Below are 56027 nucleotides of genomic sequence, written 5' to 3'. Positions count from 1 at the left end.
GCGCTTCGATGGAGACCCGGGTGCGGCGGGTGAGCACGTCGTCCAAGTGCAGAGCGCCCTCGTGCGTCACCGCGTACACCGCCTCCGCGCCGAGGTACTCGGGTGCGCCGGTGAGCGGGTCGCCCAACGCGGGCTCGCGCGCGATCAGGTCGAACAGGTCGGTGATCGCCGAACCGTACCTGCCGAGCAGACGCTCGACCGTCGCCCGCGGCAGACCCGTGCGCTGGGCCAGGCTGTCCAGGTCGGCGGCGAGTTCCTGGTAACCCACCGCGCCGAGGATCGGCAGGTGCTCGGTCACCGACGGGGCGACCGCGCGGCCGAGTCCGGCCACCGCCGCGTCCACGACGTCTGCGGCCATCACCCGGTAGGTGGTGTACTTGCCGCCCGCGATCACGAACAGGCCGGGCGCCGGTTCGGCGACCGCGTGCTCCCGCGAGAGCGTCGCGGTGTCGGCCGACGCGCCCGACAGCAGCGGCCGCAGCCCCGCGTACGTTCCGACGATGTCGTCGCGGGTGAGCGGCTCGCGCAGGACCCGGTTGACGTGGTCGAGCAGGTACCGCACGTCGGCGTCGCTGGCCGCGGGGTGATCCTTGTCCAGCGACCAGTCCGTGTCGGTGGTGCCGATGATCCAGTACCGGTGCCACGGGATGACGAACAGCACGCTCTTCTCGGTGCGCATGATCAGGCCGGTGTCCAGGTGCAGGCGATGGCGCGGCACCAGGATGTGCACGCCCTTGGACATCCGGACGTGGAAGGGGAAATCGACGCCGGTCATCCGGTTCATCTCGTCGGTCCACACCCCGGTGGCGCTGATCACCCGGCGCGCGCGGATGGTGTGCACCCGGCCGGTCTCCCGGTCGGTGATCTCCGCGCCGACGACGCGTTCACCGTCGCGCAGCAGCGCCGTCACCTTCGTGCGGGTGAGCACGGTCGCGCCGTGCTGCGCGGCCGTGCGCGCGATCATCATCGTGTGCCTGGCGTCGTCGACCTGCGCGTCGAAGTACCGGATCGCGCCGGTGAGCGCGTCTTCGCGCAGCGCGGGCGCGAGTTCGAGGGCGCGGGTGCGCGACAGGTGCCGGTGCATCGGCAGCGCGCGGGCGCCGCCGATGGTGTCGTACAGGGCGACCCCCGCGCCGATGTAGGCGCGCTCCCAGACGCGATGCCGCAAGGGCAGCAGGAACGACACGGGCCGCACCAGGTGCGGGGCCAGCCGGTGCAGCAGCAGGCCGCGCTCCTTCAGCGCCTCCCGTACCAGCCAGAAGTCCAGCTGCTCCAGGTAGCGCAGTCCACCGTGGATGAGTTTGCTGGAGCGGCTGGAGGTGCCCGCCGCGAAGTCCCTGGCCTCCACCAGGGTCACGGTCAGGCCGCGGGAGGCGGCGTCGAGGGCGGCGCCCGCGCCGACCACGCCGCCGCCGATGACGAGTACGTCGATCTCGGTGTCGCCGAGTGCGTTCACCGCGCCGGCGCGGTACTGGGCGTCCAATCGTGCGGACACAGCGGTATCTCTCCTTGTTTCGGGGTTATTCGGGCAGGACGGCGTCGCCCCTCATTCGTCGACGTCGATCCAGTCCAGGGTCCGGGCGACAGCCTTCTTCCAGCGCGCGTAGCCACGCTCGCGCTGCTCCGCCGACCAGGTCGGGTTCCAGCGCTTGGCCTCGTTCCAGTTCTGTTCCAGCTCGTCGGTGTCGTTCCAGAAGCCGACCGCCAGCCCGGCCGCGTAGGCGGCGCCGAGTGCGGTGGTCTCGGCGACCACCGGCCGCGACACCGGCACGCCGAGGAAATCGGCCTGTAATTGCATGCACAGCTCGTTGGCGGTGACGCCGCCGTCCACCCGGAGCACGTCCAGCTGGACGCCGGAGTCGGCCTGCATCGCCTCGACCACGTCGCGGGTCTGGTAGCAGATCGATTCCAGCGTCGCCCGCGCGAGATGGGCGTTGGTGCTGTAGCGGGACAGGCCGACGATCGCGCCCCGCGCGTCCGAGCGCCAATACGGCGCGAACAAGCCGGAGAACGCGGGCACGAAATATACCCCGCCGTTGTCCTCGGCCTGCCGGGCCAGCGATTCGCTCTGCGCCGCGCCGGAGATGATGCCCAGCTGGTCGCGCAGCCACTGCACCGCCGAGCCGGTCACCGCGATCGAGCCTTCCAGCGCGTACACCGGCTTCTGGGCGCCGAGCTGGTAGGCCACCGTGGTCAGCAGGCCGTGCTGGGAGCGCACGATCTCGGTGCCGGTGTTGAGCAGTAGGAAGTTGCCGGTGCCGTAGGTGTTCTTCGCCTCGCCGGGACGGAAGCAGACCTGTCCGACCGTGGCGGCCTGCTGGTCGCCGAGCACACCGGCCAGCGGCACGACGCCGCCGAACGGGCCGTCGGCCCGGGTGGTGCCGAACAGGTCCGGGTTGGCCGAGGGCGCGATCGTGGGCAGCATCGCGCGCGGCACACCGAACAACGACAGCAGTTCGTCGTCCCAGTCCAGGGTCTCCAGGTCCATCAGCATCGTGCGGCTGGCGTTGGTCGGGTCGGTGACGTGCACGCCGCCGTCGACTCCGCCGGTCAGCTGCCACAGCAGCCAGGTGTCGGTGGTGCCGAACAGCGCGTCGCCGCGTTCGGCGTCCTCGGCCACCCCCGGGATGTTTTCCAGGATCCAGCGCAGCTTGCCGCCGGAGAAGTAGGTGGCGGGCGGCAGGCCCGCCTTGCGGCGGATGGTGTCGCCGTGGCCGGCCCGTTCCAGTTCGGCGGCGATGCGATCGGTGCGGGTGTCCTGCCAGACGATCGCGTTGCAGTACGGCCGCCCGGTCTTGCGGTTCCACACCACCGTGGTCTCCCGCTGGTTGGTGACGCCGACCGCGGCCAGGTCGCTCGCGACGAGATCGGCCTTGGTGAGGGTGGTCTGGATGACCGCGCGGGTGCGCTCCCAGATCTCGGTCGGATTGTGCTCCACCCAGCCGGGGCGCGGCAGGATCTGCTCGTGCTCGAGCTGGTGGCGGGCAACCTCGTTGCCGCCGTGGTCGAACACCATGAAGCGAGTGCTCGTGGTGCCCTGGTCGATGGCGCCGACGTACTGGCTCATCGCGGTCCTTTCGGGAAACTGCTGGGGGACAGAAGGATTCAGAACAGGAACTGTGCGGCGAGCCCGGCCAGCGCGCCGCCGAGCAGCGGACCGAGTACCGGCACCCAGGCGTAACCCCAGTCGGAGTCCTTGCCGCGCGGTGCGGCGTCGGGCGATCCGGTCGGTGCGGGAGCGCCCGCGCCCACCGGCACCAGGACCGCGTCGGCGGAGGCGGATCTGCTCACCGGCAGCAGGGCGTGCGCGATGCGCGGGCCGAGATCGCGAGCGGGGTTGATGGCGTAGCCGGTCGGACCGCCCAGCGAGGCGCCGATGCCGACGACCAACAGCGCGGCGGCCGCCGGGCCGAGCCCGCTCGGCGTGTGGCCGAAGGTGAGGATCACCAGGACGAGGGTGAACGTGCCGATCACTTCGGTGACGAAGTTCCAGCGCAGGGCGCGAATCGCGGGGCCGGTGGCGAATACCGCGAGCTTCTTCTCCTCGTCGGTCTCGGCGTCGAAGTGGCGCTTGTAGGCCACGTAGGCGACGGTCGCGCCGAGGAACGCGCCGGCGAATTGACCGCTCAGATACGCGAGCGTCGCGGAGCCGGAGACCGGGATGCCGGGGGCGAACTCGTCGGCGCCGCTGAACAGGATGCCGACGGTGACCGCTGGATTCAGATGGCCGCCGGTCTTGTAGGCGACGTAAACGCCTGCCAGCACGGCGAACCCCCATCCCACGTTGATCAGCAGCCAGCCGCCGTCCAACCCTTTGGACTTCGCCAGCAATACGTTCGCGACCACACCGACCCCGAGCAGCACCAGCACGCCTGTGCCGAGTGCTTCGCTGAGGAAGATCGAGCCGAAGTTCATCGTTGAGCCTCCGTTCGCCCCGCACGTCGCGGACGCGACCGTGCGTGCAACGGAAGTTACGGCGGGACCAGCGACCCGGATACCGCTGCCGTTCGACAATGTCGAACGCGCCGACTGGTTGCCGGGAGACGGCGCCACTACCGTCCGACGCGCGAGGAGGATGTATGGCGCAGCTCACACCGGGTTTCACTGATGTTGCCCGGGTATTACCAACCGTTCGACAATGTCGAATCACGACGCGAGTAGGTTTTCCGACATGCCGGGTGCGATCCAATCGATCGAGCGGGCGGCGGCCGTGCTGCGGCTGCTGGCCCGTGGTTCCGGGCGGCTCGGCGTCGGCGACATCGCAGGTGCGCTCGACCTGCCGAAGCCGACCGCGCACGGCATCCTGCGCACCCTCCAGGGCGTCGGTTTCGTCGAACAGGACCCGGCCACCGGCAAGTACCAACTCGGCGCGGCGCTGCTGCACCTGGGCACCAGCTACCTCGACGCGAACGAGTTGCGCTCGCGCGCGATCAACTGGGCCGACGCGCTGGCGGCGCGCACGGGCGAGTCGGTGCGGATCGGCGCGCCGATGGACGGCGCGGTGGTCGTGGTGCATCACGTGTTCCGGCCGGACAACACCCAGCAGGCGCTCGAACTCGGCGAACTGCTGCCGCCGCACGCCACCGCGCTGGGCAAGGTCCTGCTCGCCTACGACGCCGACCTGGCCGCCACGATGCGCCGCGCCGAACTCGCCCCGCTCACCCACCGGACCCTCGTCGACCGCGCCGCGCTCGCCCGGGCGCTGGGCGGCGTTCGGCAGGCCGGCTGGGCGGGCGACACCGAGGAATTCCGCACGGGCGAGGCGGGTATCGCCGCGCCGATCCGGGCGCCCGGTGGACTCGTGGTCGGCGCCATCGGCATCACCGGCGCGGTGGACCGGCTCTGCGACGCCCAGTTGCGGCACCGGCCCGCGCTGGTCGGCCAAGTGCTCGACGCCGCACGCGCGGTCTCGCGTGATCTCGGTGCGAGCCACTGACTTTCGTCCGGCCGGTGACCAGCCGGCGTCGACCAGGAGCAGCCGAGCATGAAGCAGCGTTACGTGCTGGCCATCGACCAGGGCACCACCTCCACGCGGTGCATCCTGTTCGACCAGCGTGCCCGGCTGGTGGGCGTCGCCCAGCGCCCGCACCGGCAGCACTATCCGCGGCCGGGATGGGCCGAGCAGGACGCGCTGGAGATCTGGCGCAATGTCGAGCGCATCGTCCCGCAGGCGCTGCGGGATTCCGGCGTGGCCGCCGACCGCATCGCCGCGGTCGGCATCGCGAACCAGCGCGAGACCACCGTGGTATGGGACCGCCGCACCGGCACGCCGATCGGCCGCGCGATCGTCTGGCAGGACGTGCGGACCGAGGATCTGGTCCGGGAACTGGAGAGCGCGCCGGGCGCCGACCGCATTCGTGACCTGTGCGGCCTGCCGCTGGCCAGCTATTTCGCCGCGCCGCGATTGCGCTGGATGCTGGACTCGGTGCCCGGCCTGCGCGACCGCGCGGAGCGGGGCGAGGTGCTGTTCGGCACCATGGAGACCTGGCTGATCTGGAACCTCACCGGAGGCCCCGACGGCGGGCTGCATTTCACCGACGTCACCAACGCCAGCCGCACCCTGCTGATGAACTTGCGCACCCTCACCTGGGACGACGAACTACTTGAGTTCTTCGGCATCCCCGCCCGTATGCTGCCGCGCATCCAGCGGTCGACCGCGTCCTACGGCAGCACGCGCCGGGTGGTGCCCGGCATTCCGATCGCCGCCGCGCTCGGCGACCAGCACGCCGCGTTGTTCGGCCAAACGTGTTTCGCGCGTGGAGAGACCAAGTGCACCTACGGCACCGGCGGCTTCCTCATGATGAACACCGGGCGCGAGCTGGTGCGCTCCGAGCACGGTCTGCTCACCACGATCGGCTATCAGATCGGTCCGGAGCCGGTCTACGCGCTGGAGGGTCCGATCGCGGTCACCGGCTCGCTCGTGCAATGGGTACGTGACAACATCGGGCTGGTCACCAGCGCGCCGGAGATCGAAACCCTCGCGCGCACCGTCGAAGACAACGGCGGCTGTTACGTGGTGCCCGCGTTCTCCGGGCTGTACGCGCCGCATTGGCGCAGCGACGCCCGCGGGCTCATCGCCGGGCTCACGTCCTACGTCACCAAGGGGCACATCGCCCGCGCCGTGCTGGAGGCCACCGCCTGGCAGACCCGCGACGTGGTGGAGGCGATGAACGCCGACTCCGGCCTCCGGACCGCGGCCCTGCGTGTGGACGGCGGGATGACCTCGAACAACCTGCTGATGCAGATCGTGGCCGATGTGCTGGACGTTCCGGTGTCGCGTCCGTTCGTCGCCGAGACGGTCTCGCTCGGCGCCGCGTACGCCGCGGGCTTGGCCGTGGGTTACTGGCCCGATCTCGAAGGGTTGCGCAACAATTGGCGCCTTGCCGCGCAATGGGTTCCGCGGATGGATCCCGAGCTGCGGGAGGACGAGTACGAGAACTGGAAACGCGCCGTCGAGCTGACCTTCGGCTGGGTTCGGTCGCGGAAACGGGCGCGCCGATGAGTCCGGGTGGCGGGCACATGCCGCCGGACGGTCGTGTCGGGAGGGTGGGTTAGCGTCGAAAGCATGCGGCTTCACGTGGGATGTGCGATGTGGACGCACGCGGCTTGGCAGGAACGGCAGCTCCCGCCGGGGGAGCGGTTGCGCTGGTACGCCACGTGGTGCAACGCGGTCGAGGGCAACACCACGTTCTATGCGACGCCGTCGCGGCGCACGGTGGAATCGTGGGCGGCGCAATGCGATCCCGCGTTCCGGTTCGTGCTCAAACTGCCCAGGCCGATCACCCACGAACGCAGGCTGACCGGCGCCGAGGAGGAGCTGCGAGCCTTCCTCGCCGCGATGGAGCCGCTCGGGGAACGCGTCCACGCGCTGTGGGTGCAGTTGCCCGGCTCGTTCGGGCCCACCGATCTCGGTGCGCTGGCCGGTTTCCTGCGGCAGGTGCCGCGCGCCCACCGGATCGCCGTCGAGGTCCGGCATCCGGCGTTCTTCGCCGACGAACAGGCGGCGCGCAGCCTGGAATACGTGCTGTCCAGGGTGGACGCCGAATGGGTCCCCTTCGACACCACCGTGCTTTTCGACGGTCCGCCCACCAGCGCGGCGGAACAAGAGGCGGCGTCGAAGAAGCCCCGGGTGCGGCGCAGGATGCGCGCGCTGACCGAATATCCCATCGTGCGATACCACGGCCGCGACGACGTCCGGCGGACCGTCGAGGGCTGGCAGCCGTGGGTCGGCACGGTGGCCGGATGGCTGCGGGAGGGCCGGTCGCCGACGGTGTTCCTGCACACGCCGGACAATGCGGGCTCGCTGGAGCTGGCTCGTCGCTTCCACGACGAGATCCGTGCCCGGCTGCCCGAACTCGACCCGCTGCCCGAGCCCGCCGCGGCCGAGCCGATGACCCTGTTCTGACCGGCATGCCCGCCTCCCGCAGGAACCCTCGGCTCCTGCGGGAGGCGGATCGCTCAGGACTGCAGGCCGACCTCGACCTCCAGGGTGAGGGTGATCTTGTCGCCGATCACCGCGCCGCCGTCGGGCAGCGGCATGTCGATGGTGATGCCGAAGTCGCGGCGGTTGATCACGGTCTTGGCCTCGAAGCCGGCGACCGGTCCCTGACCCATGCCGGGGTTGACGCCGAGGAACTCCACCTCCAGCGAGACCGGCTTGGTGACGCCGCGGATGGTGAATTCGCCGTCCACCACGAAATCGTCGCCGTTCACCCGGAAACCGGTGGACTTGAACGTGGCCACCGGGAACTGCTCGGCCTGGAAGAAGTCGGCGGTGCGCAGGTGCGCGTCGCGCTGTTCGTTGTCGGTGGTGACCGAGTCGACCCGGATCTCGGCCTCGGCCGAGGCGCTGCCGTCCTCGCCGATGACCAGCTTGCCGGAGAAGTCGGTGAAGCGGCCGCGCACCTTGCTGACCATCAGGTGGCGTACCGAGAAGCCGAGGGTGGAGTGGGCGGGGTCGATGGCCCAGGTGCCCGCGGTCAGAGCGTTGGCGGTTCCGGTCGTCATGGATGTCTCCTCAGGTAGTTGAGAGTTGAACTAATTGGTTGTGGGTAGAGCCGGGGTTTTCGGGAGAAGGTCAGTGGGTACCGAGCAGCTGTGCGAACGGTACCGGGTCGTCGTACGGATCGGCGGCACGCGGACGCGGTGTGTTGGTCAGCATGGCGGCGAATTCCGCTGCGGCGCGGTCGATCCGGACGCTGAGACCGTCCGTCGCCGCGGACGCCCAGTCTTCCGACGCCGCGTAGACGGCGGTGGGCGCCACCACCGCGCGCAGGTAGCTGAACATCGGGCGCAGGGCGTGCTCCAGCGCGAGGGAATGGCGCGCCGAGCCGCCGGTGGCGCCGAGCAGCACCGGCATCCCGGCCAGCGACTCCGGTTCCAGCACGTCGAAGAACGTCTTGAACAGGCCGCTGTAGGAGGCGTTGAAGATCGGCGTCACGGCGATCAGGCCGTCGGCGCCGGTCACGCGATCGATCGTCGCGCGCAGCCCGCCCGGCGCGAATCCGGTCAGCAGGTTGTCGGCCAGATCGCGGGCGTGCTCGCGCACTTCCACCACGTCGAATGTCACGTCCCCGGCGTGCGCGGACAGTGCCCCGCCGGTGGCGGCGGCGAGCCGGTCGGCGAGCAGCCGGGTCGACGACGGCTGCGACAGGCCCGCGGAGACGACGGCGATGCGGGTCATCGGGTCGCCTCCAGGGCGGCGTCGCGGGCGGCGACCAGGCTCGCGTGCGTCGGCGCGTCCGGCACGTGCGCCGGGCGTCCGGCCGCGAACTCCTTGCGCAGCACCGGGACCACTTCCTCGCCGAGCAGATCCAGTTGCTCGAGCACGGTCTTCAGCGGAAGGCCCGCGTGATCCATCAGGAACAGCTGGCGCTGGTAGTCGCCGAACGACTCGCGGAAGGTGAGCGTCTTGTCGATGACCTCCTGCGGACTGCCCACGGTGAGCGGCGTCTGTTCGGTGAACTCCTCCAGCGACGGGCCGTGGCCGTACACCGGCGCGTTGTCGAAGTAGGGCCGGAATTCGCGCACCGCGTCCTGGGAGTTCTTGCGGATGAAAACCTGCCCGCCCAGGCCGACGATCGCCTGGTCGGCCGAGCCGTGACCGTAGTGCTCGTAGCGCTGCCGATACAGTGCGATCAGTCGCTGGAAGTGCTCCTTCGGCCAGAAGATGTTGTTGGCGAAGAATCCGTCGCCGTAGTAGGCGGCCTGCTCGGCGATCTCGGGGCTGCGGATCGAGCCGTGCCAGACGAACGGCGGCACGTCGTCCAGCGGGCGCGGCGTCGAGGTGAACGACTGCAGCGGCGTGCGGAACTTGCCCTCCCAGTCGAGCACGTCTTCGCGCCAGAGCCGGTGCAGCAGGTGGTAGTTCTCGATCGCCAGCGGGATGCCGTCGCGGATGTCCTTGCCGAACCAGGGGTAGACCGGCCCGGTGTTGCCGCGGCCGAGCATCAGGTCCACCCGTCCGTCCGCCAGGTGCTGCAGCATGGCGAAGTCCTCGGCGATCTTCACCGGATCGTTCGTGGTGATCAGCGTCGTCGCGGTGGAGAGCTGGAGCCGCTCGGTCCGCGCCGCGATGTAGCCGAGCATCGTCGTCGGCGACGACGGCACGAACGGCCGGTTGTGGTGCTCGCCCGTGGCGAACACGTCCAGCCCGACTTCCTCGGCCTTGCGCGCGATCGTCACCATCGCCTTGATGCGCTCGTGCTCACTGGGCGTCCGGCCGGTCGTGGGGTCGGTCGTCACATCGCCGACCGTGAAAATTCCGAACTGCACGACGCCTCCTTCGTTCTCAGTCTGACTCAATTTGGTGGATATGGCAACCAAAGGAACGGGATGGGGTGGGCGAGTATTCCCGGCGCGGCGATGTGGCGTCGGTTACGCCAGGTACTCCGCCAGCCAGGTGCGGGTGAGTTCGCGGGTGACCTGCGCGCCGGTGTCCAATTCGGTGGTGCCGAAGGCGTGCTCCAGGAAGGGCAGCTCGACGTAGCGCTGCGGAACGCGCGCCGTCTCCAGCGCGGCGGCGTAGGCCGCGGTGTGCTGCGCGAGCACGAGGTGATCGCTCGCTCCCTGGATCAGCAAAGTAGGCGGGGAGTCGACGGTGACGTGCGGAGCGGAACTCGTCGCGACGTAGCGGCCGGGGTACTGCGCGGGCGTTCCGCCGAGGTACTGCCGGGCCGCGTCGACGCCCAGCGCGGTCTCGGTGCCCGACGCGGCCAGGTCCACCGCCGGGTACAGCGCGATCGCCGCGCGTACCTTCGGCAGCTCCGCGGCGCTGCCGCAGCTGGGCCGCAGGGCGCCCGCGTTGCTCTTGTTCGCGACGTTGACGGCCAGATTGCCGCCCGCCGATTCGCCGAACGTGGCGACCCGGCGCATATCCCAGTGGTACCGCTGCGCGTTCGCGGCGGCCCAGGTCAGCGCGCAGGCGATGTCGGCGTCCGCGGTGTCCCAGCGATGGTCGGCCGCGCCGGAGAGGCGGTAGTCCACGTCGAGCACGGCGTATCCGTTGCCGGCCAGCCAGGTCGTGTAGGCGTCGGTGCCGCGGCTGCCCCCGACGAACGCGCCACCGTGAATGCTCACCACCAGCGGCGCCGGCACCGGCCCCGGAGCAGGCAGGTACAGATCCGCCTGGATCGGCTGCCCGTCGAAGATGGCGTAGGTGACGGTCTCGTCAGGAGCATCGCCCACAGTGCTGAACGGGACGGTCGGGGCGAACGGAATCCAGACGCCGGCCGCGTCACGCGCCGCGAATACCAGTGTCGCGCTGGTCAGGACGGACAGGACGAGACCGGCGGCGGCCACGCCCGTCACCGTGCCCGCCAGGCGCCGCCCCCGCTCGGCGGAGCGCAACGCCGTCACCGCGAGCCCGGTCGCGAGCACCGCCAGCACCATGTTCCACGAGCCGAGCGCGTCCCGGACCGCGCCCAGCAAGAGCACGGCCGACTGGACGAACGCGTTCCGCAGCAACGGCATCGTCCAGGAAACCGGCAGGACCGCGAGCAGTTGAGCGAGAGCGAGATACGCGGCGAGCGCGCCCGCGAGTGCGAGCAGCCCGGCGCGGGCGACGCGACGCGGGGTCGCGGACTCTTCGGGCACGGTCGTCTCCGCTCCTCGCTCGTCGGTCCCTCCAGGTCTCCGTTGCCGGGCCGGAGCTTGCCGCCTCCAACATAGGTCGGTCTTCGTGCCCGCCCGATTCCGGTGGCGGCGCGTCCGGACGGAATCGGGTAGCCGACTACCCGAGACTTCCGTCGGAGTGTCCGCAGAATCGGTCGGCACAGGGCTTCGGCCATCGGATTTCGAAGGGACGTGCATGACTGGTTATCGGGAGTGGTTGACTCCTGCTCCGAATCCGGAGCCGCCGTTGGACAGCCGCAGGCGCGCCGATCCGGCACCCGCTCGGGCACTTCCGTGCCGCACGCGGCCGCACGCGGCTTCCGGTCGGTCGAGTGCCGGGATACGCAGCGTGGTGCGCCGCAGCCATGCGTCCACCGCACCTGCGGGGGAGGAAACACGCTCGGCGGCGCGCCGGTTCGCCGAGTCGGCGGTGCGGATCATCCTGGAAGTGCTCGACCGCAGGAGACCCCTGCCGCACCTGGCCGCTGTCGCCGACGCCACGGTCGTCGCCGCGGCTCGCACGTTGATCGGGGCCGATCTCGTGCCCGGCCGCACCCTCGGCGTCGCGGCGCCGATTCGGGTGAGCGTGGTCCTGCTGAACGACAAGACCGCCGAGGTCTTCGCCAGCTACGGCCGGGGCGAGCGTCGTTTCGCGTTGGCGGCGCGCATCGTGCGAACCCGGTCGGCGGGCTGGCGGCTGACGGCGCTGCGCCTCCGATGACCCGATGCGCACCGTCGGCGGCGCAGGCGGTATGCCGCTGAGGCCGGCCCGACTGCCGGGCGGCCGTGGCCGAACCGGCCGGCTGCGCGACAGGCTCGCGTCGGCCGCCCATGCTCGGGGACGGTGCGTCGGGGCGCGGCGGTCAGCCGAGCTGGATGGACTGGCGCGCCGCCCTGCCGGACTGGTGGAGGACCGTGCGCGGCGCGTTGAGGCCATCCTCGCCCGCGCCCAGTCGTGCGAGGTGAGCGGCGCGGGTGGGTCAGGCGAGCCGCGGGCACTGTGCACTAGGAGCAGCGCGTCCGAATCGTGTGCGGCCGGTTTCTCTCCCGCCCCCGCCCGTCGAACTCGGTGGTGCAAGGGTGCACGGTGCACGTGCTGGTCGCCGGCCGTCATGGCGCGCGAGGTTGTCGGTGCAGAAGCCGCTGCCGATGCTGAGTACGCCCTCATCGCGCAGCGGCGCCGAGCTTCCGGCCGATGGCCGACAGCACCTGCGTGCGAGCGTCGGCAGGGACCGTGCGGCTCGCCGACGCGCTGGATGGCGGCCGGATTCACCGCACTCGCCGACGCGCGCCACGCCTCCGAGAGCGGTCACGCCGTCGGTGACGTAGCGGGAGAAGGCCGGTCCGCGGTACGCGGGACATTGCGCGGCCGACGTGCGCGGGGTGATCGCGGTCGCGCCCGGCCATGTCGGGACTGTCCGCCGCGTTCTCGTCGACGCGCTCACCGCCGCCCAGCGGGATGCCGACGGCGATGGGCCGACCGGCTCAGGCCAGTGACGCCAGCCAGTCGCGCATCCACGACAGCGCGGTCGCCCCGCCGCCGACGGGATAGCTGCCGTAGGCGGTGTGCGCTTCGGAGCGGTAGAACTCGTCCAGCAGCCGGGCGCGTTCCTGGTTGGCCGACTCCGACAGCTGGCTCTGCAACACGGGGATGCCACCGTTGGACATCAGATCACCGACGATGGCGCCCATTTCGAGCTGGTAGCGCCAGAGATTGGCCGGGTCCGGGTGGGAGGTCTGGGCCAGGAAACCGGCGAAGCGGGTGATGAAATCGTCGGAGGCCGTGGAGCAGTACAGATCGCCGATCGCGCAGATGGTGCGGGTCTGCGGGGTGAGGAAGCCGAAGCCGCCGATGCGGGGACCGCCCGCGCCCGCGCCGCCCACCGCGGGACCGACGAGCGCGTCGGTGGGGGAGCGGCGCGGGTCGGAGATGAGCCCGACCGCGGCGATCCGGTGCGGCGGCACGACGCCGATTCCGGTGCCGATCTCGGCGGCCAGATCACCGGCGGCGTCCGCGCCCTGGCTGTAGCCGAGCAGTGCGATCTTGGTCGCGCCGCACTCCCTGGCCATCGCGCCGATCATGCCGCGCGCGTTGTCCACGGCCTCACGCTTCGAGGCGCCGTAAACTTCGCTCTCCCAGGGGAACGCGGTGGCCGCGTAGCCGACGTAGTCGACCCGGACCGAGGACGGCAGCCCGCTGGTGACTCCGGCCAGCATGCCGGGGCCGGGGCGCTCGTCCGGCCGGTCGGTGGTCTCCCATGTTCCTGGGATCGCCACGACGTACATGCTCGGGCAATCCGGTGCGGCGACAGCGGGCCCGCCGCCCGGTCCTACGCACGACAGCGCCATCGCCGTGAAACCGATGGCCGCAGAGATCCACTTCGATCGCATGGCGTTTGCTCCTGGTGATACAGGCGCCGCAGGCGCTCCCCGGCAGGATCGGCCTCCGCCGGCGCCGTGCGGTGGTCGAACCCGGCCCCGTCGAAGGCTGCATTGAGACTCGATGGTCTCAAAGTGCAGCCAGGATAACGACAGTGTGGGAGACGGCACAATCTGCGGCGGAAGTGACGCGTATCACAGTCGATTCGGCCACGCCGACGCCCGTCGATTGCTAGGAGTCCTGTGCTAGAAGAACTGTCATGGCCTCCGCCCATCGGCCGATGGTTGCCGTAGCAGCGCGTTCGGAGCTTCGCAGCGGGCGCGACATCGCGGTGCCGCGCAGTATCGCGATGGTCAGGTCGCGGACATCCGGATAGCGCGGATGGGCGACGATGTCCGGACCGAACAGCGCGTCCACCACGCGCCGCAGGTCCCGCCCGGCTTTTCGTTCGGCCGTCCGCAACGCCTCGGCAAGCGCAGGATCGGTCCGCGCCGCCGCCCACAACTCGAACTCGGCTTGCGCCGCCGGTCGCGCCATCGACTCGTAGAGGGCGGTCAGGGCGCGCAGCACCGGATCGGCTCCGTGGTCGAGCCCGGCCGCGGCCTCGCGGACAGCCGCCTCGTTGCGAGCGACCAGATGCCCGACCAATTCGCCGATCAATGCGCTCAGGGTCGGGAAGTGATGCAACAGCGCCCCGCGGCTGACCCCCGCTGCGCGCTGGACGGCCAGGGTCGACAGTGCCCGGTAGCCGTGCTCGGCCAGTAGATCGGCGGCGGCGTCGAGTATGCGGACGCGGGTCGCGCGTTTCCGCTCCTGGCGTACTCCGGCCATTCCGACTCCTCCCGTCGGCGCGACATTTTCACAGTCAGTATTGACTGTCAAATGGCCGGTGCGCCAGACTGCGGAGACCGGGTCCAGCGTCGAAGGGAAAGCGATGACCGACAGTGACAATAAAGCTGGTGGCGGCGCGGGCGCGTGGTATCGGGGGTGGACCGAGACGCCGGACTCCCCGTGGAACGGACGCCCCGCCCCGGAGGACGCGCGCGAATACCGGACGCTGACCTACGAGCGGGACGGCCGCATCGCGCGCATCACCTTCGATCGGCCGGAGAAGGGCAACGCGATCACCCCCGACACCCCGCTCGATCTGGCGCACGCGGTCGAACGCGCGGACCTGGATCCGCGCGTGCACGTGATCCTGTTGTCCGGGCGCGGCAAGGGCTTCTGCGGCGGATACGACCTGAGCATGTTCGCCGAGCAGAGTTTCGCGGTCGCGGGCGGTTCCGGCGACGTGGCCGGGACGGTCGTCGATCCGGTGGTGCAGGGCCGCAACCACGATCCGGCGCGGACCTGGGACCCGATGATCGACTACGCCATGATGAGCCGGTTCAACCGGGGTTTCGCCAGCCTGATGCAGGCGAACAAGCCCACGGTGGCCAAGCTGCACGGTTTCGCCGTCGCGGGCGGCAGCGACATCGCCCTGTTCGCCGACCAGATCATCTGCGCCGACGACACCAAGATCGGCTACCCGCCCACCAGGGTCTGGGGTGTCCCGGCGGCGGGCATGTGGGCGCATCGCCTCGGTGACCAGCGCGCCAAGCGGCTGCTGTTCACCGGCGACTGTCTCACCGGTAAGCAGGCGGTGGAATGGGGGCTGGCGATCGAATCGTGGCCCGCCGACGAACTCGACGCCCGCACCGAGGAATTCGTCGCGCGGATCGCGCGTATGCCGGTCAACCAGCTGATGATGGCCAAGCTGGCGCTCAACTCGGCGCTGTACGCCCAAGGTGTGGCCAATTCGGGCATGATCAGCACCGTCTTCGACGGCATCGCCCGGCACACCCGAGAGGGTTACGACTTCCAGACGCGAGCCGTCACCGCGGGTTTCCGCGAGGCCGTCCGGGAGCGCGACGAACCGTTCGGCGATCACAAGCGGCCTCGGGCGCAGGAGTGAACCGCGGCTGAGTCGCGCGCGGAAATAGTCCACGAACTGGCGGGCCTTGCCGATGCGTCAGGGGCCACGCAGGCGGGGACGGCCACCCCCGCAGCGCTGCGGTGAGTTCCGGTCGCGGAGCGTCCGTGTGGCGTGGACTGCCGCCGCTGCGTTCTGCGACGCCCATTCCGGCGATCAACCAGGGTCGGGAAACGGCAGGGGGCGGTGGTCCGAACACCACCGCCCCTGGCGAGCGTTGCCCAACCCCGTCAGCGCGCGCGCGGAATATTCTCGGTCGCCTCGTCCTCGAGTTCGTAGCTCAGCCGCACGTCGTGGGCGACCTCGCCCCCGCTGACCGTGACCCGGCTGGTCACCGCCGGGTAGCCGCGCGCCACGACCGTGTAGTCGCCTTCGGCGAGATCCGCGACGACGTAATGGCCGTTCTCGTCGGTGCGCGTGGTGGCCGTCAGTGCGCCCGCCGCGTCGAACACGCTGATCTGCACGTCCGCGATCGCCCGGCCGCCGTCCGACCACGCCGACCCGGCCAGCACCGCCATCGGCGTGAGCTCGATGTCGTGCCGCAGCAGCCCGCTGTCCGGCACGGTGAGCGCGGCCGCGCAGGGACGCATGTGCTCGGCGACCGCCACGACCGTGTACGTCCCCGGCACCACGCCGTGGCACACGTAGGCGCCGTCGGCCGCCGCGGTCGCGGATCCGACGACCTCGCCGCCCAGATCGGCCAGCGTGATGGTCGCCCCGGGCAGCGGCTCGCCGAGGGTGCTCGACCGGACCACGCCGGACACCTCGCCGGAGCCGAGCAAGGTGACGTCGAACTGCTGCGGCCGGTCCCCGACGGCCACGTTGACCGCGGCGGGCTGATGTCCCGCGGCCGACACGATCAGCACGTAACTGCCCGCGTCAGGCGCGGTGACGAGGTAACTGCCGTCCGCGCCGCCGCTGGTCCGCGCGGCTTGCCGCCCGTGCTGGTCGATCAGCGTGAGCGCGGCGGCGGGCACGGGCCTACCGTCCTCGCGGTGCACGTAGCCGCCGAGGGAGCAGCCGTCGTGCTCGGCGCCGTCGAAGCTCGCCCGGGGCTCGCGCCGATAGGCGCCGTTGCCTGCGGGATCGCCCGAGGCGTAACCGCCCGCGGCCGTGGCGAGTACCGGTTCCGGCTCCGACAGCGCCTGCGCGGCGCCCTCCCAAACCTGATCCGCCTCCCAGTGCGACTCGGCGGCTTCGGTCTCTTCGACCGGTGCCTGCGCGGTGGGCGCCGGAACGTCCTGCAGCGGAATCTCCTTCATGAACATCAGCACCACACAGGCCAGCAGCGCGACCCCGGCCGCCGCGTAGAACACGCCGTGCATCGAGTCGGTGAAGCCGGTGAGGATCGGCACCTTCAGCTCATCGGGGAGCGCGGCGATGCCGCTGGTGTTCGACTGCATGCCGCTGAGCTGGTCGGCGCCGAACCCGGGCGGCAGCGCGCCGCCGAACGCGTCGATGATCCGGTGCGGCAGCAAGTTGAACAGGATGGTCAGGAACACCGCGACGCCGAGCGTGCCGCCCATCTGCCGGAAGAACGTGGCCGACGCGGTGGAAACGCCCATGTCCGAGCGCGGTCCGGCATTCTGCGCGGCGATGATCAGCGTCTGCATGCAACAGCCGAGCCCGAGACCGATCACCGCGCCGATCGCCAGCGGCTGCCACAGCGGGCTGTCGTACCGCACCTGCGCGTACAGGGCCGCGCCGACGGCGACGATGAACGTGCCCGCCACCGGCAGGATCTTGTAGCGCCCCGTCCGCTTGGTGATCCGCCCGGCCGCCTGCGAGCCGACGGTGATGCCGAGTACCAGCGGCAACATGAGCAGACCGGCCTTCGTCGGCGAGTAGCCGCGCACGACCTGGAAGTACTGCGGAACCATGGTGATCGCGCCGAACATCGCCACACCGACGATGAACCCGCCCGCGATGGTGACGCTGAAGGTCGAGTTCGCGAACAGCCGCAAGGGAATCAGCGCGGAGTCCTTCATCAGGAACTCGACCAGGACGAACAGCACCAGGCCCGCGGCCCCGATGCCGTAGCAGAGCAGCGACTTCTCCGACGACCAGCCCCAGTGGCGTCCCTGTTCGGCGACGATCAACAGCGGCACCACGCAGATCGTCAGCGTCAGCGCGCCCAACCAGTCGATGCGGTGCCGCTGGCGCTGGTGCGGCACGTTGAGCACCTTGGCCACCACGAGCAGGGCGAGCAGGCCGACCGGGACGTTCACCAGGAACACCCACCGCCAACCTTCGATGCCGCCGAGTTCTTCGTAGTCGGAGAAGAAACCGCCGAGCACCGGGCCGAGCACCGTCGCGGTGCCGAACACCATCATGAAGTAGCCCTGGTACCGCACCCGTTCCCGGACCGGGACGATGTCACCGATGATGGTGAACGCCAACGACATCAGCCCGCCCGCGCCCAAGCCCTGGAACGCGCGGAACGCGGCGAGCTGATACATCGAGCCCGCGAAGGTGCACGCGACCGAGCCGATGACGAACAGGCCGATCGCGATGAGGTAGAACGGCTTACGGCCGTAGATGTCGGCCAGTTTGCCGTACAGCGGCGTGGTGATCGTCGCGGTGATCAGGTAAGCGGTGGTCGCCCACGCCTGTTCATCGAAACCGTGCAAGCTGTTGGCGATCTTGACGATCGCGACGCTGACGATGTTCTGGTCGAGCGCGGCCAGGAACATGCCGAGCAGCAAGCCGGACAGGATGGTCAGGATCTGCCGGTGCGACAGTGACGTGTCCGCGCCTGCGTCCGGGTTCCGCGGAGCCCGGGTGGTGGAAGTCGTCATGGATGAGCCCTATTTCGGATCGGCTGGGTGTCGGGGAGTGGTCTCTATTCCTGCGGTGAGCCGGTCGAGCAGTGTGGTCAGGGTGTCGCGGTCCGATGCGGGCCAGTCGGCCAGGATGTCGGCCAGCCACCGGTTGCGCAGCGCCCGGTTCTCCTCGAAGACGCGTACGCCTTCCGCGGTGGCCGCCAGCACGCACGCGCGGCCGTCGACCGGGTCGGCCCGGCGTTCGACCAGGCCGTGCGCCACGAGCGATCTGCTCTGCCTGCTGATGGTGGACGCCTCGGCGTGCAGCAATTCGGCGAGCCTGCCCGCGCGCTGCGGCCCCTCGTGCACCAGGCAGAACAGCACGGAGTAGGCGAGTCGTTCCAGTCCGTCCGGACCGGGCCTGGCCGGCAGCCACTTCGCCCGGTTGACCGCGCGCATGAACCGGACCAGCCGCTGACCGAGTTCGTCGGCGGCCGCGAGTTCGGCCTCCGTGACTTGGCGCTCGCGAGCGGTTGCGGACATGACACTCACCTCGACGTTCCCCACCGGCAGATTTGATTAGCAAGGACAACTAGTTGCTTTTGGCAACTATACATCCGGGTTGCCCACGATCTGCGGGGTGGGTCGCGCGCGGTCGCGTTGCTACCGTCGATGGCGTGTCCGAGTCGCTTGTCCGCTTTCGTACCGCCCTGCCGTCCGACCGCCGATGGGAACCGGTCGGCAACGGGGAGTCCGGCGCCGAGGTGTTCCGGTCCGCCGACGGCTCGCGCTACGCCAAGTGCGTCGACCCCGGCCGGGCTGCCGACCTCGCGCTGGAACGGGACAAGGTCGTCTGGCTCGACAGCCACGATATCCCCGGGCCCCGAGTGCTGGACTGGCGGACGGACGCCGACGGCGGTGCCTGCTTGGTCACCAGTGCCGTCCACGGCATCGCCGCGGACGCCGTTCCCGTACAAGCACTTTCCGATGCATGGGCGTCCATCGCGGAGGCGGTGCGCCGCCTGCACGATCTGCCCGTCGAGGAATGCCCGTTCGATCGCGGTTTGGCGCGGATGTTCGCGATCGCCCAAGACGTGGTGGTGCGCGGTGCCGTCCACACCGAGTTCCTCCCGCAGGAACAGCAGGACACTCCGCCCACCGTCCTGCTCACCCGGCTGGCCACCGAATTGGGACAGAGGATGACGCAGGAATCCGCGGAAGCCGTGGTGTGCCACGGCGATCTGTGCCTGCCCAACATCATCCTCGATCCGGACACGCGCACTGTCGCCGGATTCGTCGACCTCGGGCGTCTCGGTGTCGCCGACCCGTACGCCGATATCGCGCTGCTCCTGGCCAACGCCCGGGAATCATGGCAGGACGAGCGGCGCGCCGAAGACGCCGACCGCGCCTTCGCCGATCGCTACGGCATCGCACTGGATGCCGCGCGCCAGCGGTTTTTCCTCCATCTGGATCCGCTCACCTGGGGTTAGCTCGGCTGCGCCGCCGGCTCGAGCGGCACGGCGGTGCCTGGGGCCGCCGCCTCGCATGATGCCCGCGAGCTCGTTGCGGCGAAGCGCATCGCGATGACCCGCTTTCGCGCCGAACGAAATCGCGTGCCGGTGCGTCCGCATTATCGATCGCCGGGAACAGCACCGACCACCCGGTCCGGACACGCCGGTATCCCGTACTCCTGGCGTCGCCGCGCCGGAGTTCGGCCTTGCCTGTTGAGCATTCGACCGACAGAATCCCCAGAGATATGCAATGTTGTTATTGCGCAACGGCATTGAGAGGGAACCCACGGTGGCCGAGTAGGCACCGGTAAAAGGGGGTGCGGCGAGATCATGTCGTCGAACACGTCCGGCGGCCGACGCGCCCGCCCAGGCCAGGTCCGGGTCGGACGCGTGCCCACCTGGCCGGGGATGATCTCCGCCCAGGACCCGCCGCCTGTACGGGGCCGGGACCGGCATCGGGCGGTCCGCCCCCGGCGTCGCGCCCGGCGCGGCGCACGCCGGGCATGGCTGGTCGGGGGCGCCGGGCTGGTCGCCTCGCTCGCCGCCGCCGCGCTGGTGCTGGTCTACACGGACGCGGCCTCGGCGCCGCGGCAATCGGCCACCGTGGCGGACCCGGTGCTCGGCGGCGGTCCCGGCTGCGAGCCGACGCGCGGCACACAGCTGGTACGCGGCAACGGAACCGGCTCGACCGCCTCGGGGCCGGACGTGATCCTGGCCTTCCAGCACGCCTACTACGTGACCCGGTCGGGCGCGGTCGCGCGATCGCTGACGGTGCCGGACGCCGCGGTGCCGCCGGTCGCGGTGATCGACGCGGGTATCGCCTCGGTCCCCACGGGGACGCAACACTGCGTCATGATCACCCCCATGCTCGACGGACGCTACGACGTGGTCATCACCGAGCTGCGCCCGGATGCCGCCGCCCGCACCTACCGCCAGTTCGTCACCGTGGCCGCCACCGACGGCGAAGCCGCCATCGTCAAGATCGCCCCACCGAACTGACGGAGCCGCCGAACCCACCGCCCGGGCGTGCCGGCCTTCGCTACGATGCCACTGCCGGGGCGGTCGATCGGCGCGACATGCTCTGCATAAGCGGTCGATTCCAGGGGAGGTCGTCGGTGGTGTTCGCCCGGTGTTGTCTGGTTGTCGCAACGGCTCTTTCGGTGCTGCTCATGCCGTGCGCGCCTGCTCATGCCGAGCCGGAGATTCCGGCGGTGGGGGAGCCGGCGCCACCCGAGCAGGACCCGTTCTACCGGCCGCCCGCCGAGCTCGTCGCCGCCGAGCGGCCCGGCGAGATCCTTTCCGCGCGGCCGGTCGCCATCGCGAATCAACTCGCGGCGCTGGACGCCCAGGCCTGGCAGCTCTCCTATCGGTCCGGCGACAGCGCCGACCAGCCCATCGCCGCCGTCGCGACGCTGCTCAAACCCGCCGCACCGAACGGCAAACTGGTATCCCTGCAGGTCGCCGAGGATTCCACCGGACTGTTCTGCGCACCGTCCTACACGGTGCGCCGGTCGGTGCAGGCCGGTCTGCTCGACGGGCAGATCGATCCGCTGCGCAGTGCCCCGGCGCTGTTGGCGCAGGGATGGACGGTCGTGGTGCCGGACCATCAAGGGCCGAACGCGGCATTCGCCCATGGCCCGCTGGCCGCACGGATCGCACTGGACGGCATTCGCGCCGCGGAGCGTTTCGGCCCGCTGCAACTGCCGGGCGCGGACACCGAGGTGGCGATGTGGGGATATTCCGGGGGATCGATCCCCACCCTGCACGGCGCGGAACTGCGCACCGCCTACGCGCCGGAGCTGAATGTCGTCGGCGTGGTCTCCGGTGGCACCGACGTCGACCTCGAGGTCCTGTCCCGAGAGGCGAACCGGGGTCCGGGCGCTGGGCTGGTCGCGGCCGCTGTCATCGGCCTCGCGCGGGAGGAACCGGAACTGGACGCTTACCTGCGGGCGAACGCGACACCGCGCGGCCGTCAGTTGCTGACCGCCAAGGACCGCAGCTGCGTGCTGCATCAGGCAGCGACCGAACCGTTCCTCGACATCGACAGCCTGGTGCAGGGCGGCATACTGGACACGCCGGTGCTGCGCGCGGTTTTCGATCGCACGAGGATGGGCAAGTCGGTTCCCGACGCCCCGGTCTTCCTGTACCACGCGACCGCCGACTGGCTCGTTCCCATCGGCCCGGCCGACGCACTCGCCTCCGCTTACTGCCGGGACCCCGCCGCCCGAGTCAGCTATATCCGCGACCATTCGAGCGAACACCTGACCCTCAATACGCTCGCCGAGCAAAGCGTGGTCGCCTGGCTGCGCGACCGCTTCGCCGGGATCCCGGCCGACAACGGCTGCATCGTCACCGATGTCGGGTCCATCGCGCTAGGGTGATGACGTGGGCACGGTTGGGCGGTCGATATGGTCAGCCACCTGCCGCACACCCGCCGCCCGATGACGGTGTTCGAGTTCGCTACTCGATCCCGGCGACCTTCCGGCAGCGCCATTCCAGATAGTTGATCAGCATCCAGAAATCCTTGAACGCCGGATTCGTGGTCTGTCCGTGGTGGTAGCGGTAGTAGATCTGCTGGGCGATGACGGCCAGGCGGAACAATCCGAAGACCTCGTAGAACGGCCAGTTCTCCGCCGAGCGTCCGGTGCGTGCGCAATAGTGTTCGACGATCTGCGCGCGGGTCAGCATGCCGGGCAGGTGACTGGGCTGACGGCGGGAGGCCCGCATGACCTCGTCGTCGTCCGCCTGCACCCAGTAGGCCAGCGCCCCACCGAGATCCATCAGCGGATCGCCCAGCGTCGCCATCTCCCAATCGAGCACGCCGACGATCGCGCCCGAGCCCGACGGGTCCAGCACCAGATTGTCCAGGCGGAAGTCGTTGTGGATGACGGTGGTGGCGACGTCCGCGGGCTGGTTGGCGTCCAGCCAGGTCATCACCGCGGCGAAATCGCCCACGTTGTCGGTGCGGGCGTCCACGAAGCGCCGTGACCAGCCCGCTACCTGGCGGCCGACATAGCCCGCGCCACGGCCGATTTCGGTGAGGCCGGCGGCGACGGGGTCCACCTGGTGCAATTCGATCAGGCAGTCGAACGCCGCGGTGGACAAGCGTCGCGCCCGGTCCGGGGACAGGCTGGCGCCCTCGGGCAGATCGCCCCGCAGGATCGTGCCCGCCACCCGCTCCATCACGTAGAACTCGCTGCCGATCACCTCCGGATCGGCGCACCGTGCCACCATCCGCGGCACGTAGCGATAGTGCGGACGCAGCCGCTGTTGCACCAGAAACTCGCGGCCCATGTCGTGCGCGGATGCCGCTTTGGTGCCGCCAGGCGGGCGGCGCAGGATCAGGTCGCGATCCGGGTAACGCAGCAGATACGTCAGATTGGATGCACCTCCGGAGAACTGGCGCACCTCGGGCGGCTCGCTCAGACCGGGTACCTGCTCGGCGAGCCAGGCGTGCATCGCTGCGACGTCGAAGGCGTCCTCCGCGCGGACCGCGGCGGCGTCCGCAGCGTTCACCGGTCGGTTCCGTATTTGCGCAGCTCCTGACGGGCGATCACGCCCAGGTGCACCTCATCGGGGCCGTCGGCGAAGCGCAGGGAGCGAATGCCGGCGAACGCGCGCGCCAGCGGAAAATCCTCGGAAAGCCCGGCGCCGCCGTGCAACTGGATCGCCATGTCGAGCACTTCTTGGGTCATCCGCGGCACGACCGCCTTGATCTGCGAGACCTCACTGCGCGCGCCGGCCAGGCCCTTGGTGTCCAGCAACCAGGCGGTGTGCAGGACGAGCAGCCGCGCCTGGTCGATCGCGACGCGCGCGTTGGCGATGCGCTCGCGGTTCCCGCCGAGGTTGGCCAGCGGCTTGCCGAACGCCGTGCGGGACAAGGCGCGGCGGCAGGCCAGTTCCAGTGCGCGCTCGGCCAGGCCGATGGCGCGCATGCAATGGTGGATCCGGCCGGGGCCGAGGCGGCCTTGGGCGATCTCGAACCCCCGTCCCGGTCCGGCGATCACGGCGTCCAGCGGAAGGCGCACGTCGGTGAAGGTGACTTCGCCGTGGCCGAACGGTTCGTCCAGGTAGCCGAAGGTGGTGAGCATCCGTTCGATCCGCACGCCTGGCGTGTCCAGCGGGACCAGCACCATGGAGTGCCGCTGATACGGATGCGCCGCCGGGTCGGTCAGGCCCATGAAGATGGCGAACTTGCAGTTCGGGTGGCCGATGCCGGTGCTCCACCACTTGCGGCCGTTCAGCACGATCTCCTCGCCGTCCACCACGGCGGTCGCGGCCATGTTGGTCGCGTCCGAGGAGGCGACCTCGGGCTCGGTCATACAGAATGCCGAGCGGATCGTGCCGTCCAGCAGCGGCCGCAGCCACTGCTCCCGCTGCTCGGTGCTGCCGTAGTGCAGCAGCACCTCGGCGTTGCCGGTGTCGGGCGCGTTGCAGTTGAACACTTCCGGCGCCCATCCGGAGCTGCCCATCGCCTCTGCCATCGGGGCGTAGTCGACGTTGCTCAGTCCCGCACCGAGCTCGGGATCGGGCAGGAAGAGGTTCCACAGCCCCGCCGCCCGCGCCTTCTGCTTGAGCTCTTCGACCACCGGGGGGACCGCCCAGGGCGATTCCCGCAAGGCAGCCGCGTGCTCCTCGTCGCGCGGCTCGATCTCGTCGCGCACGAACTGCCGCACCTGATCGGTGAGACGGACGGCTCGGTCGGAATGTGTGAAGTCCATACCCATCCTCGAGGCTCGCTGAGCATTGCTCAACTTCCGGTCGGGTCATTGGTAGCATATTATTGAGCATTGCTCAATATAGGAGGGCGGATGACCGAGGTTGCCGTGGCGGGCGGCCGACGCTCGGCGGACGACCGGCGCAGACAACTCATCGGCATCGGTCTGGGCATGCTGATCGATCGCCCGTGGCACCAGATCACCGTCGACGCGGTCGCGCAGGAGGCGGGTATCTCGCGCGGGTTGCTGTTCCACTACTTCCCGACCAAGCAGGACTACTACGCGCAGCTCGTCCACGCCGCGTCACAGCGATTCCTGCGCGCCACCGGTCCCGATCCGGACGCCGCGGACCCGCTCGCGTCGATGATCGCCAACTTCGTGGGCTACATGCGCAGGCGCAGTGGACCGCTGGTGAGCCTGCTCCGCGCCGCGGGGCAGGACCCGGTGCTCGAGTCGATCATGGAGCGGATGCACGACGAACTGACCGAGCGGGTGTTCGCCGCTCTGGGCCGGCCCGCGCGCTCGACCGCCGAGCGCTTGGTGGTGCGTTCGTGGTGGGCGCTGGCCGAGGACCTCACCGTGCAGTGGCTGTCCCGCGACGATGTCGACCAGGACGGGCTGGACCGGCTGCTGTTCGACATGTTGTCCCGGGTGCTCGACTCGGTGGACGCCGAGCGCTCGGCCGGTCACCGGTGAGCGCCGCCGCAGCGGCGAAACGTTCGCGGATCCGGCGCGGCGCGCCGCGACGATCGCGGCTCGGAGGCCGGTGCGGATCGTGGGCGGCCCGGTGCCGCCGAGGGGCGAATCTCGACAGCACCGGCGTATCCGAACGCGCTGCGGGAGCGCACGCGCCGCCGCGAAGGGAAAGCGCGCCACTCCAGCATAGAGCGATCAATGGTCTGCTGCGCGGTAGGAAGGAAATGCCTGCGACGCGCTGGAAATCACCTCGCGGCGCGTGTGTCGTCCGCGGCGCGCCGAATAGTTTTGCGAGATGGCAAATGAACAGTTTCGCCAGTAGCGGTGGATCGACTATGAATGAGACGTGCCGTTGCCATTCGTGATCACTTGTCTGCCATCGACTCTCCCGTGCGGGGAGCGCTGATGGTCATCGAACATCCCATCGAGGACGAGGTTACACAGCTGGCGAGGCGGGTCGAGAAGGCCCGTGGACGGCTCGCCTACCAGTTCGATCCCGCGCTGACCGAGGCGCTGTCGGAGGACGAACTGTATGCCGAACGTGAGCTCGCCGAACGGATTCGCACCCAGGAGCGCGGACAGCGCTGGAAAGAGGCGCAGGCGGCCGCCGCGGCGTCCGACCGCGCCAGGCAGACCACCGAAGCGATCGAGAAGGCCGACATGCGAGACCTTTTGCTCGCCCGCAAGGCGATTGCCGCGCAACGACGCGAATCCAGCCCGCACGCGAAGCTGGCCTCGCTCTACCGGCATCGGTCCTGGTCGCTGCGCGCGCTGGCCGGCGTCGTCGCGGCGGGCATGTTGTGGTCGGCGGTCAACGTCCAGCACAACATCGCTCCCGGTGGCGCGACCGATCCGCTGTACTGGTTCAGCTACCTGCTCGAAGGCATGATCAGCGTCTGCTTGATCATCATCATGATCGGCACCAACAAGGTCGCCGAGTGGGGTGTGGTGGACAACCGCCGTCAGGTCGCGGCTGCCGAAATGGCCCTGCTGACCTTGACCGTCAGCCTCAACACCTACCCCTACCTGCGTGCGGGCGCGTGGTACGACGCGGCCGTGCACGCCATCGCGCCGGTGATGATCGGCGTCGCACTGCTCATCCACGACGCCGCGAGCGCCCGCTACGGCCTCGCCATCGCCAGGGCCACCGAGCAGGTTCGCGATCTGCCCGACCCGGCCGAGCAGATCCGGCTCACGCTGCCCAGGTACCGGATGCCCACCGCGCCCGAGGCGCCGGGCATCCCGCACGAGCACGTGAACCCCGAACCGCGGCCCGTCGTGGCCGCGCCCCCGGTGGAGGTCGTCGAGCAGGAGGCCGTCGAGGTCGTCGAAACCGACGGCGCGCCGGAGACTTCCGAAGAGCAGGCCGTGGCCGTGGCGCAAGCCGAGACCCAGTGGGCGCCGGTCGAGGCACCGCGGAAGCCGGTGCTGCCCGAGTCGATCGAGGATCTCGACGCGATGGACGTCTTCGGCACGTCGGCGCGCGTCGAAGACACCGTCGTCAACGGAAGTGCGCCGTCGGCCAACGGGAAGAAGCTCGTCGCGAGCGAACCCGCATCGGTCGCGGCCGCCGGCTCCGAGGACCGCCCGGCCGCGCGGGTGCCCGCCGACGAACCGGCCGCGGCGAAGGTGGTCGTCCGGCAGACGCCCCCGGCCAAGCCCCGCACCACGGCAGCCGACACCGAGGCCGCGACGGCGGAGATCCCGGTGGCCACGCGCCGCCCGCAGGCCGAAGCCAAGAGCGACAGCCCGACGCCGGAGCCCAAGAACGGCAAGGACACCCCCAAGCCCGATATCACGCAGCCGCCGACGGCCCGCACGCCGGACATCTACGACACCGGTTCGTTCCGCGTCGCCGACATCCTCGAGCAGGAACTCGCCGAGCTGCAGGCCGAACGCCGCCGCGCCCGCACCAGCAGGCAGCGTTCCGCTTCGACCGCGGGCCGCGAGTCCTAGCCCCCGTTCCGGCGACGATGCCCGTCAGCGCACTCCGCGCCGACGGGCATCGTCGTTCCACGGGCCGGATCCTCAGGCCCCCTCAGGGTTTCGGCTCGGACAGCGGCGCGGTTCCGGCCCATTCCGCCCAGTCGGCGAGCGCGTCGTAGAGTCGCCGCCGTCGCCGGTGCGGACGCCCGCATGCTCCGGTTGCTCGCCCATCTGCCCTTCCGCCTGCGCGATCGTGTGCTCGCCGGGGCGCTGGGGCTGTCCCGGGTCCCGCCGGCGGCCGGAGTGGCGCGATGAGCCGGATCATGTTCGCCGGTGCCACATTCGGGCTGGGGCGACAAGCGGCGCACCGGTCGTCCGTCACCGGCTGCTGAGAGCGGATCTGCCCAGGGCAGCGCGGAACCGGTTCGGTGCCGCTGGTGCGGCACCGTGGAGCCATGGCTCACGATGACAAGACCCCGATGTTCAGCTGGCGGGCGCGCGAGCAACTGCTCAGCCGTCGCATCGTCGTGCTCGACGGCGCGCTCGACGACGACAACGGCACGCTGCTGATGACCCAGCTGCTCACGCTCGCCGCCGAGGATCCCGAGGCGGGTATCTCGCTGTGGATCCATTCGCCGGGCGGATCGGTTCCCTCCATGCTCGCCATCCGCGATGTGATGCGGCTGGTGCCGTGCGAGGTCTCCACGCTCGCGCTCGGATTGGCCTGCAGTGCGGGGCAATTCCTCTTGTCGTCGGGGAGCAAGGGCAAGCGTTTCGCATTGCCGCACGCACGGGTGCTGATGCATCAGGGATCGGCGGGCATCGGCGGCACCGCCGTGGACGTGGAGGTCCAGGCCGACGATCTGCGCTACACCGTCGACACCGTGCTCGGAATCATCGCCGAGGACACCGGCCAGCCCTTCGACCGGATCTACGAGGATTCGCTGCACGACCGCTGGTTCACGGCGGCGCAGGCCAAGGAGTACGGCTTCGTCGACCACATCGTCGACTCGTTCGGGCAGATCGTCCCCCAACGCCAGCGAATCGGGATCTCGGCATGAGCGGTCAGGCCCGGAGGCGGCAGCGCAGCGTGACCACGCAGGTCCCCGTTCATGCCGGAATCGGATACAGCATGAGCGGTCAGGCCCGGAGGCGGCAGCGCAGCGTGACCACGCAGGGCCCCGTTCATGCCGGAAAGGACAGAGCATGAGTACCTACACCATTCCCAATGTGATCGCGCAGCATCCGCGCGGCGGCGAGCGGATCACCGACATCTACTCCCACCTGCTCGCCGAGCGCATCGTCTACCTCGGCACGCCGATCGACTCGGGCGTCGCCAACGCGCTCATCGCGCAGCTGCTGCACCTGGAGTCGGAAAGTCCGGAGCAGGAGATCAACCTCTACATCAACTGTGAGGGCGGGGATCTGTCGTCCATGCTCGCCGTGTACGACACCATGCAGCACATTCAGTCGCCTGTGCAGACCACCTGCGTCGGGCAGGCGATCGCGGTGGGCGCGGTGCTGCTGGCGGGCGGCGAGCCCGGTCGCCGCGCCATGCTCCCGCACGCCAGGGTGGTGCTGCATCAGCCCGCCGCGCGCGGGCAGGGCACGATTCCCGATCTGATCCTGCAGGCCGACGAACTGGTGCGCATGCGCGCGGAGATCGAGTCGATCCTGTCGAAGCACACCGGGCAAACGGTGGAGCGGCTACGCCGCGACACCGACCGCGACCGGGTCTTCACCGCGTCGGCAGCGGTCGAGTACGGCCTTGTCGACCAGGTCCTGGGGCGGCGCGACTAAGCCGCCAGGGCCATCAGTGTGGGCCCGGTAGCGGAACGCGGCGCAGGCCGTCGCAAGAGCGCCATCCGGCGCCGGGCCCGCAGCTGGTCGGCCACCTGTCCGGTGAGCTCGCCCAGTGTGGTGCCGAGGGAGCCGGCCAGGGCGGCGATCATCTCGCTCGACGGCTCTTTGCGTCCCCGTTCCACCTCCGACAGATACTGCGGGGAAATGCCCGCCCGGCGAGCGGTTTCGACCAGCGTCTCGCTGCGGTCCTGCCGCAGTGTGCGCAACTGTTCACCGAGCACCTCGCGCCACAGGGGTTCCGGCGGTGTGCGCAGGTCCTGCTGCCGGTCGTCGCGTCCACCGGGAATCGAGTGCAGTCTCGGGTGCTCGCTCATGAGCAGAGCGTACGGTTCCGGATGGCGGGTCTGCCCGGCATTACGCTCTGGGCGTACGAGCGCCGCGGTATGCGCGGATTCGGCGTGGTCGCCGCGGCGATCGGAGCGGACCGAGCATGATGGGGAACCATGCCCGAGAATTCGAAGGTTCCCGATCTCAAGCCGCGCAGCCGCGACGTCACCGACGGCCTGGAGAAGACCGCCGCGCGCGGGATGCTGCGCGCGGTCGGCATGGGCGACGCGGACTGGGAGAAGCCGCAGATCGGCGTCGCGTCCTCGTGGAACGAGATCACTCCCTGCAATCTGTCCCTGGACCGGCTCGCTCAGGGCTGTAAGGACGGCGTCTTCTCCGGCGGCGGCTTTCCCATGCAGTTCGGCACCATCTCGGTGTCCGACGGCATCTCCATGGGCCACGAGGGGATGCACTTCTCCTTGGTCTCGCGGGAGGTGATCGCCGACAGCGTCGAGACGGTGATGCAAGCCGAGCGGCTCGACGGCTCGGTGCTGCTGGCCGGATGCGACAAGTCGCTGCCCGGGATGCTGATGGCCGCGGCCCGGCTGAATTTGGCGAGTGTGTTCCTGTACGCGGGGTCGATCCTGCCCGGGATCGCCAAGCTCTCCGACGGCAGCGAGCGTGAGGTGACGATCATCGACGCCTTCGAAGCGGTCGGCGCCTGCGCCCGGGGGTTGATGAGCCGCGAGGACGTCGCCGCCATCGAGCGGGCGATCTGCCCGGGCGAAGGGGCGTGCGGTGGCATGTACACCGCCAACACCATGGCCAGTGCGGCGGAGGCGCTGGGCATGTCGCTGCCAGGCAGCGCGGCCCCGCCCGCGACCGACCGCCGCCGGGACGGTTACGCCCGCCGCAGCGGCGAGGCCGTGATCGAGTTGATCCGGCAGGGGATCACTCCTTCCGACATCCTCACCAAACCGGCGTTCGAGAACGCGATCGCGGTGGTCATGGCGTTCGGCGGTTCCACCAACGCCGTGCTGCATCTGCTGGCGATCGCCCACGAGGCGAACGTCGATCTCTCGCTGGACGATTTCGCGCGCATCGGCCGCCGCGTTCCGCACCTCGCCGACGTCAAACCCTTCGGCAATCACGTGATGACCGACGTGGACCGGATCGGCGGCGTGCCGGTCATGATGAAGGCCCTGCTCGATGCCGGGTTGTTGCACGGCGACTGCCTGACCGTGACGGGACGGACGGTGGCGGAGAACCTGGCCGACATCACACCGCCGGACCCCGATGGCAAGGTGATCCGCGCGATGGCCGCACCGATCCATCCGACCGGTGGCATCACGATCCTGTCCGGCTCGCTCGCCCCGGACGGCGCCGTCGTCAAGTCGGCGGGCTTCGACTCCGACGTGTTCAGCGGCACGGCGCGGGTTTTCGACCGGGAACGCGCGGCGATGGACGCGCTCGAGGACGGCACGATCGCGGCGGGCGACGTGGTCGTCATCCGGTACGAGGGACCGAAAGGCGGTCCAGGGATGCGCGAGATGCTCGCCATCACCGCGGCGATCAAGGGGGCGGGCCTGGGCAAGGACGTTTTGCTGCTCACCGACGGACGGTTCTCCGGCGGCACCACCGGCCTGTGTGTCGGACACGTCGCCCCCGAGGCCGTGGACGGCGGACCGATCGCTTTCGTGCGCGACGGCGACCCCATCCGGCTCGACGTCGCCGCGGGCACCCTGGACCTGCTGGTCGACGCCGACGAACTCGCGCGCCGCCGGGAAGGCTGGGCACCACTGCCGCCTCGCTACACCCGCGGCGTCTTGGCCAAGTACACGAAACTGGTCGGCTCGGCCTCGATCGGTGCCGTCTGCGGCTGACGGCCGCGCGACTCTGCGGTCGCAACCGCACAGATCCGAGGGTTTGCAGCCGCACCGCTGAGCGAGCCTGTGGTACCGCTCGACGGCTTCGCCACCGCTGTCGTCGATTTCTGACGCAGAGCACCGGTTGTGGGCCGCGCGGCGGAATCGCCGCGCGGCCACTCGGATCTATTTCTCGGCGGCTCGGGCGATCAGCTCGGCCACCACATCCGGCGCGGACACCGAGACCGCGTGCGAGGCCGCGACCTCGACGACATCGGCGCCCGCCCGCTGCGCCATGAACCGCTGCGCTTCCACCGGAATGTTCTTGTCCTCGCTGGTGAGCAGCGCGAACGACCGGATGTCCCGCCACGCGGTGGCGGTCGCGGGCTGTTGCAGGGCGTCGAGGGCGACCGGCCGCTGGGTCGCGGCCATCAGCTCGCCGGTGGCGGCGGGCACGTCGGCGGCGAACTGCCGGTGGAATTCGTCCTGGCGGATGTAGAGCTCGGTACCGGTGCCTCCGTCCGGAAGCGGGTAGGCCGCGGCCCGGGTGGTCGGCCCGAGCGTCGATCCGGGGAACTTGTCGGTCAATTGCAATGCGCTCTCGCCTTCGTCGGGAATGAACGCGGCGATATAGACGAGCGCTTCGACATTGCTCTTCCCGGCGGCGGCAACCGTGATGACGCTCCCGCCGTAGGAATGGCCGACCAGAACGCACGGCCCTTCCACGCTGTCGAGGACCGAGGCCACATAGGCGGCGTCACTGTCGAGGCCGCGCAGCGGATTGGCGGCCGCGATCACGGAGCGCCCTTCTGCGCGCAACCGTTCGACGACCCCGTTCCAGCTGGAGGAGTCGGCGAAGGCGCCGTGGACAAGGACGATGGTCGGACTGGTGGGCTCGGTGCTCACGAGGGTGATTCCTCCGAATCGGATCGTCGGGTACGGATCAGGCGGGGTACAGGGCGGATCGCAACGTCGCGACGGCCTGCGCCACCGCCGCCTTGGCGGCATGGGTGTCGTGCAGCGAGTTGACCATCACGAAGTCGTGCACGATCCCGCCGTAGCGCACCTGGGTGACCGGCACGCCCGCGGCGCGCAACTTGCCCGCGAAGGCTTCGCCCTCGTCGCGCAGCACATCGGCCTCGGCGGTGATGACCAGCGCGGGCGGCAGCCCGGCCAGTTGCTCGGTGGTCGCGCGCAGCGGGGACGCCGTGATCTGCGCGCGCTCGTCCGCGCTGGTGGTGTACTGATCCCAGAACCACTTCATGCCCTCGCGGGTGAGGAAGTACCCTTCGGCGAACTGCTGGTAGGAGCCGGTGTCGAAGTTGGCGTCGGTCACCGGGTAGAACAGCACCTGCTGGACGAAGGAGACGTCGCCGCGTTCCTTTGCCATCAGGGTCAGCGCGATGGCCATGTTGCCGCCGACCGAGTCGCCCGCGATCGCGATGCGGGAGGTGTCGAGGTTCTTCTCGGCGCCGTGGGTGGTGACCCATTGGGCGACGCGGTAGGACTGCTCGTTGGCCACCGGGTAGCGCACGTCCGGGGACCGGTCGTATTCGGGGAACACGACGGCCGCGTTCGTGCCGACCGCGAGATCGCGCACCAGGCGGTCGTGGGTGTGCGCGTCGCCGAACACCCATCCCGCGCCGTGTGTGTAGACGATCACCGGCAGTGTCCCGGTAGCGCCCTGGGGCTTGACGATCCGAACTCGCACCGAGCCGGTCGGCCCGCCCTCGACGGTGATCCACTCCTCGTCGATCTCGGGCTTGAAGATCGGCGAGTCCTGCACGCCGTCGACCGCTTTGCGGCCCTCTTCGGGCGGGAGCTGGTAGAGGAACGGCGGCTGTGAGGTCGCGTCGACGAACTCCTGCGCCGCCGGTTCGAGCGAGATGCCCAGCGGATTTCCTGACATGATCGTGCCTCTCTGATAGTGGTGGAACTGCGATGGCTCAGGCCGACGCGGCGATCGCGTCGGTGATGACGGCCGCGACTTCGCCGGGGTGGGTCTGCATGACCAGGTGTGGCCCGTCGATCTCCACGACCGCGCGGAATCCGGCTCGCCGGTAGCCGAATCGTTCGACCTCCGGGTTGATGGTGCGGTCGGCGCTGGACACGATGCCCCAGGCCGGTTTGGTCTTCCACGCGGCCGCCGAGGCGGGCTCGTTGAACGCGATCGCCGACAGCGGGCGCTGCGAGACCGCGAGCACCGCGGCCTTCGCCGGGTCGAGGCCCGCGGCGAAAACCTTGGGGAAAGCGCCGATCTCGACCGAGACGTCCGTGCCCGGCTCGGCGCCCTCGATCGGGTACGGCGCGTAGACGAGATTGGCCGCCAGGTCGGAATCCGGGAACTCGCCCTGCAACCGGCCGAGGCTCTCGCCCTCCTCGAGGGCGTAGCCGGACACGTAGACCAAGCCCACGACATTGTCGGCGACGCCGGCGACGGTGATGACGGCCCCACCGTAGGAGTGCCCGGCAAGCAGCACGGGGCCGTCGATCTGCTCGACGAACGACCTGATGTAGGCCGCGTCCGCCGCGAGGCTGCGATTGAACACCGGAGGAACCAGGACGCGATGGCCCTGAGCGAGCAGCCGTTCGGTGACCGGGGACCAGCTCGAGGCGTCGGCGAAAGCGCCGTGCACCAGGACGATGGTCGGACTTGCCGGGGCGGGCATAGCGTTCCTTTCTCCAGCGCTCGACGAGTGGCGCTGTGACCGACCCAGTCTCGGCCGGACACCCCTCCGCGCGCCCCTCCGCACGGGCCACAAATGCCTCCGATCAGGACACGGCCTGCACCATCATCGGCTCCGCCCGCGCGGTCGACCGGAAGCGCTGCTGATATTTGCTCGGGGAGACGCCCAGACGCGCGACGAACGCGCGGCGCAATGCCTCGCTGGTGCCGTATCCCGCGGCCATCGCGGCCTCCGTCACGCTGTACCCCGCGTGCAGCATGTCCCGCGCCGTGCCGAAACGGATGAACGCGACGTACTCCGCGGGGGAGCGTTCGAGTTCCGCCCGGAACAGCCGGGTCAGATGCCGGACGCTGACCCGCGCGTGGGCGGCCAGGGTCTGCACGGTGTGCGGGTAGGTCGGGTCCGCGCAGATCAAGTCCACGACTCGACGGACCAGCGGGCTGCGCGGCACCGGTCCGCTCAGCGACGCGGAGAACTGGGATTGCCCGCCCGCGCGCTGCATGTAGACCACCAGCGCCTGCGCCACGTTCCGCGCGATGTCGGCGCCGTGGTCCTCTTCGACGAGGGCCAGTGCGAGATCGACGCCGGCGGCGACCCCGGCCGAGCTGTAGAGGTTGCCGTCCCGCACGAAGATGGCGTCCGGGTCCACCTCGATGGACGGGTAGCGCCGCGCGAGGTCGGTCGCGAATTTCCAGTGCGTGCTCGCGCGTCTGCCGTCGAACAGGCCCAGCTCGGCCAGCACGAACGCGCCACTGCAGATGGACGCCAACCGCCGCGTGTTGCAGGCCAGGTGCCGCGCGGCCGCCAGCACCGCAGGCGTCACGAATTTGCCCGGCGGCAGCTCGCTTCCCGGAATCACCACCGTGTCGAAACGGCCCGCGTCGGCGGCCGCGCAGCTCACCTCGACCCGCGCGCCGATCGAGGTCTGTGCGTCCTTGCCGTCGGCCGAGACCAGGACCACCTCGTACCCCGCCACCGATTGATTCGCCTCGACGAACACTTCCGCGGGCCCGACGAAGTCGAGCATCTTCACGCCGTCGAAGACCAGGATGCCTACCCGTTTGCTGGACGAGGCGGCGAAGTTGTGGGACATGTCAACAGTATTGTGGAGGCGAGCCTCCAGAACAAGTGATGTGCCGGACCTCGCACACCGATTGGTACGGTGAGCGCATGGGACGGCCCCGACAGTTCGACGAATCGAGGCTGCTCGACGCCGCGACCGAGCTGTTCTGGTCGAAGGGTTTCGACAGCACGTCGGTGGAAGACGTCTCGGTGGCGACCGGTGTCGGCAACGGAAGTATCTACGCCGCCTACGGCAGCAAGCGCGGCCTGTTCCTGGCGGCGTTCGAACGCTATTGCGAGCGCCGTGCGCGTCTGGTCCGCGAGGCCATCGGCTCGGCGGGCGGTTCCGCGCGCTCCGCGGTGCGCGCGCTGTACCAGGCGATCATCGAGGACTGTGCCGCGCAGCCGGACCGGCGCGGGTGTCTGATGATCAACAGCATCGCCCAGCTCGCCACCCGTATCCCCGAAGTCGCCACCATCGGGACCCGGACCACCACGGACATGGAGCGCGGCGTCGCCGACCGGCTGCGACCCGCCATGCACGACGCCGGAGCCGGCGACGAAGCCATGCTCTCGGCCGTCAGCGCCAATGTCGTGATGGTCGCCCAAGGTTTGATCCAATTGAGCCGCCTGGGTTTTTCCTCGCAGCGCTTGCACGAGATCGCCGACGTGTCGAGTGCGGCACTGCCGCAGGCATGGGCCGACCAGCCGGTCCGCTGACCGGCGTCAGCGCCGACCGTCATCCGACGCGCACGCCGCTACGGACCGTGCGAACGTCGCATGCCTGCCGGTGCGGGGTCAGGGGAGCATGCCGGCCGCCCGGCCGTTCGTGACGCGGAGCAGGTCCAGTTTCCCCGCGTCGTCGCTTCCGGCCGCCGCCGTGTAGGTGACCATGCGGAGGTCGGCGCCCGGAACGACGAGAACGTCGCAGTCGAGGGTGATGTCGCCGACCTCGGGGTGCCGGATCGTCTTCCGGTCGGACGTGTGCTGGGACGCGGTCGCCGTCGTCCAGAGTCGCGCGAAAGCGCCGGACGCGGTGCGAAGATCCCGCACGAGGCGATCGAGCCCGGCGTCGGCGGGATAGCGTGATACCGCGTCCTTCAGATCGGCGACGATCGACGCGGGAAACTCGCCGTCCGCGCGGTCGGACCGGAAGGGACGGACCGAGGCGCGCGCCGCGCCGGCACCGAAAACGGCACGCGCGAGGTTGCGCTCGGTGGCGGGGACCGTCGAGGGGTCGCCGTGCAGGGCGCTCCACATGCCGTTCCACCATACGAGCGTCCAGTCGGCGGCGAACACCCCGATCGGGACGTCGCCGAGACGCGCGGTGAGCCGTTGGATGCCAGGAGGCACGTGCGTGGCGATCGTCCCGTCCTGCGGCGGCAGCAGCCCGGCCGTGCGGTACAGCTCGTCGCGCTCGCTCCGGGACAACTGCAGAGCCCGCGCGAGAGCGCCGACCACCTGCGCCGACGGATTGCGTGCACGACCCTGCTCCAGGCGCAGGACGTAGTCGACCGACAGCCCGGCGAGCTGCGCGAGCTCCTCACGGCGCAGTCCAGGGGCACGGCGGCCGCGCGTCACCGGAAAACCGGCGTCGGCGGGCGAGAGGCGGTCGCGCCAGGCGTGCAGCAGCGCGCCGAAATCGGAACGAGAACGAGCCACGCCCCCATTCTGGCTGCCGCGCGCCGCCGCAGCCTGGGTACCGGCAGTCCTGGTGACGCGCACGGCACTGGCTGCCGGCAGCCAGTGCGACGACCATCGAAGACGACCGATCGGGCCCACACAGTGCAGGAGGTCCCATGCCGTCGAGCATCGTGATGACGGGGGCGAGCCGCGGTATCGGCCGCGTCGCCGCGGAGCGCATCCTCCGCGCGTCGCCGCAGGCGCATCTCGTCGTCGCCGCTCGTGGCTCCACCGGCGCACGACTGGCCGCCGAACTGGGCGCGGGCGGGCGCTCGGTGTCGCACGTCGAGGTGGACCTCGGCGCACCGGACAGCGTGCGGTCGGCCGCGGCCGAGATCCGCGGCAGGCTCGACCGGGACGAGCTGCCGCCGCTGCAAGGCTTCGTGGGCAACGCGGGAATGCAGTACACGAACGCGCTCACCGAGGGACCCGGCGGATTCGAGTCCACCTTCGCCGTCAACGTGCTCGCCAACCATCTGCTCATCCGGCTGCTCGAAGACCGCTTCGACCCACCGGCCCGGATCGTGATCACCGTGAGCGACACCCACTTCGGCGACTTGCGGCACAACTTGGGTATGGTCCCCGGTCCGGTCTGGCGGCCCCCGGACGTCCTCGCCCGCCCCGGCGCGTTTCCCGAGCCGCGCACCACCGCCGCCGGACGCACCGCGTACTCGACGAGCAAACTCGCCGCCATCTACCTCGTGCACGAGTACGCGCGCCGCCTGCGAGCCGGGATCGATGTCATCGGTTTCAACCCGGGGTTCGTCCCCGGGACCGGCCTCGCCCGCCACGCGGGTCCGGCGTCCCGGTTCGCGATGCGCCGCATCCTGCCTGCGCTCACCCTGACGCCGTTCGCGACCGGCCGCGTGACCGCCGGGCGCCACCTCGCCGACGTCGTCGTCGGCGCCACCGCCGCGCCGACCGGCGCCTACGTCGACCGCGGCCGGGTGGCCCGCTCGTCGGAGGAGTCGTACGACCCGCGGCGCGAAGCCGAACTCTGGGACGCATTGGAGCGTTTCATCGCGCCCTACGCCCTCTGATCGGAGAACGCCGCGCCGGGCCGACACGTCGTCCGCGTGGTGGAGTCACGTGGGCGTCGTCCCCGACACGTTCACAGGGGATTTCCGCGCGAGTGCCGACGGGGCCCGGCGATCTTCAGCCAGGAATTCGAGAAGTCGATGACCGATCCGGCCGAAGAAGTGAATCTCGACATCTCGGGGAAGATCCGCCTGACCTTGTTCGACGCTCGGCGCTCGCAGGACGCGAAGAACGCGTGGGGTCGTCCCCGGGTTCATTGCTCCGCACCGCCCGGACGGAAACGTTAATTTCGAACGGGTGTCTCGCCACCGTTCTCAGAGGTAGGGGAAGCAGTCGATATCGCGGTGCGTGAAGCAGGGCTGCTCGACCGGTCGCAGCCAGCGGGCCGGGACGCGGAGTGGTTCGACCTCGGGCAGGCGAACCGGCCGGTCCTCACCGTCGAACAAGGTCCCGCGTACTCGGAACACGCCGACCGGCAAACCGAGATCCTGGGCTTGTTCGGGGGTCAGCACGACGGCGATGCGCGAGTTGGCGGTGATCCGCAAGCCTTCGACGGTGATCGGATCGCTGGTCTGATCGATATCGGTGACGGTGAGCCGGAACCGGCCGCCGCGCAGCCAGGACCACGCCCAAGTGAGGGAGCCCGGCTGGTCGCAGTCGGGGTACCGACTGCGTGGCAGGCGCTGCGGGACCAGCACCATATAGGTGCACCCGACCTCGATATCGCGGGTCCGCATACCTTTCAGCGTGACCGCGGCACCGGCTCCTCGCAAGGAAACCGGCAAATCATGCGCGCTACCTCGGGGTGGAGCCGAAGGTCGCTTTGCCGCCGATCCGTCCGATGGCGGAGTTCCGCAGGAGCGATCGGGCCGCCTTCCATCGGGTCAGCACGGGCGCGAGAGGACGGGGGTCGACGCCGTCGAGAGCCTCGGTGAGCAGGCGGATGGGCTCGGCGCACGAGTCGTAGCGCGCACCGGGTTCCTTGGCGAGCGACCGATGCAGGATCACGTCGACCTCGGGCGGGATCCAGCGGTGACGGGCGGCCAGCCGAGGGGGCGATTCGTGCAGCTGCGCCTCGGCGGTGGCCATGAGGTTCGCCCGGGAGAACGGCGTGTGGCCGGTGAGCAGCTCGACGGCCGAACATGCCAGCGCGTACTGGTCGGTCGCCGGGGACACTGTGTCCGCTCGCAGCAGTTCCGGCGCGGCGTAGGGCACCGATACGACGACGAACCCGTGGCTGGCCAACGGCGGCTCGGGCCGATGCAGCCATCGGGCCGAATCGAAATCGGAGATCTTAACCGTCGCCGGTTCGTCCGTCCCGACCAGGACGTTCGCCGGTTTCACGTCGAGATGGACAACTCCGTTGGCGTGCGCGAAGTCCAACCCCGCCGCGACGTGGGTCAGCACGTGGAGCACCTGCCGCAGGTCCGGGCGCCGACGCGGCACCGGCACCAATGTGGACACCGTCGCGCCGGCCACGTACTCGTGGGCCGACCACAACCTGCCGTCGGTTTCACCGTGCGTGTACATCCGCACGATGTCGGGGTGCCGCAACGCCGACAAGATGTCGAACTCGTGCACGAATCGAGCCCGCGCCTCGGGCGACCGGCTGTCCTCCGGTCCCAGGATCTTCAGTGACACCGGTCGCGACCATTCCGGGTCTTCGGCCAGGTACACCTCGCTGCTTCCCCCGTGTCCCAGCCGGTCTCGCACGACGAATCCCGCAAACTGGTCACCTGGTTCGAGCGGCACCGCCCCACCATAGTGCGCCGACCTCGGCCGTACGCCGCGGTTCGCCCTCGTTGTGCCCAACGGCACTGCGTCCTCGGGAGGCGGATGACGCGCGTCCTCGGAGGACGGGCAGCCCGCCGGCCTGACGGTTGTGACACGTCAGGCCGGCGGGCGGAGTCGTTCGAGCGTCAGACGAGGGTGACCTTCAAGGTGTAGCCGGCCGCCCCGCCGTCGGCGGAGGAGACGACGATCTGGTAGTCCATGCCGTCGGCGACGAGGTCGGCGTGCGGAACCTCGTTCGCGACCTGCGGCCCGATCAGCGGGGCCACCGACACGCGGGCGTTGCCGCTCACGTCGAAGCTCAGGTGCTGCCCCGGCGCCGTGGCGATGGAGTAGCTGTCGGACTTGCCCTGCGCGACGTTGCCGGTGGCTTCGGTGCTGTTCTGGCCGGGAGCGATCTGCAGGCGTTGCACCACGCCGGGAACACCGGGAATGCCGGGTGCGGCCTGGGCCGTCGAGACCCCTCCGGCCGCGGTGAAGCTGACGACGGCGAGTACCGCGGGCACGGTACCCACCAACGAACGAAACAGTCGAGATGCGGTCATGGGCATCATCTTTCCTCAGCACGCCCGCGAGAACGCATGCGGCTGCGAAAAATCGATGGCCGGGTCGGCTGCTCGCGTCGTCTTCGCCGAATTCTGTCGGTGCCCTATGCCACACTGACGATGTAGTCGCCTGGCCAGAGGAGAACGAATTGGCCGCCATTGATGACCGCCCCGTGGTGAGACTGGTCGCGCACTGCCGTCGTTGTCACGGTTGGTTGCTGTCCCCGCAATCGGTCGCCGAGGGGATCGGGCCGACGTGCGCGATTCGGGAGCGCGCGGAGCAGCGCGCCGAATCCGCACGGGTCCCGCAGGAACTGACGCTGTTCGACGTCGCGGCATGAACTGAGATCAGACCGGAGATCATGTTGTCGCGACGATGATCTGCTCTGATTCCGCCGGTCGCAGGCCATCGGTGCGGTCGGCGAAGTAGCGGGCGGTCAGCTCGGCCGCAGAGATGTGCCGGGCGGCGGCGAACCCGGCGTCCTTGGCCAGCCGCACCATCTCGTCGGGACGGAAGAAGCTGAGGAACGGGGTGCCGGAGCGGCGGGCGCCTTCTTCGGCGAACCGGCGCATGCGCTGTTCGTCGGGATCGACGAGTTCGAGCGGCAGCAGGAATGTGGTGGCCAGGGTGGAACCCGGCGCGAGTGCCGACAGTTGCCGCAGCGTCGCGATGTTCGCCTCGCGGGTCAGGTACATCGAGACACCGGCGGAGGCGACCAACGCCGGGCGAGTGGGGTCGAAACCGGCTTCGATCAACCGCTGCCACCATGCGTCCACCTCGAAGTCGACCGGCACCAACCGCAGCCAGGGCGGTAGGTCGAAGCCGAGTTCGCTGAGCCGCTGACGTTTCCATGCCTGCGGGCCGGGCTGGTCGACCTCGAAGACGGTGAATCGTGCGGCGAGGTCGGGCCTGCGTTGCGCGAAGGTGTCCAGTCCCGCGCCGAGTACGACGTACTGATCCACGCCGCGCTCGGCCTGCTCGGCGAGGAGATCCTCGAGAAACCTCGCGCGGGAGACTATTCCGGCGCGCATCGGTGCGGTGTTGCGCGGTTCCATGTCCGGGCGCTCCCGCCAGCCGTCCTCGGGAGCGGCCAGGCGCAGGCCGACGCGATCGTCGAATACGTGCGGGGGCGCGTCGTCCAGGACGTGTATCGCGCGCCACAGTGCTACCCGTACCGCGGTGTTGTCCGGGGTGATGGTCTCGTGTGCCACTGCTTACTCCTTGCCCGGTGCCTGCAGGCTCCACGACCGTCCGTCCGGGTCTCGGACGGTCATCTCCTGGGTCCCGTAGTGGGTCGGCTCGAAGCCGGTGGCGATCTCGACGCCCTCGCCCGGACGTTCCTCGGAGCTCGCCACCTTCAGCACCAGCTGGGTGCAGGCGGGCTTCGTCGCGGGGACCTCGGCGACGAACACGTAGGGGCCGTCGCCGTTGCGGAACTGGCCGGAGTGGTGGTCGGTCTCGAATTCGACCGTGAATCCCAACCCCTGCAGGAACTTTGCCATCCGGCCCCAGTTGTGGGTCTCCAGGAACACGGCCTCGATGCCCTCGGTGGTCATAGTCGATCCTCTCCTGACGGTGCGTTCGATCGGTCGTCCAGGTAGGCGCGCAGCGCGGCGGTCACCAGCGCCGACAACGACATCTCCGACTCGATCGCGCGCAATTTGACCTGCTTGATCAGTTCGATCGGCAGGTAGACGTTGAACTGCTTGACTTCCTCGCCCACCGGGCAATGCTAGCAAGCTAGTATGCTAGCCGCCAGGGCTTCGCTGGGAATACTCGGGAACGTACGGATAACGGGGGACCTGCTTTCACAACTTTTAGTTGTTGAGTTCGGCCGATACGTTGTTGGTGTCAGCGCCACCGATCGGCTTCAATCCCCTGACCACACAACATGGTTCAGGCGTGGAAGCGGGTGTCGGGTATGGGCGGTGCCAACCTCGGAAGGTCGTTCGGATGGTTGTGGGCGGCCTACGCCGTCAGCGCCTACGGGACCGGACTCGGGTTCGGGGCGTTCACGGTCGTCGCCATCACGGCGCTGAACGCCGGCTCGGCGGAGGTGGCGGTGCTGTCGTCCGCCGGGTTGGCGATGGGGGCGCTGCTGGCGGTTCCGCTCGGGCCGTGGATGGAGCCCCGCGCCAAGCGGCCGGTCATGATCGCCATGGACGTCGTCCGGTTCGCGGCGCTGGCGTCCGTACCGCTGGCCTACTGGCTGGGCGTGCTGACCTTCGCGCAACTTCTGCTGATCGCCATCGTCACCGCGGCGGCGAAGATCGCGTTCGCGGCCGCCAGTGGCGCCTACCTGAAGACCGTCGTCCCTGCCGACCGGCTTCTCCTGGCCACCAGTCGATTCGAGTCCACCACCTGGTCGGCCACCGTCGTCGGACCGCCCGTGGGAGGCGCCGCCATCGGGCTGCTGGGGCCGGTGGCCACCGTTGCCGTGGACGCGGCGAGCTACCTCTTTTCGGCGCTCGCTTTGACCGTCATCCGAGAGCCGGAGCGGCCACCGAGCCCGCGGACGACCCGGACGCGCCGCTGGGGCGACCTCGTCGAAGGATGGCACTACATCCTGACCCACCACACGCTGCGGCGACTGTTCTTCAACACCGTGCTGGTCAACGGACTGATCATGGCCGCGGAGCCGCTGCTGTCGGTGCTGATGCTCGCCGAACTGCGGTTCCCCGTCTGGGCGTACGGGCTGGCGTTCGCCGTTCCCTGTATCGGCGGCCTCGTCGGGTCACGACTCGCCCGCCGGGTCGTTTCCCGCTACGGCGAGCAAGCGGTGCTGCGCGTCTTCGGCGCACTTCGAGCCTGCTGGCCCCTCGGTCTCGCGTTCATCCAGCCGGGCGTGACCGGGCTCGTGATCGTGATGGTGACCGAATTCGGGCTGATCCTCTGCTTGAGCCTTTTCAATTCCGTCTTCGCCGCCTATCGGTTGCGCAACACCGATGCCGACCGCCACGCCCGGGTGCTCGCCGCCTGGTCGATCACCAGCAGCATCGGCATCGCCGTACTCACCCTGTCGTGGGGTCTGCTGGCCCGACTCACCGGCCTCCGTGCGGCGATAGCCCTGGCCGGGCTGTTGCTCCTGGCCACACCGCTTCTGCTGCCACGGCGTGCCGGCACGTCCTCATCCGGCTTGCGGGAGGGCGGCGGGATCGTCCAGCGCACTGATGAGGGGGGTGAGTCTTCGCAGCTCTTCCAGATGCGTGGCGCCGAGTAGGGCCAGCGTCTCCTTGCCCGCCTCGGTGAGCGTGAGATGGACGACGCGGCGGTCGTTGCCCTGCCCCCGCGTGCGGGCGACAAGGCCGAGTTGCTCGGTGCGATCGATCAGTTGCACCACGCTGTGGTGGCGGGCGCACAGATATCCGGCGATCTCTCCGACGCTGGGCCCGTCCGGATCCGCGTGCGCTCGGATCGCCAGCAGCAGCTGATGCTGCGTGTCGGTGAGCCCGACTTCGGCTGCCCGGCGCTCACTCCAGCGCAGGAGCTGCCGAAGGCCGCTCCGGAACGCCAGCAGCCTCGCGTACTCCTGGTCGGTGAGGTGGGCAGGCGAGGGCATCGACCCTTCCATCATGGAGTGATAGTATCACGGCATGACATATGAGTGAGTGGCGACTACCCGGGCCGCGTTCCGCGACCGAGCACAGGCCGTCCGGCTCGAGAGCCTCGATTCGCCACTACGTCCAAAGGTGGTGGAGAACATGAGTAGTGAAACCATGATGAGTCGGCATCCCGACATCGTGGAGTTGCGGGAGAAGTACGAGCGCGCTTCGGAAGCGCCGGACGCGCAGGCGGTCACCGGACTGTTGTTCTTGACCGGGCTGTATATCGCGATCTCCCCGTGGGTTGTCGGATTCAACGGGTTCTCGACCTTGACCGTCAACAACCTCGTCTGCGGTATCGCTCTGGCGATGCTGGCCCTCGGATTCGCCTCGGTGTACGGGCGGACGCACGGCATCGTCTGGGCCGCACCACTGATCGGCCTCTGGACGATCGTGTCCCCGTGGGTGGTCAGCGGTAACGTCGACACCACATCGACGATCTGGAACAACGTCGTCGCCGGCGCGCTCGCGCTGCTGCTCGGCCTCGGCTCGATGGTCCTCGGGATGAGCCGCACCGGACGACTCACCGGCGAGGCGCCCGGCGCAGAGGACACTCGAATCCGGCGGCCGTCCGGACTGGGGCCGGAGACTACTACGCGGTGAAACGAAGTCGTATCGGTATCGGCGTGGCGTGGCGTCGCGCCGATCGCCCGGCCGCCGACGAAGCCGTAGCCGGTCGCGGCGGTGCGCGGGCGCGGTGACCGGCACGGCGAACAAGACCGCCCGTAATGAAAGTTCCTCTTCGGGACGCCGTTCGCTCCCGCTAAGATGAGCGACGCTCAGTTTTGGTTGCGGGGCGGGAGGTGTGGTGCCGCCGAAGGCTGTCGGCCAACGTCGTCGTCCGACTCAGGAGCGGGCAAAGGCGACGCGGGAGCACATTCTGGATACGGCCGCGCGGTTGTTCGGGGAGCGCGGTATCGCCGATACCTCGACGAACCGGATCGCGGCGGAGGCCGGTGTCAGCATCGGCACGGTCTACCGGTATTTCGCGGATCGGGCGGTTCTGGTGGACGAGCTGCTCGAGCGGTTACTCGAAACGGTGGAGCGGCGCTTCACCCAGCGCGTGTTCGATCTGTCGGGCAAACCCGTCCGGCAGATCGTCACCGACATCCTGGAGGTCATCAGTGAGGAGTTGGTGGCCAATGCGAAGTTGGTGCGCGCGCTGGTGGCGGGAGTGCAGTTCTACAGCAGCGGGATTCCCGAATTCGAGCCGCGGCTTCGCCTGCTGGTCAAGGTGTTGCTGATCCAGGTGCTCGGCCCGGGTGACGATCACCGCTACGACGTGATGACGTTCGTCATCATCAACACCGGCTTCGCGGCAGTGTTGCGCGCGTCGGCACTCGAGGTCGACAGTGGAGCGCGCAGGGAGGCGATCGAGATGACCGGGCGCATGATCGGGGCATGGATGGAGGCCGAGGTGGGCGCCGCGGCGGTGTGAATCCCGCACGGCAAAAGTGAGCACCTGACCATGTATGTGGGGGCGGGGAGCTTCCCAAATCGAACACCAGCTCACGATCTTTCCTGGTCAGCACCCTTTGCGGCGGGCGTAAGAAGGGGGCCCGAAGGGGAGTAGTAGCTGAGTTGTCGTGCGGTTTACCGTTTGTGACGGAGCGGACAGCAGTGGTGCTGCGGACGCTGGAGGTCGGGCGCTTCTCCGTAGCGAGCGGCGAATCCGACGCCACCGTGGCTCGACGGCGACGAGGAGGTCACCCGTGACGATCGGCAGAATCGCCCACTTCGCACCGGATACGGCGCGGCCGGTGCGGTCACCTTTACGCGACACCGACGCATGGACCAGAAAGATCGTCGGACACCTGAGGGATTCCGCCGTGCTACCGGGTGGCCCAGCCGACGCGACGATCCCGGTGGTGGTCCGGATGTGCTTGGAATGGGCGAGTCAGCGGGTGGGCGAGCCGGCCTCGGCCGACCGCACCGAGGGGCTGCTGAACGCGGCAGCGGGGTGGGCTCGGCAAGGCATCTCCATCGACGCGATCCTTCATGCGGTTCATGTGGGATTCAAGTTCGGGCTGGAGATGTTGTTCGCCGAGAAGGACGCCGCGGATCGCGTAGACATAGTCTCCGGCACTGCCACCACGCTCGAATTGCTGAGTCTGGTCACCGCGACGATCGGCAAAGCCTATGCGCGGGAATGCAAAGCCGGTGCGGCCGAGGATCGAACCGCGGTACTCACCCTGACCTCCGCGCTGCTGGGCGGCCATGCGACCTCCGCGATGGCGCGTGAATGCGGCATACCGATCGCGGACACCTACATGGTGCTCGCCGTGGCGGTTCCGGCGCATCCCGACGAAAGTCTTCCCCAGCTCGACGGCCAAGTCGTCGCGCGGCGCAAACTTCGCCGCCTGCAGTCCAGCCTCGCCGATCTGTTCGACGGCCAAGCCCTGTCGCTGCTGTCGGTGGACGGAGGAACGATCCTCATTCCCGCCACCCGGTCCGGCGCCCCCGATCTGGACGCCGTGGTCGCCGAACTCTCGCATGCAGCGCGCGTGCCGATCACCGCCACCGTCGTCCCCGCCGAACCGCACCAGGTCGCCGCCGCCGCTGTGCAAGCCCACGAGTTGCTCGACACCGTGGAGCAACTCGGACGCGGACCCGGCGTGCACAGGTTCACCGAGTTGGCGCTCCAATATCAGCTGACCCGGCCCGGCATCGGACGCGACGTACTCGGCACCCAGCTCGCGCCGCTGATGGATTATCCGGACTTGGTGGAGACGCTGCGGATACACATCGGCAACGAATTGAATCGCCAGCGCACAGCTCGGCGGCTGAATGTCCATCCGAACACGGTCGATTACCGGCTACGACGAATCGCAGAACTCACCGGCCTCGATCCCTCCGACGCACGAGGACTCTGGTACCTGCACTCGGCACTGATCATCTGGACCAACGGCGGCGCCGAACGGCCGCGAGCCGAGACCCGGCGAACGGCCGCGCGCTAGTGCCCGGCCGCTGTGCACTCGACAACTGACGCCGGAGTGCGAACAATCTCCGCTCGTGTGACATACGCCGCGGATGCTCATGGAGGTGCATGCGGTGACAGATCGAGTGCCCAAAGGGCGTTTGGCCCGGGGTGGCCGGCTGGGCCGGCTGGCTGCGGGACAAGCCGTCCGTGGTGTCGGAAATCGGTTGTCGATGGTCGGCAGAACCGAGGAAGCCCGCCGGGTACTCGCCGAACGGTCCACCCTGACGACGGCGCAGCAGCTCGTCACGGTGCTCGGCAGTATGAAGGGCGCGGCGATGAAGCTGGGCCAGATGTTGTCGGTGCTGGACGTCGACCTGATCCCGCCGACGCATCGCGAACTGTTCCGGACCAAGCTCGCCGAATTGTGCGACCGGGCCCCGACTGTGCCGTTCGCGGCGATGCTGAAGGTCATCGAGGACGATCTCGGGCCACCGGCGCGAATCTTCGCCGATTTCGACGAGACACCGATCGCGGCGGCGTCGATCGGGCAGGTGTACCGGGCACGGCTGCACGACGGGCGCGCGGTGGCCGTCAAGGTCCAATACCCGGGCGTGGACGAGGCCATCCACGCGGACATGCGCAATCTGGAAGTGCTCAGCAAGCTCTGGAAATCCATCCTCCCGAGCGCGGCCGACAGCGCCGTGCTCGAGGAGATCGCCCGCAACATCGGAAACGAACTCGACTATCCGCGCGAAGCCAGGACCCAGCACCGGGTGGCTTCGCGCTACCGCGGCCATCCGTTCATCATGGTGCCCGACAGCATCCGAGAGCACTGCACGAGACACGTTCTGGTCACGGAGTTCGTCGAGGGCAGGACTTTTCCGCAGATGCAGGCGCTGCCCGAAGTCGAGCGCGATCGGCTCGGGGAGTTGATCTACCGCTTCTACATCAGTTCGCTGTTCTGCGACTACGAGTTCTGCGGTGATCCGCACCCCGGCAACATCCTGCTCGCGGACGACGGCCGACTGGCATTCGTCGATTTCGGGCTCTACGACCGCATGGATCCCGCGCATGTCGATTTCGAGCGCGCGTGCCTGCGGGCGGCCGGGGAACACCGCGCCGAGGACCTGTACGAGGCGTGGGTGGGACGCGGCATCATCGACCCGGAAGCGGGCGTCAGCACACAGGAATGCCTCGACTACGTGTGGGCCGCGGCGGGCTGGCATCTGCTGGACGAGCAGATCACCATCACTCCCGACGTCGCCACCGGCGCCATGATCCTCGCGGTCGATCCGCGAGCCGCCGAATTCCGCGGTATGCGGCATCAATCGCTGCCCCCGGAGCACGTCTTCTCCCGCCGCGCGGACCTGTTCACCTTCGCCGTGCTCGGCCGATTGCGGGTGACCAACAATTGGCATCGCCTCGCCCGCGAGTGGCTCTACCACGAGCCCCCGGCTACCCGGATCGGACTGGCGATAGCCGAGTGGCGCGAGCACCGGTGAACGTCTTGTCGCCGCAGGCGCCCACCACGATCACGGCAGCATCGAACGTGGTCTGACCGCGGCGATCTCGCGCCGCGAGCGTAGGCCGAGTTTGGTCAGGATGCTGGACACATGGGATTGGATCGTGCGGCGCGACAGGAACATCTGCGCTGCGATATCGGAATCGGAGCAGCCCTCGGTCACCAGCGCGGCGACCTTGCGCTCGGTCTGCGTCAGCGCGGCCCAGCCGGTCTTGGGGCGGTTGCGCGGACCGCGCACGCCCAGTCGGATGCCGTGGGGCCCCACGCGTGCGGCCGCACGGGCGCTATCCCACGACGCGCCCAGACGGCCGTAGATTCCGATCGCCGTGTCCAGCGCGCGGCGGGCCTCGGCCTCTCGTCCCGAAGCGGCGAGCAGCACGGCGGCGTTCTCGTGCGCCTGCGCTTCGTACCAGGGCCACCCCGACCGCTGGAACGCGTCGGCGGCCGCCGCCAGACCTTGCGGATCGGCCGCCGCCAGACCTCGGCAGAGCAGGGCCGTTCCGGTGCGGCCCGCGGTCTGCTGCCGCGCCAGCAACTCGTCCGCGCCGGCGACCACCGTGCGCGCCGCAGCGTCGTCCCCGACCTCCGCGGCCAGCCGAGCGATGTCCGGGAAGATGTAGTGCAGGGTGGACGCGGTCAGGCCGTCGGCAAGCCGCTGATGGGCGTCGAGGAGTAGTTCCAGCGCTCGCTCCGGGCGGCCGCGGGCCTCGTGCGTCAGCGCCTGGACCCAGGGATGCAGCTGGGCGTAGCCGGCGCTGCCCAAGCGGTCGTCCGGCACGGGAATGTCCGCGGGGTCCGGCACGAACGTGCCGCGGTGGATGCCGATCAATGCCGCCAGGCAACGCGCGACGGGCGCGTACCCGAGGACGTCGGGGGCTTCCACGCTCGCCGCGCACTCGGCCAGCGCGTCGTCCCAGCGGCCGTCGAGCAGGTACAGTCGCGCTTTCGCGAGCAGGTTGGCGGACAGGTAGACGCCGTGCATCCGGCGGTTGTGCCCGATGGCCGTCTGCAGCGTCTGTTCGGCGTCGGCGAGCCGATCGAGTTCGATCAGGCAGTGCGCATACAGCACGTACGGATCGAACTGGTCCGATCCGGTGCCGTCTTCGAAGATCGTGAGGATCCGGGTGCTCAGATCCAGCGCCTCGTCCAGATAGCCCTGCGTGTAGCGCACCGCGCCCAGCGCCATGAGACCGTATCCGGTCGCGAGCGGGTTACCGGTGCTCCGTCCCATCGACACAGCCCGCCGACCGGCCGCCTCCGCCGCCTCGAAACGCTCGAGGAAGAAGTTGTCCAGTCCGCACATGCCCAGGAGCCGCCCCGCGTCCTCGGCGCGGAGATCCATGGTGGACAGCGCCGTCTCCGCGACCGCGACGGCGTCGGCCAACCGGCCCTGGGACTGGCAGGCCTGGACCAGCAGCCAGGTCAGTTCGGCATCGTGGTCGTATTCCGGTCGAGCGCGCAGGGCGGTGCGGACCACGGTTTCGGCCTCGGCGGCGCGGCCGTTCCACAGCAGCGCCCGGGTCCGCCAGCGGATCAGCGCGTTGCGTCCGGCGCCGTCGAGTCCGGTCGCGGCCGCGGCTCGGCTCAGCAGTTGCACCGCCAGCCCGGGCGCCCGCACGATCAGCTCGCCCGCGACGGCCAGCAGCCACTCCGAACTCCTCCGGTCCAGTTCGTGGCCGCTCGCCGACAGGTAGTACGCGACTCGTTCGATCGGCGCGTCGGTCGCTTGCAGGGCCTGCCCGGCCTTGCGCAGCAGATCCGAACGCAGTGAAGCGGGTAGCCGGCCTGCCAGCACATCGCGCACGAGGTCGTGGCGAAACACCAGCTCGGAATTCATTCGGGTGAGCAGCCCGCCGTCCACCGCCTCGGTGACTGCCCGCCAGACGTCCAGAAGTGGACTGTCCAGCACCGCCGCCAGTTCCCCGACATCGATGACGGGTCCCAGGGCAGCGGCCATCGGCAGCACGTCCCGCGCGCGACCCGACAGCAGCTCCAGCCGCTGGATGATCGCCTCCGACAGCGAGGCGGACGGGGGTTCGCCGGCGTCCGGCACCGCCGGAGCCGCGATTTCGGCGATCACCCCGATCGCCTCCGCACGCAGCAACGCGGCCACCATCTCGGTGATGTGGAGGGGATTTCCGCGCGCGCCGGCCACCATCCGCAGCAGCGCCGGGCCTGGGGAGGCACCGACCAGATGCCCCACGAGCCCAGCCGTGGCCGGCCCGGGCAGCGCGTCCAGCCGGATCATCGGGGCCTGCCGTTCCTCGAGATCGACCCTCAACGCGTCGAACGGCGGGGCCGACGGCAGCGGCCGGGTCGCGAGTACCAGCAGGAGCGGTTGCGCGTCGACGAGGGCACAGAGCCGCCGCAGTACCGCCAGGCTCGACGTGTCCGCCCAATGGATGTCGTCCACGATCAGCGCCACCGGAGCGACGGCACACCAAGCGTCCACGCGATCCACAATGGCTTCGGTGACGGCGAACTCGTGGGTCGCGGCGGCATCGCCCGCACGATCCGCACTGTGCCGCAGCGGGCGACCGGGATCCGGACCGCCGCACGGCGCGGTGCCCTCGACGGCGAGCCAGGAGCGCACCGCGGCGAACGGCACGTCGCGCTGCAATTCCCTGGCGGCGCCGGTGCGCACCCGCAGACCCGCTTCCGCGAAACGGGTCGCGGCTGCCTCGAGCAGTGCCGTCTTCCCGATGCCTGGCTCGCCCTCCACAAGCACCACCGCGCCCTGTCCCACGGCGACTCGGCGGGCCAGTGCCGCCAGGTGCTCGAGCTCGGCGTCTCGACCGAGGAACACTGTGGCGGCGGCCTTCTGCATGGGGGTGAGCTTAAGCATGTCCTGGCCGTGAGCGGTGGTGATGCCGGGACGGTACGGATATTCCGTTCCGGTTCGACGGATGTTCTCGGAGTCCAGCTGCCATACCGTCCCGAGGGCGTGCCCGATGACGTTCGGGCGGGCGCAGCAGTCGAATCCGGCAAGCAGAGGAGATACGCGTTGGCGTCCACAGCTTCCACTCCGGTACTGGAGATCGTGCGGGGGATCGCCCGCATAGGTGGTCACGTCACCAAGGAGACGCTGACGCGGCGTCGGGCCCGGAGCGCGAGCGATATCCCGGTGACCGCCCGTGAGGTGACCGTCGAATGGCTGACCGCCGTGCTGTGCGCGGACCACCCCGGCGCGGAAGTCGAATCGTTCGAGAACGAGGATGTGAGCGCGGGCACGTCCACCCGCTGGAAGCTCGGCGTGGCCTATAACGCCGCGGGCCGCGCGGCGAACCTGCCCGAGCGCTTGTTCGCCAAGACCACCGCGGACTTCAAGCAGCGCCTCACCTTGGACCTGGCCGGAATCATCGGCGGCGAGCCGGGATTCTTCACCCACCTACGGTCGGCCCTGGACATCGAAGCGCCCCGCGGCTACCACAGCGCCGTCGACTATCGATCGGGCCGGTCGATCTCGTTGCTCGAGGACATCGGCAGCACCAAAGGCGCGCTGTTCTGCACGCCGCAGACGCCGATCGACCATGCCCAGATGGCTGATCTGTTGTGCACGATGGCAACTTGGCACGCCCGCTATTGGAACGACGCCGAATTGTCGCGGCATCGGTGGCTGAAGCCGCCGCAGGCGCATTTCGCCAATCTCGACCGGCTGATCGGCATGTCGAAACGTGCGCGGGTGGGAGCCCGGCGGGCAGCGTCGGTGCTGCCGGAAACTTTGGCCGGCGATCACGATCGGCTGTATCGCGCGCTGCAACGATCTCTGGAGATCGCAGGCGCCGGTGCGCAGACCTTCTTGCACGGCGACAGTCATATCGGCAACACCTACATGACTTCCGGCGGCCGGATGGGATTCACCGATTGGCAGGTCGTTCTGCGGGGTAGCTGGGCGTATGACGTCGCCTATGTGATCAGCTCCGGTCTCACCGTGCACGACCGGCGGGCCTGGGAGCGCGAGCTATTGGCGGTCTATCTCGACCGCCTCGCGGCCTGCGGCGCACCGGCGCCCGACTTCGACGCGGCGGGCCTACCGGCAGCAGGCCCTGTACCCGTATTTCATCTGGTTGGCGACCATCGGCCACAGCGCCATCCAGCCGAAATACCAACCGGACGAGATCAGCCTCGGCATCATCGAGCGCACCGCCAACGCGGTATTGGACCTCGACGCCGTGAATGCACTGGACGAGGGGTAAGCCGTGCAGATCGTCAGCACCCGCTGCCGCACTTTCGAATACACGGTGACGGCGTCGGGCCCGTGCGCGGTCGAATCGGAGTCGGCGGTCGGTGCCCGCCGGTATTTCCACGATTGCCTCCGTGTGACCGTCGGCGTGGATCACGGGGATCTCCCCTTGGCGGGCGCGGCCGTGCAGCTAGTCCGGCGCATCGTCGACCAGACCCACGCCTGGGCAGTCGTCGTCGACGGCCTCGCCCATCTGTCGTCCGGCGACCTCGCTCGGGCGCCTGAGAAGGTGGATGTCCTCTCGGCACTCGCCGACACCGTCGACGTCCTGGCCGAGTTCGCCGAACGACTGGAGGAACGCGGCGAACGCGTTCACCTGATGCCTTTCGGCTGGCGCAAGGACTGCCGCACCGAGGTGGTGACCGGACCGGGGGCCCGGCAGGTCATCCAGCTTTCGGCGGACGGCGATATCCGCGTGCATCCGGGGTTTCGCGAGATGCGCCCCTCGGCCGGGTGGCGGCGCCGCGTGCGGTGTATGACGGGGCCTAGACCTTGCGGTTTTCCGACTTGATCATCCACGCCAGCTTTTCCAGCGACTCGATGACCTGGTGCAGCAGATCACTGGTGCTCGGGTCCTCGGCGTCCACGTCGTCGTGCACGTCGCGGATGGTATCGGTCGCCGCGTAGGTCCGCGTCGTGATCAAATCGACGACGTCGGCGCTGTTCACCTCTTGGGCGGGGAACGGAGGAAGGCTCGTCGTCGCGGCGATGGTGTCGGACCGCCCGTCGGGCACGAGATCCAGCGCGCGCATCCGCTCGGCGATGGTGTCGCTGCTCTCGCGAGCCGCGTCGACGAGTTCGTCGAGCTGCAGATGCAGGTCACGGAAGTTGCTTCCGACGACGTTCCAGTGCGCCTGCTTGCCCTGCAAATGCAGTTCGATGAGATCGACGAGCACGCGCTGAAGACTGGCCGCCAGCCGGGGCGAGCCGGTGAAATTCCGGACATCGTCGGCGAGCCGACGGTTGGTCCGCTGCCGAGCCTGAGGTGCTGCGGTCATGGTTGCACTCCTTTCGGATCCTTCTGGTGAGTACAACCACGACCTAGATTGGAATCATTCCAGTTTTTACTGTAGCTTGGGTCACTGTCGGCGCCGACTGGGCTGGCGACGCCCTGGATGGCATCCCGATGTTCGCCCGGGGGCAGTGCGGGGTCGGCTGCCGATCGAGTCGCCTGAAAGCAGGCGAGGGTTTGTGCCGCGGCGGGTGAGTTTCAGGCGGACGCCTGTCGCCGGTCGAGGGTAGCGACGGTTGCTGCGGACTCTCCGTCGGAAAAGCAGATTACGCAGAGGGCCTCATCGTCGCGGGTACGAACCACGCGGTTCGTGTCCTGCGGTCTGTAGCCGAACCCCCGCAACGGCAACTGTGGCGGGATGACCGCCGCGATCACCGCAGATCGCGCCTGCCGGCAAACTTTTCGCACGGCAGATGCGTCGCGATCCGGCGGATGTGCCGGCAATCGGTCCAGGTTGAAGTGTGTTTCCGCCGGTGGCCTCTGCGTGTCCGACACGCGGCTGGGAAAGTGTCACGACCGACGGGAATCTGTGCGCGAGAGGGGACTTGAACCCCTACGTCCGTGGACACCAGAACCTAAATCTGGCGCGTCTGCCAATTTCGCCACTCGCGCTTGATGGTACGACCGTCCAAACTCTACCGGGCCAATCGGTCATAGCGCAGCATTGGGTTGGCGTGGCGTACTGGCCAGTAACCCCACCTGGGATTATAACGATTTGGAAAACGTCAATATGAGGGGCACTCATGTTTCGTACGCGTTGGTAACCCGATGGACCAGCGGCTTCAAACATGAGGCGGAGTCATGTTCGCCAACATTCTGGTACATATGTACCTAAATACTCCTAAGTAGCGGCCACGCCCAGGGGCAAACGTGAGGATTTCCTCATGATTCTGTGCCATCCTCGCCCATATCAGGCCGATCACCCGCGATCACTCGTGAACCGGTAGGGACCGGCGTGTCGCCGAGGCATGTCGCATGGAGAAGGAAGTCGAAGCGTCTTGACGATCAACGAGAGCACCAAGACCGAATCCGGACAGAGCACGAAGGTGGTTGCCGCCGCCGGGAAGGCCGCGTCGGGCGGGGCGCGGTCGCCGCTGTTGGATCGTCTGCTCGGCGGCGTGCCGTACGCGCTCGCCTTCGGGGGCCAGGGTGCCAGGTGGCTGAGCGAGCTGGAGGAGATCGGTCGCGACAGCGCGCTGGAGCCGGAGCTGACCGCGCTGGTCAACGAGGCGGCCACGCTGCTCGAGCCGGTGGCGGCGCAGTTGCTGGTGGTGCGTCCGGTCGGCTTCGACCCGATCGGCTGGATGCTGGAGAACGAGCTCGCCGACACCGACGAGGGTGAGACCTCCGCCGCTCCGGCCGAGCCGGTGCTGCGGTCGGCCGCGGTGTCCATGCCCGGCGTACTGCTGACCCAGGTGGCGGCCGTGCGGGCGCTGCGGCTGCAAGGTCTGGATCCGGCCGAGCACGCGCCCGTCGCGATCGTCGGGCATTCGCAGGGCCTGCTCGCCGCCGCGGCGGTCGAAGCCGGTGGCACCCGGGACGCGGAGCTGCTCGCGGTGGCCCAGATGATCGGCGCCGCAGCAGGTTTGGTGGCACGGCGACGTGGGCTGATGCCGGTGGGCGAGCGCTCGCCGATGGTCGCGGTGTCCAACGTCGATCCCGAGCAGTTGCGCGCTGTGGTGGCCGAGGTGTGCGAGGGAGCCGATCCCGCCGCGAGCGTGGTGGTCTCCATCCGCAACGGGCGTCGGCGCGCGGTGCTCTCGGGACCGCCCGCGCAACTGGAGCGGGTGCGTCAGCGGTGCGCGCAGATCCACGACGAGCAGGCGCGCGAGCGTGACGCCAAGGTGCGTGGTGGCTCGGTGTTCGCTCCGGTCTTCGAAGACGTGGCCGTCGACGTGGCGTTCCACCACCCGGCACTGGCCGACACCGTCGACCTGGTGAGCAGCTGGGCCACCCAGTGCGGGTTGGACACCGAGCTGGCGGGCCGGTTGGCGCGGCAGATCCTGGTCGATCCGATCGACTGGGTGGAGGCGGTCGATGGCGTGATCTCCGCGGGCGCGCAGTGGATTCTGGACCTGGGTCCGGGCGACCTGCTGTCCCGCGTCACCGCGGGCACGTTGAAGGGCACCGGCCTCGGCATCGTCGCGGCCGCCACCCGCGCCGGACAGCGCAGCCTGCTCACCCCCGGCGCCGCGCCGGAGCCTGCGGCCCCGTGGTCGGCGTTCGCGCCGCGCCCGGTGCGGCTGCCCAACGGGCGCATCGTGGTCGAGACCGCCTTCACCAAGCTGACCGGACGCTCGCCGATCCTGCTCGCGGGCATGACCCCCACGACGGTCGACGCGAAGATCGTCGCGGCCGCGGCGAACGCGGGCCACTGGGCGGAGCTGGCCGGCGGCGGGCAGGTGACCGAGCAGATCTTCGCCGACCGGGTGGCCGAGCTGAAGAAGCTGCTGCACCCGGGTCGCTCGGTGCAGTTCAACTCCTTGTTCCTCGATCCGTACCTGTGGAAATTGCAGCTGGGCGGCAAGCGGCTGGTGCAGCGCTCGCGCGCGGCGGGCGCCCCGTTCGACGGCGTCATCGTGACCGCGGGCATTCCGGAGCTGGAGGAAGCGGTCGCGCTGATCCACGAGCTCACCGAAGCGGGCATCGCGCACGTCGCCTTCAAGCCGGGCACGGTCGCCCAGATCCGGGCCGTGCTGCGGATCGCCGACGAGGTTCCGGACTACCCGGTGATCATGCACATCGAGGGCGGCAAGGCCGGTGGCCACCACTCCTGGGAGGACCTCGACGACCTGCTGCTGGACACCTACGCCGAATTGCGCAACCGCGCCAACGTGGTGGTCTGCGTC

53 protein-coding genes, 1 tRNA gene and 1 pseudogene (2 of these 55 cut by a window edge) are annotated in these 56027 nt (G+C 69.4%); 25 read left to right on the top strand and 30 right to left on the bottom strand.

Annotation, left to right across the window (positions count from 1 at the left end; translation table 11 throughout):
- The 3 genes in view from glpD to GVY64_RS17235 are tightly spaced (at most 51 nt apart) and all read right to left on the bottom strand, a layout consistent with a single transcriptional unit that may run on beyond the window.
- A protein-coding gene (glpD, locus tag GVY64_RS17245) for a glycerol-3-phosphate dehydrogenase (RefSeq protein ID WP_159842559.1) crosses the window boundary here: on the bottom strand, positions 1-1495 show its 5' portion. It extends 185 nt beyond the left edge of the window; 1495 of the gene's 1680 nt are visible here — the first part of the coding sequence; the start codon lies at positions 1493-1495; the stop codon falls past the left edge of the window.
- 51 nt (positions 1496-1546) lie between these two features.
- The gene (gene glpK / locus GVY64_RS17240; protein WP_159842557.1) at positions 1547-3067 is read right to left on the bottom strand and encodes a glycerol kinase GlpK; all 1521 of its coding nucleotides are present in this window, start codon (positions 3065-3067) and stop codon (positions 1547-1549) included.
- A 38-nt stretch (positions 3068-3105) separates the two neighbouring features.
- On the bottom strand, positions 3106-3915 hold the full coding sequence (locus GVY64_RS17235; RefSeq protein WP_159842555.1) for an MIP/aquaporin family protein: 810 nt from the start codon (positions 3913-3915) through the stop codon (positions 3106-3108).
- Between the two features lie 256 nt (positions 3916-4171).
- On the opposite strand from GVY64_RS17235, the gene GVY64_RS17230 reads away from it, so the two are divergent.
- The 3 genes from GVY64_RS17230 (at position 4172) to GVY64_RS17220 (ending at position 7405) form a co-directional block, all read left to right on the top strand.
- Positions 4172-4936 (top strand): IclR family transcriptional regulator, encoded by a 765-nt coding sequence (locus GVY64_RS17230; RefSeq protein WP_159842553.1) that lies wholly within the window; start codon positions 4172-4174, stop codon positions 4934-4936.
- Positions 4937-4984: 48 nt separating this feature from the next.
- Entirely contained in the window at positions 4985-6502 is a 1518-nt protein-coding gene (glpK, locus tag GVY64_RS17225) for a glycerol kinase GlpK (protein WP_159842551.1), read from the top strand.
- A gap of 87 nt (positions 6503-6589) precedes the next feature.
- The gene (locus GVY64_RS17220; RefSeq protein ID WP_201298044.1) at positions 6590-7405 is read left to right on the top strand and encodes a DUF72 domain-containing protein; all 816 of its coding nucleotides are present in this window, start codon (positions 6590-6592) and stop codon (positions 7403-7405) included.
- Between the two features lie 53 nt (positions 7406-7458).
- Here the strand turns inward: GVY64_RS17220 and GVY64_RS17215 are convergent, their stop codons facing one another.
- The 4 genes from GVY64_RS17215 to GVY64_RS17200 all read right to left on the bottom strand — a co-directional run bounded on the left by GVY64_RS17215 (position 7459) and on the right by GVY64_RS17200 (position 11094).
- The gene (locus GVY64_RS17215) at positions 7459-8007 is read right to left on the bottom strand and encodes a YceI family protein (RefSeq protein WP_159842547.1); all 549 of its coding nucleotides are present in this window, start codon (positions 8005-8007) and stop codon (positions 7459-7461) included.
- A 70-nt stretch (positions 8008-8077) separates the two neighbouring features.
- The gene (locus GVY64_RS17210) at positions 8078-8683 is read right to left on the bottom strand and encodes an FMN reductase (protein WP_159842545.1); all 606 of its coding nucleotides are present in this window, start codon (positions 8681-8683) and stop codon (positions 8078-8080) included.
- Positions 8680-9774, bottom strand: a complete 1095-nt coding sequence (locus tag GVY64_RS17205) for an LLM class flavin-dependent oxidoreductase (protein ID WP_159842542.1) — start codon at positions 9772-9774, stop codon at positions 8680-8682. Before GVY64_RS17205 ends, GVY64_RS17210 begins: the two co-directional genes overlap by 4 nt.
- 102 nt (positions 9775-9876) lie before the next feature.
- On the bottom strand, positions 9877-11094 hold the full coding sequence (locus GVY64_RS17200) for an alpha/beta hydrolase (protein ID WP_159842540.1): 1218 nt from the start codon (positions 11092-11094) through the stop codon (positions 9877-9879).
- 367 nt (positions 11095-11461) lie between these two features.
- On the opposite strand from GVY64_RS17200, the gene GVY64_RS17195 reads away from it, so the two are divergent.
- The gene (locus GVY64_RS17195; RefSeq protein WP_159842538.1) at positions 11462-11833 is read left to right on the top strand and encodes an Rv3235 family protein; all 372 of its coding nucleotides are present in this window, start codon (positions 11462-11464) and stop codon (positions 11831-11833) included.
- Between the two features lie 764 nt (positions 11834-12597).
- Here the strand turns inward: GVY64_RS17195 and GVY64_RS17190 are convergent.
- A complete protein-coding gene (locus tag GVY64_RS17190) occupies positions 12598-13503 on the bottom strand; it encodes a cutinase family protein (RefSeq protein ID WP_159842536.1) in 906 nt (301 codons plus the stop codon).
- A gap of 220 nt (positions 13504-13723) precedes the next feature.
- Positions 13724-14323 carry a TetR/AcrR family transcriptional regulator gene (locus tag GVY64_RS17185; RefSeq protein WP_159842534.1) on the bottom strand — a complete coding sequence of 200 codons (600 nt, stop codon included), beginning with the start codon at positions 14321-14323 and terminating at the stop codon, positions 13724-13726.
- A 103-nt stretch (positions 14324-14426) separates the two neighbouring features.
- On the opposite strand from GVY64_RS17185, the gene GVY64_RS17180 reads away from it, so the two are divergent.
- Positions 14427-15446 (top strand): crotonase/enoyl-CoA hydratase family protein, encoded by a 1020-nt coding sequence (locus GVY64_RS17180; protein WP_159842532.1) that lies wholly within the window; start codon positions 14427-14429, stop codon positions 15444-15446.
- Between the two features lie 248 nt (positions 15447-15694).
- Here GVY64_RS17180 and GVY64_RS17175 read toward each other — a convergent pair whose 3' ends face one another.
- Both GVY64_RS17175 and GVY64_RS17170 read right to left on the bottom strand, forming a co-directional pair.
- Positions 15695-18262 carry an MFS transporter gene (locus GVY64_RS17175; RefSeq protein ID WP_159842530.1) on the bottom strand — a complete coding sequence of 856 codons (2568 nt, stop codon included), beginning with the start codon at positions 18260-18262 and terminating at the stop codon, positions 15695-15697.
- A 9-nt stretch (positions 18263-18271) separates the two neighbouring features.
- Positions 18272-18769 (bottom strand): MarR family winged helix-turn-helix transcriptional regulator, encoded by a 498-nt coding sequence (locus tag GVY64_RS17170; RefSeq protein ID WP_159842528.1) that lies wholly within the window; start codon positions 18767-18769, stop codon positions 18272-18274.
- A gap of 134 nt (positions 18770-18903) precedes the next feature.
- Between GVY64_RS17170 and GVY64_RS17165 the strand changes: the two genes are divergently transcribed.
- The 3 genes from GVY64_RS17165 (at position 18904) to GVY64_RS17155 (ending at position 22118) form a co-directional block, all read left to right on the top strand.
- Positions 18904-19716 (top strand): APH(3'') family aminoglycoside O-phosphotransferase, encoded by an 813-nt coding sequence (locus GVY64_RS17165; RefSeq protein WP_159842526.1) that lies wholly within the window; start codon positions 18904-18906, stop codon positions 19714-19716.
- A gap of 351 nt (positions 19717-20067) precedes the next feature.
- Complete coding sequence (locus tag GVY64_RS17160) at positions 20068-20736, top strand: hypothetical protein (protein ID WP_159842524.1); 669 nt, start codon at positions 20068-20070, stop codon at positions 20734-20736.
- Positions 20737-20948: 212 nt separating this feature from the next.
- A complete protein-coding gene (locus GVY64_RS17155) occupies positions 20949-22118 on the top strand; it encodes a lipase family protein (protein ID WP_159842522.1) in 1170 nt (389 codons plus the stop codon).
- Between the two features lie 79 nt (positions 22119-22197).
- On the opposite strand, the gene GVY64_RS17150 is transcribed toward GVY64_RS17155, so the two are convergent.
- A complete protein-coding gene (locus GVY64_RS17150; RefSeq protein WP_159842750.1) occupies positions 22198-23196 on the bottom strand; it encodes a phosphotransferase family protein in 999 nt (332 codons plus the stop codon).
- 53 nt (positions 23197-23249) lie between these two features.
- Positions 23250-24458, bottom strand: a complete 1209-nt coding sequence (locus tag GVY64_RS17145; protein ID WP_159842520.1) for an acyl-CoA dehydrogenase family protein — start codon at positions 24456-24458, stop codon at positions 23250-23252.
- Between the two features lie 90 nt (positions 24459-24548).
- Here GVY64_RS17145 and GVY64_RS17140 point away from each other — a divergent pair, with 90 nt between their 5' ends.
- From GVY64_RS17140 to GVY64_RS17125, 4 genes are all read left to right on the top strand, one after another.
- Positions 24549-25151, top strand: coding sequence for a TetR/AcrR family transcriptional regulator (locus GVY64_RS17140; RefSeq protein WP_159842518.1), 603 nt, complete (start codon positions 24549-24551; stop codon positions 25149-25151).
- 405 nt (positions 25152-25556) lie between these two features.
- Positions 25557-27107 (top strand): hypothetical protein, encoded by a 1551-nt coding sequence (locus GVY64_RS17135; RefSeq protein ID WP_159842516.1) that lies wholly within the window; start codon positions 25557-25559, stop codon positions 27105-27107.
- A 425-nt stretch (positions 27108-27532) separates the two neighbouring features.
- The gene (locus tag GVY64_RS17130) at positions 27533-28138 is read left to right on the top strand and encodes a ClpP family protease (protein WP_159842514.1); all 606 of its coding nucleotides are present in this window, start codon (positions 27533-27535) and stop codon (positions 28136-28138) included.
- Between the two features lie 145 nt (positions 28139-28283).
- On the top strand, positions 28284-28877 hold the full coding sequence (locus GVY64_RS17125; protein ID WP_159842512.1) for a ClpP family protease: 594 nt from the start codon (positions 28284-28286) through the stop codon (positions 28875-28877).
- Here GVY64_RS17125 and GVY64_RS17120 read toward each other — a convergent pair.
- A complete protein-coding gene (locus GVY64_RS17120) occupies positions 28874-29254 on the bottom strand; it encodes a helix-turn-helix domain-containing protein (protein WP_159842510.1) in 381 nt (126 codons plus the stop codon). The two genes, GVY64_RS17125 and GVY64_RS17120, sit on opposite strands and share 4 nt — an antisense overlap.
- A 129-nt stretch (positions 29255-29383) precedes the next feature.
- Between GVY64_RS17120 and ilvD the strand changes: the two genes are divergently transcribed.
- Positions 29384-31090 (top strand): dihydroxy-acid dehydratase, encoded by a 1707-nt coding sequence (gene ilvD / locus GVY64_RS17115; protein WP_159842508.1) that lies wholly within the window; start codon positions 29384-29386, stop codon positions 31088-31090.
- Positions 31091-31258: 168 nt separating this feature from the next.
- Here ilvD and GVY64_RS17110 read toward each other — a convergent pair whose 3' ends face one another.
- From GVY64_RS17110 to GVY64_RS17095, 4 genes are all read right to left on the bottom strand, one after another.
- A complete protein-coding gene (locus GVY64_RS17110; protein WP_236566891.1) occupies positions 31259-31978 on the bottom strand; it encodes an alpha/beta fold hydrolase in 720 nt (239 codons plus the stop codon).
- A gap of 37 nt (positions 31979-32015) precedes the next feature.
- Positions 32016-32981, bottom strand: coding sequence for an alpha/beta hydrolase (locus GVY64_RS17105; RefSeq protein WP_159842504.1), 966 nt, complete (start codon positions 32979-32981; stop codon positions 32016-32018).
- A gap of 37 nt (positions 32982-33018) precedes the next feature.
- A complete protein-coding gene (locus tag GVY64_RS17100; protein WP_159842502.1) occupies positions 33019-33741 on the bottom strand; it encodes an alpha/beta fold hydrolase in 723 nt (240 codons plus the stop codon).
- Between the two features lie 103 nt (positions 33742-33844).
- Complete coding sequence (locus GVY64_RS17095; protein WP_159842500.1) at positions 33845-34852, bottom strand: GlxA family transcriptional regulator; 1008 nt, start codon at positions 34850-34852, stop codon at positions 33845-33847.
- Between the two features lie 77 nt (positions 34853-34929).
- Here GVY64_RS17095 and GVY64_RS17090 point away from each other — a divergent pair, with 77 nt between their 5' ends.
- A complete protein-coding gene (locus GVY64_RS17090) occupies positions 34930-35541 on the top strand; it encodes a TetR/AcrR family transcriptional regulator (protein ID WP_159842498.1) in 612 nt (203 codons plus the stop codon).
- Between the two features lie 78 nt (positions 35542-35619).
- On the opposite strand, the gene GVY64_RS17085 is transcribed toward GVY64_RS17090, so the two are convergent.
- The gene (locus tag GVY64_RS17085) at positions 35620-36483 is read right to left on the bottom strand and encodes a helix-turn-helix transcriptional regulator (protein ID WP_201298043.1); all 864 of its coding nucleotides are present in this window, start codon (positions 36481-36483) and stop codon (positions 35620-35622) included.
- 137 nt (positions 36484-36620) lie between these two features.
- Between GVY64_RS17085 and GVY64_RS17080 the strand changes: the two genes are divergently transcribed.
- Entirely contained in the window at positions 36621-37544 is a 924-nt protein-coding gene (locus GVY64_RS17080) for an SDR family NAD(P)-dependent oxidoreductase (protein ID WP_159842494.1), read from the top strand.
- Between the two features lie 312 nt (positions 37545-37856).
- On the opposite strand, the gene GVY64_RS17075 is transcribed toward GVY64_RS17080, so the two are convergent.
- The 3 genes from GVY64_RS17075 to GVY64_RS17065 all read right to left on the bottom strand — a co-directional run bounded on the left by GVY64_RS17075 (position 37857) and on the right by GVY64_RS17065 (position 39878).
- Positions 37857-38279, bottom strand: a complete 423-nt coding sequence (locus GVY64_RS17075; RefSeq protein ID WP_159842492.1) for a hypothetical protein — start codon at positions 38277-38279, stop codon at positions 37857-37859.
- Between the two features lie 58 nt (positions 38280-38337).
- Positions 38338-39294 (bottom strand): serine/threonine-protein kinase, encoded by a 957-nt coding sequence (locus GVY64_RS17070; RefSeq protein WP_159842490.1) that lies wholly within the window; start codon positions 39292-39294, stop codon positions 38338-38340.
- 167 nt (positions 39295-39461) lie between these two features.
- Positions 39462-39878 (bottom strand): hypothetical protein, encoded by a 417-nt coding sequence (locus GVY64_RS17065; protein WP_159842488.1) that lies wholly within the window; start codon positions 39876-39878, stop codon positions 39462-39464.
- A 149-nt stretch (positions 39879-40027) separates the two neighbouring features.
- On the opposite strand from GVY64_RS17065, the gene GVY64_RS17060 reads away from it, so the two are divergent.
- Positions 40028-40219: a DUF6011 domain-containing protein gene (locus GVY64_RS17060; RefSeq protein ID WP_159842486.1), complete on the top strand. Its 192-nt coding sequence runs from the start codon at positions 40028-40030 to the stop codon at positions 40217-40219.
- 19 nt (positions 40220-40238) lie between these two features.
- Here the strand turns inward: GVY64_RS17060 and GVY64_RS17055 are convergent, their stop codons facing one another.
- The 3 genes from GVY64_RS17055 to GVY64_RS17045 are packed head-to-tail and all read right to left on the bottom strand — an operon-like array spanning position 40239 to position 41602.
- Positions 40239-41075 (bottom strand): class I SAM-dependent methyltransferase, encoded by an 837-nt coding sequence (locus tag GVY64_RS17055; RefSeq protein WP_236566923.1) that lies wholly within the window; start codon positions 41073-41075, stop codon positions 40239-40241.
- 18 nt (positions 41076-41093) lie between these two features.
- Entirely contained in the window at positions 41094-41435 is a 342-nt protein-coding gene (locus tag GVY64_RS17050) for a VOC family protein (RefSeq protein ID WP_159842482.1), read from the bottom strand.
- A complete protein-coding gene (locus GVY64_RS17045) occupies positions 41432-41602 on the bottom strand; it encodes a ribbon-helix-helix protein, CopG family (RefSeq protein ID WP_159842480.1) in 171 nt (56 codons plus the stop codon). Before GVY64_RS17045 ends, GVY64_RS17050 begins: the two co-directional genes overlap by 4 nt.
- A gap of 198 nt (positions 41603-41800) precedes the next feature.
- On the opposite strand from GVY64_RS17045, the gene GVY64_RS17040 reads away from it, so the two are divergent.
- Positions 41801-43099 (top strand): MFS transporter, encoded by a 1299-nt coding sequence (locus GVY64_RS17040; RefSeq protein ID WP_159842478.1) that lies wholly within the window; start codon positions 41801-41803, stop codon positions 43097-43099.
- Here the strand turns inward: GVY64_RS17040 and GVY64_RS17035 are convergent.
- Positions 43007-43453, bottom strand: coding sequence for a MarR family winged helix-turn-helix transcriptional regulator (locus GVY64_RS17035; RefSeq protein WP_236566890.1), 447 nt, complete (start codon positions 43451-43453; stop codon positions 43007-43009). The genes GVY64_RS17040 and GVY64_RS17035 overlap by 93 nt on opposite strands.
- A 127-nt stretch (positions 43454-43580) precedes the next feature.
- On the opposite strand from GVY64_RS17035, the gene GVY64_RS17030 reads away from it, so the two are divergent.
- The 4 genes from GVY64_RS17030 (at position 43581) to GVY64_RS17015 (ending at position 47903) form a co-directional block, all read left to right on the top strand.
- Positions 43581-44084 (top strand): SPW repeat protein, encoded by a 504-nt coding sequence (locus GVY64_RS17030; protein ID WP_159842477.1) that lies wholly within the window; start codon positions 43581-43583, stop codon positions 44082-44084.
- Between the two features lie 205 nt (positions 44085-44289).
- Positions 44290-44919: a TetR/AcrR family transcriptional regulator gene (locus GVY64_RS17025; RefSeq protein WP_159842475.1), complete on the top strand. Its 630-nt coding sequence runs from the start codon at positions 44290-44292 to the stop codon at positions 44917-44919.
- A gap of 274 nt (positions 44920-45193) precedes the next feature.
- Entirely contained in the window at positions 45194-46438 is a 1245-nt protein-coding gene (locus GVY64_RS17020; protein WP_236566889.1) for a PucR family transcriptional regulator, read from the top strand.
- Between the two features lie 94 nt (positions 46439-46532).
- Complete coding sequence (locus GVY64_RS17015) at positions 46533-47903, top strand: ABC1 kinase family protein (protein ID WP_201298042.1); 1371 nt, start codon at positions 46533-46535, stop codon at positions 47901-47903.
- 30 nt (positions 47904-47933) lie between these two features.
- On the opposite strand, the gene GVY64_RS17010 is transcribed toward GVY64_RS17015, so the two are convergent.
- Positions 47934-50750, bottom strand: a complete 2817-nt coding sequence (locus GVY64_RS17010) for a helix-turn-helix transcriptional regulator (protein ID WP_159842471.1) — start codon at positions 50748-50750, stop codon at positions 47934-47936.
- 561 nt (positions 50751-51311) lie between these two features.
- A complete protein-coding gene (locus tag GVY64_RS37260; protein ID WP_201298056.1) occupies positions 51312-51740 on the bottom strand; it encodes a hypothetical protein in 429 nt (142 codons plus the stop codon).
- Between GVY64_RS37260 and GVY64_RS39130 the strand changes: the two are divergent.
- The 3 genes and pseudogenes from GVY64_RS39130 to GVY64_RS17000 form a co-directional block, all read left to right on the top strand.
- Positions 51630-51860: pseudogene (locus tag GVY64_RS39130) on the top strand (phosphotransferase); the annotation flags it as partial. The gene GVY64_RS37260 and the pseudogene GVY64_RS39130 sit on opposite strands and share 111 nt — an antisense overlap.
- A 130-nt stretch (positions 51861-51990) precedes the next feature.
- The gene (locus tag GVY64_RS38725; RefSeq protein ID WP_268895636.1) at positions 51991-52119 is read left to right on the top strand and encodes a hypothetical protein; all 129 of its coding nucleotides are present in this window, start codon (positions 51991-51993) and stop codon (positions 52117-52119) included.
- A 3-nt stretch (positions 52120-52122) separates the two neighbouring features.
- Positions 52123-52677 (top strand): threonyl-tRNA synthetase editing domain-containing protein, encoded by a 555-nt coding sequence (locus GVY64_RS17000; RefSeq protein ID WP_268895635.1) that lies wholly within the window; start codon positions 52123-52125, stop codon positions 52675-52677.
- On the opposite strand, the gene GVY64_RS16995 is transcribed toward GVY64_RS17000, so the two are convergent.
- Together GVY64_RS16995 and GVY64_RS16990 are read right to left on the bottom strand one after the other, a co-directional pair.
- Complete coding sequence (locus GVY64_RS16995) at positions 52652-53164, bottom strand: Dps family protein (RefSeq protein ID WP_159842465.1); 513 nt, start codon at positions 53162-53164, stop codon at positions 52652-52654. The two genes, GVY64_RS17000 and GVY64_RS16995, sit on opposite strands and share 26 nt — an antisense overlap.
- A gap of 544 nt (positions 53165-53708) precedes the next feature.
- Positions 53709-53790 (bottom strand) — tRNA-Leu (locus GVY64_RS16990).
- A gap of 386 nt (positions 53791-54176) precedes the next feature.
- Between GVY64_RS16990 and GVY64_RS16985 the strand changes: the two genes are divergently transcribed.
- Positions 54177-56027: the start of a type I polyketide synthase gene (locus GVY64_RS16985; protein ID WP_236566888.1), read on the top strand. The gene runs 7464 nt beyond the window's last position; only the first 1851 of its 9315 coding nucleotides appear in the window; its start codon is at positions 54177-54179; its stop codon lies beyond the right edge, outside the window.

The sequence above is a fragment of the Nocardia sp. CY41 genome (assembly GCF_009829325.1).
Classification (GTDB): domain Bacteria; phylum Actinomycetota; class Actinomycetes; order Mycobacteriales; family Mycobacteriaceae; genus Nocardia.
Note: the sequence above shows the minus strand (reverse complement) of the source record. Positions and strands in the feature narration are given on the sequence as shown.

What these genes read in the sequence shown, in the direction of transcription:
- glpK (WP_159842557.1), bottom strand. Translation starts at nt 3,067, where the DNA reads ATGAGCCAGTACGTCGGCGCCATCGACCAGGGCACCACGAGCACTCGC.
- GVY64_RS17235 (WP_159842555.1), bottom strand. Translation starts at nt 3,915, where the DNA reads ATGAACTTCGGCTCGATCTTCCTCAGCGAAGCACTCGGCACAGGCGTG.
- GVY64_RS17230 (WP_159842553.1), top strand. Translation starts at nt 4,172, where the DNA reads ATGCCGGGTGCGATCCAATCGATCGAGCGGGCGGCGGCCGTGCTGCGG.
- glpK (WP_159842551.1), top strand. Translation starts at nt 4,985, where the DNA reads ATGAAGCAGCGTTACGTGCTGGCCATCGACCAGGGCACCACCTCCACG.
- GVY64_RS17220 (WP_201298044.1), top strand. Translation starts at nt 6,590, where the DNA reads ATGTGGACGCACGCGGCTTGGCAGGAACGGCAGCTCCCGCCGGGGGAG.
- GVY64_RS17215 (WP_159842547.1), bottom strand. Translation starts at nt 8,007, where the DNA reads ATGACGACCGGAACCGCCAACGCTCTGACCGCGGGCACCTGGGCCATC.
- GVY64_RS17210 (WP_159842545.1), bottom strand. Translation starts at nt 8,683, where the DNA reads ATGACCCGCATCGCCGTCGTCTCCGCGGGCCTGTCGCAGCCGTCGTCG.
- GVY64_RS17190 (WP_159842536.1), bottom strand. Translation starts at nt 13,503, where the DNA reads ATGCGATCGAAGTGGATCTCTGCGGCCATCGGTTTCACGGCGATGGCG.
- GVY64_RS17185 (WP_159842534.1), bottom strand. Translation starts at nt 14,323, where the DNA reads ATGGCCGGAGTACGCCAGGAGCGGAAACGCGCGACCCGCGTCCGCATA.
- GVY64_RS17180 (WP_159842532.1), top strand. Translation starts at nt 14,427, where the DNA reads ATGACCGACAGTGACAATAAAGCTGGTGGCGGCGCGGGCGCGTGGTAT.
- GVY64_RS17175 (WP_159842530.1), bottom strand. Translation starts at nt 18,262, where the DNA reads ATGACGACTTCCACCACCCGGGCTCCGCGGAACCCGGACGCAGGCGCG.
- GVY64_RS17170 (WP_159842528.1), bottom strand. Translation starts at nt 18,769, where the DNA reads ATGTCCGCAACCGCTCGCGAGCGCCAAGTCACGGAGGCCGAACTCGCG.
- GVY64_RS17160 (WP_159842524.1), top strand. Translation starts at nt 20,068, where the DNA reads ATGTCGTCGAACACGTCCGGCGGCCGACGCGCCCGCCCAGGCCAGGTC.
- GVY64_RS17150 (WP_159842750.1), bottom strand. Translation starts at nt 23,196, where the DNA reads ATGCACGCCTGGCTCGCCGAGCAGGTACCCGGTCTGAGCGAGCCGCCC.
- GVY64_RS17145 (WP_159842520.1), bottom strand. Translation starts at nt 24,458, where the DNA reads ATGGACTTCACACATTCCGACCGAGCCGTCCGTCTCACCGATCAGGTG.
- GVY64_RS17140 (WP_159842518.1), top strand. Translation starts at nt 24,549, where the DNA reads ATGACCGAGGTTGCCGTGGCGGGCGGCCGACGCTCGGCGGACGACCGG.
- GVY64_RS17135 (WP_159842516.1), top strand. Translation starts at nt 25,557, where the DNA reads ATGGTCATCGAACATCCCATCGAGGACGAGGTTACACAGCTGGCGAGG.
- GVY64_RS17130 (WP_159842514.1), top strand. Translation starts at nt 27,533, where the DNA reads ATGGCTCACGATGACAAGACCCCGATGTTCAGCTGGCGGGCGCGCGAG.
- GVY64_RS17125 (WP_159842512.1), top strand. Translation starts at nt 28,284, where the DNA reads ATGAGTACCTACACCATTCCCAATGTGATCGCGCAGCATCCGCGCGGC.
- GVY64_RS17120 (WP_159842510.1), bottom strand. Translation starts at nt 29,254, where the DNA reads ATGAGCGAGCACCCGAGACTGCACTCGATTCCCGGTGGACGCGACGAC.
- ilvD (WP_159842508.1), top strand. Translation starts at nt 29,384, where the DNA reads ATGCCCGAGAATTCGAAGGTTCCCGATCTCAAGCCGCGCAGCCGCGAC.
- GVY64_RS17105 (WP_159842504.1), bottom strand. Translation starts at nt 32,981, where the DNA reads ATGTCAGGAAATCCGCTGGGCATCTCGCTCGAACCGGCGGCGCAGGAG.
- GVY64_RS17100 (WP_159842502.1), bottom strand. Translation starts at nt 33,741, where the DNA reads ATGCCCGCCCCGGCAAGTCCGACCATCGTCCTGGTGCACGGCGCTTTC.
- GVY64_RS17095 (WP_159842500.1), bottom strand. Translation starts at nt 34,852, where the DNA reads ATGTCCCACAACTTCGCCGCCTCGTCCAGCAAACGGGTAGGCATCCTG.
- GVY64_RS17090 (WP_159842498.1), top strand. Translation starts at nt 34,930, where the DNA reads ATGGGACGGCCCCGACAGTTCGACGAATCGAGGCTGCTCGACGCCGCG.
- GVY64_RS17080 (WP_159842494.1), top strand. Translation starts at nt 36,621, where the DNA reads ATGCCGTCGAGCATCGTGATGACGGGGGCGAGCCGCGGTATCGGCCGC.
- GVY64_RS17075 (WP_159842492.1), bottom strand. Translation starts at nt 38,279, where the DNA reads ATGCGGACCCGCGATATCGAGGTCGGGTGCACCTATATGGTGCTGGTC.
- GVY64_RS17065 (WP_159842488.1), bottom strand. Translation starts at nt 39,878, where the DNA reads ATGACCGCATCTCGACTGTTTCGTTCGTTGGTGGGTACCGTGCCCGCG.
- GVY64_RS17050 (WP_159842482.1), bottom strand. Translation starts at nt 41,435, where the DNA reads ATGACCACCGAGGGCATCGAGGCCGTGTTCCTGGAGACCCACAACTGG.
- GVY64_RS17040 (WP_159842478.1), top strand. Translation starts at nt 41,801, where the DNA reads ATGGGCGGTGCCAACCTCGGAAGGTCGTTCGGATGGTTGTGGGCGGCC.
- GVY64_RS17035 (WP_236566890.1), bottom strand. Translation starts at nt 43,453, where the DNA reads ATGATGGAAGGGTCGATGCCCTCGCCTGCCCACCTCACCGACCAGGAG.
- GVY64_RS17030 (WP_159842477.1), top strand. Translation starts at nt 43,581, where the DNA reads ATGAGTAGTGAAACCATGATGAGTCGGCATCCCGACATCGTGGAGTTG.
- GVY64_RS17010 (WP_159842471.1), bottom strand. Translation starts at nt 50,750, where the DNA reads ATGCAGAAGGCCGCCGCCACAGTGTTCCTCGGTCGAGACGCCGAGCTC.
- GVY64_RS37260 (WP_201298056.1), bottom strand. Translation starts at nt 51,740, where the DNA reads ATGACTGTCGCCGTGCAAGAAGGTCTGCGCACCGGCGCCTGCGATCTC.
- GVY64_RS16995 (WP_159842465.1), bottom strand. Translation starts at nt 53,164, where the DNA reads ATGACCGCAGCACCTCAGGCTCGGCAGCGGACCAACCGTCGGCTCGCC.